Here is a 55,158-nt window from a genome sequence, read left to right as displayed (position 1 = left end):
CCGGTCGGCCGCGGAAACCACCGAGGAACAACGCCTCGCCGCCGAGGCCGAACTGGACGAACGCGCCCGCGAAGCCGCCGACAAGCGGGCCGCCATCGAGACCGCGCGGCGCGATCTGGGCCGGTTCGAGACGCGGCTGGAGCAGATCGCCCGCGAGATCCATGGTGCCAATGACGAGCGCGAACGGCTGGAAGCCTCGCCCGCCCTGCACGAGCTTGAGACCGCACAAATCGATGCCGAACAGGCCGAGACCGCCCTCACCGAGGCACGCGCGCGGCTGGAAGCGGCCGAAGCCGAGCGCCAGACGGCCGATGCTGCGCTGGAGACCGCCACCGAGACCTGGCGCGAAATGGCCTCCGCCCGCGACGGGCTGGAGCGGGAAGCCCAGGCTCTGGAAAGGCTGCTCGCCGCGTCGATGCAGAAAACCGTCTCGCCGGCGCTGGACGCGGTGCGCGCCCGGCCGGGCTATGAGCAGGCGCTGGCTGCCGCACTGGGCGACGATCTGGAAGCCTCGCTCGATCCGTCGGCATCGCGCCACTGGTCGGAAGCCGGCGTGAAGGCCGAGATGCTGCCCGGCGGCTGCGTGCCCCTGTCCGACCACGTCGAAGCGCCCAAGGCACTGAAGGCGCGGCTGGATGCGATCGGCGTGATCAAGCCGGAAAAGGCCGCCGAGGCGGCTGCGAAACTGAAACCGGGCCAGCGCCTGGTCACGCGCGACGGCGATCTGTGGCGCTGGGACGGGCTGGTCGCGCGGGCCGACGCGCCTTCCGCCGCTGTTGCCCGCCTGGAAAACCGCAATCGCCTGGAGGCCGTCCGCGCCGAGCTGGAAGACACGGCCGAAGCCCACGAATCAGCCCGTACGGCCGAGGCCGCCGCCCGCACCGCCGCGGAAACCGCCCGCGCTGGCGAACAATCGGCCCGCGCCGCGATCGGTCCGGCCGACCGGGCCGCGCGCGATGCCCTCGCCCGCGTCTCGTCCCTGCGCGAGAAAAGCGCCCAGGATGCCGCCCGGGCCACAGCGCTGAAGGAGCGGATCGAACGGCTGACTGCCGAACAGGCCGAGACGCAGTCCGGCCGCGAGGCTGCGCAGGCGGTTCTGGAAGAGGCCGAAGCCAGCGATGGCGATACCGAGGCCCTGGATGCGGCCCGCGAAGCCGCCGACGAAGCCCGCCAAGCGGCAGCCGATGCCCGGGCCCGGCTCGACGGTGTGCGCCGCGAAGGCGAGCTGCGCCGTCAGCGCCGCATGGGTTTCAAGCGCGATCATGATGCCTGGGCGGAGCGCTGCAAGGCGGCCGAAGCCCGCATCGCCGATATCGAGAGCCAGTCGGCAGAGGCCGGCAAGGCGCTGGATGAGGCGCGGGCGAAGCCCGAGGTGCTGCAGGAAAAGATTCTCGCCCTGACCGGCAAGGTGCAGGCCGCCGAACGCGCTGCGGAAGAAGCCCGCGAAGCCGCCTCGACCACCGAAGGCCAGGTCAAGGAAGCCGACAGTGCCGCCCGCCAGGCCGAAGCCGCTGCTTCCGCCGCACGCGAAGGCCGCGCCGCGGCCGAAGCCCGCCTGAGCGGAGCGAAGGAACGTCTCAACGAGACCACCGAGCGCCTGCAGGACGCGACCGGCGAGGCACCGGGCACGCTGTCCAAGCGGGTCGACGAAGACGAGATTTCCGAACTGACCCCGGCCGAACTGGAGCGCCGTCTGGACGAGGCCCGTCAGGGCCGCGAACGGCTCGGTGCGGTCAATCTGCGCGCCGATGAGGAAGCCGAGGAACTCAGCCAGCGCATGGAAGAAATGACGCGCGAGCGGGACGATCTGATCGAGGCCATCGCGCGCCTGCGCAAGGCGGTGGACGAGCTGTCCCGCGAGGGCCGCGCGCGCCTGCTCGAAGCCTTCGATATCGTCGACGGGCATTTCCGCAATCTCTTCTCCACCCTGTTCGAGGGCGGCCATGCCGAGCTGCGGCTGACCGAGAGCGACGATCCGCTGGAAGCCGGCCTGGAAATCATGGCCTGCCCCCCGGGCAAGAAGATGGAGAACATGTCGCTGATGTCCGGCGGCGAACAGGCGCTGACCGCCTCGGCCCTGATCTTCGCGGTCTTCCTGTCCAATCCGGCGCCGGTCTGCGTGCTCGACGAGGTCGATGCACCGCTGGATGACGCCAATGTCGACCGCTATTGCCGCATGCTGGCCGAGATGCGCCGGCTGACCGAGACACGTTTCCTGGTGATCACCCACAATGCCCTGACCATGTCGCGCATGGACCGGCTCTACGGCGTCACCATGGCCGAGCGCGGCGTTTCCCAGCTGGTCTCGGTCGACCTGGTGGGCGCGGAACAACTCATCGCCGCCGAATAGGCATTTTATCTTTTTATTTCAGCAGGTTAAATCGCCTGCACCCTTGCTTGACTTGCCGGGGGGCCGTGGATAGTGTGCGCGCGCCTGCGGGGGGCTGTTCTTCCGTTGGCAGACCGGACAGTCATGTCACGCAAAGACGAAAGCCCGCGCGACCCATCCAAAGCCGATCTGGACTCCCTGCAGCAGCGCATCGATGCGCGGCGTGAGAAGTACAGACCGGAACCGGATAACGCCCAGCGATCTGCCTGGCAGCTGGGAATGCGCTACGGGTCGGAATTCTTTGGCGGGGTTCTGGTTGGCGGGGGTCTGGGCTTTGCCCTCGACCATTTCGCCGGCATTTCGCCCTGGGGGCTGATTGCCGGAACGATGTTTGGGTTTGCAGCCGGTACGCTGAATGTCGTAAGGGCTGCGCAGGAAATCAGTTCGGAGTCGCAGGAGCGCTAGGCGCACCGGGCTCTGCCGGAAGAATCGCGGCCCTGGCCGCAATAGCGATTGAAGAGAGGCCGGGCGTGGCAGACACCAACCCGATCAAGCAGTTCGAAGTTCACGAGCTGGTTCCGTTCGAAGCTTTCGGCCTGAATCTGGCCTTCACCAATTCCAGCTTCTTCATGATGCTGACGACGGTTCTGACCGTTGTGCTGTTCATGCTGGCGATGTCCAGCCGCGCCCTGGTGCCGAACCGCGCCCAGTCGGTGGCCGAGATCATCTACGGGTTCGTGGCAGACATGCTGCGCTCGACCGCCGGTCCGGACGCGCTGCGCTTCTTCCCGTTCGTCTTCACGCTCTTCATCTTCATTCTGGTCGCCAACATGCTGGGCATGTTCCCGTATTTCCCGGGACCGGGCCTGCACTCCTTTACCATCACCAGCCACCTGATCGTGACCGTGGCCCTGGCGATGCTGGTCTGGCTGACCGTCATTATCTATGGCGTGTTCAAGAACGGCCCGAAATTCCTCAAACTGTTCGTGCCGTCCGGCGTTCCGGGCTACATCCTGCCCTTCGTGTCGCTGATCGAGGTGATCTCCTTTATCTCGCGTCCGATCAGCCACTCGGTGCGTCTGTTCGCCAACATGCTGGCCGGCCACATCCTGCTGAAAGTCTTCGCGGGCTTCATCGTGATGCTCGGCGCCGGTCTCGGCGTGGGCGGCTATGTCCTCGGCATCGCACCGTTCGCGATGACGCTGGGCCTGACGGCGCTGGAGTTCCTGGTCGCCTTCCTGCAGGCTTACGTGTTCGCCATCCTGACCTGCATCTACCTTTCCGACGCTCTGCACCCGGGTCACTAGACCGCAGACGTCACAGTCCAACCCAACCAACTGCCAGACATATCCTCGAAGGAGTTTTCAAATGGAAGAAATGGGCAAATACATCGGCGCCGGTCTCGCTTGCCTCGGCATGCTGGGTGCTGCTGTCGGCGTGGGCAACATCTTTGGTTCCTTCCTGCAGGGTGCCATGCGCAACCCGTCTGCGGCTCAGTCGCAGTTCGGCAACCTGATCTTCGGCTTCGCCGTGACGGAAGCGCTGGGCATCTTCTCCCTGCTGGTCGCGCTGATCCTGCTGTTCGTGGCCTAAATCATACCGGAGGCGGCCGGCTCATCCGGATCCGGCCGCTCCCGTTTTCGCTCCACCTTTCCAAGGGAGCCCGCGTCCCATGACGCATGCACCGCATTCTGACGTCGCACAGCACGCGGCCGAAGCAGCGCACGGCGCTGCGGAAGCTGTGTTCCCGCCGTTCGACCCGACCTATTTCGCGTCCCAGCTCTTCTGGCTGGCGATCTTCTTCGTGATTCTCTACGTCGCGCTCGATCGCTTTATCCTGCCGAAGATCAAGACGACGATCGAAGACCGTCGCGACCGTATCGCCGACGATCTCGATGCTGCTGCCCAGGCCAAGGCCGATGCCGAAGCTGCGGGTGAAGCCTATGAGAAGGCGCTGGCCGAAGCGCGTGCCAAGGCGCACGTGATCGCGGCCGATACGCGCAAGGCGCTCGATGCCGAGATCGCCAAGGAGACGGCTGAAGTGGAAGCCGAGCTGGCCTCCAAGCAGGACGCCTCCGAGGCCGCCATCCGCAAGGCCAAGGACAAGGCGTTCGCCGAAGTCCGCGGTATCGCGGCGACCGCCACGGCGGCCGCTGTCGAAGCGCTGGCGGGTGTCGAGATCACCGAAGCCGATGCCGGCAAGACGGTGGACGGCCTGATCAAGGCGAAGGAGGCATAAGATGACCCTGTTCGCTGAAGACGCCGCTCACGGTGCCACCAGCCACGGCCCGGCCCTGTTCTCGGGCGAGTGGTTCGCGGCCCAGCCGTCCGATCCGACCTTCTACGCCTTCCTGGCCTTCATCGCCTTCTTTGCGGTGCTGGGGTATTTCGGCGTCCACAAGACCATCGCCAAGACGCTGGACGACCGCGCCGACGCGATCAAGTCGGAGCTGGAAGAAGCCAAGCGCCTGCGCGAGGAAGCCCAGGAAATGCTGGCCTCCTATCAGCGCAAGCAACGCGAAGCCGAGGCCGAAGCCGAAGCCATCATCGCCCAGGCCAAGACCGAGGCGAAGACGCTGAAGGCGGAAGCGCGCAAGGAAATGACCGAGCGCCTGGAACGCCGTACGGCGCTTGCCGAACAGCGCATTGCCCAGGCCGAGGCGCACGCGGCAGCCGAAGTGAAGGCCGCTGCGGCCGAGCTGGCGGCCAGCGCGGCCGAGGAAATCCTCAAGACCAAGCTGAAGAAGACCGATCTCAACAAGATCGTCGATGCCGACATCAAGGCCGTTGGCGAACAGCTGAACTAGGCTCTTTCCGGATTTCGAGATTGCAAAGCCCGCGGGTTTCCCGCGGGCTTTTTCTTGCCCCATATTGAAAACGGACAAATTTGTCCTTTTATTCCTCTAAATCAGCGTTATCGGACGATTTTTTCTGGTTATTGACAACGCATATAAAAGGACATATTTGTCCACTTATCGTTCTTGTCAGCGATTAGAGGACAATTATGTCCGTTCTGGATGATACTGATAACGGCCCGCTCTCCAGCCTGCTGGAGCAATTGGGTCTCAGGATGGAAGCCTACCGGATATCGCGGCAGCTGAAGCAGGAAGAGCTTGCCGAAAGGGCCGGCATTTCTGCGCGCACGCTGCGCCGGCTGGAGACCGATGGGAACGGCACGCTGGACACATTTGCCCGCCTGCTCCGCGCGCTCGAGATCGATTATCGTCTGCTGGATGTCATTCCCGACGCCACGGCCAGTCCGCTGGACACAAGAAGCGGCGCGCAACCGCCGCGGCAGCGCGTACGGCGCCGAACCGAAGAACCGGACACGCCCTGGACCTGGCGCGAAGGGGCGGACGACACATGACCCGCGCCGATGTCATCCTGTGGGGCCGCCGGATCGGCGCCGTGCTGTGGGACGACCGGCGGCAGATCGGCACGTTCGAATACGTCCCCGCCTTTACCCGCTCGGGCATCGAGGTCGCCCCGCTCACCATGCCGCTGCGCACGGGCGTGTTCGAATTTCCCGCCCTGCCCCGCGATACGTTCAAGGGCCTGCCCGGCCTGCTCGCCGACAGCCTGCCGGACAAGTTCGGCAATCTGCTGATCGACCGCTGGCTGGCCGAACAGGGCCGCGCACCGGGCGAGTTCGATCCGGTTGAGCGGCTTTGCTATACCGGCCGACGCGGCATGGGCGCGCTGGAATTCCAACCGTCCAGCATCGCTCCGTCCGGCCGCGGCCGTCCGCTCGATATCGACGCGCTCGTCGAACTGGCCGACCGGATGACACGCAGCCGCCTGGAGGTAAAAGGGCAGCTGACGGGCGGCGATGATCACCGGGTGATGGAGGACATCCTGCGTGTCGGCACCTCGGCCGGCGGTGCCCGCGCCAAGGCGGTGCTGGCCTGGAACCGGGAAAGCGGAGAATTCCGCTCCGGTCAGCTCGACCTGCCGGACGGATTTGAACACTGGCTGTTGAAGTTCGACGGGGTCAGCGGCAATGCCGACAAGGAGATCGCCGATCCGCAGGGCTATGGCCGGCTGGAATATGCCTGCTACCGCCTCGCCGTGGACGCCGGGATCGAGATGAGCGAATGCCGGCTGCACGAGGAAGGCGGACGCGCCCACTTCATGACACGGCGTTTTGACCGCACGCCCGGCGGCGGCAAGCTGCACATGCAGTCGCTGGGGGCGATGCGCCATTTCGACTACAACCAGCCACGCGCCTATGCGTATGAACAGGCCATCGAGACCCTGCGCCTGCTCGGCCTGGGCCGCGCGGCGATGGAGCAGATGGTGCGCCGGGCGCTTCTCAACATCGTCATCCGCAACCAGGACGACCATGTGAAGAATATCGCCTTCCTGATGGACAAGGCGGGCAACTGGTCGCTCGCCCCGGCCTTCGACGTCGTCTACGCCTATAATCCGGGCGGGGCCTGGACGTCGCAGCACCAGATGTCGCTCGCCGGCAAGACTGACGGTTTCACCCTCGCAGATCTTGTCGAGTTCGGCCGCTATGCCGATTTCAAGCCGGCACAGCTGCGCGGCATGCTGGACGATATCCTGCAGGCCGCAGCCCGCTGGGACCAGTATGCCAGCGAAGCCGGTATCCCGCGCGATCTCTCGCGCCGGGCGCACAATGGTTTCAGGCTTGAATTCGAATGAGGGGCGGCGGAACTACTCCGCCGGCTCCTTCTCGCCGAAGGCAAAACGGACGCGTTTCCACACCCAGGGGAAGCGGCGCAGCGTGTTGGTGATATAGGTGTGCAGCGTCTTCGACGCGGCTGCCACCAGCACCAGGCCGAGCAGGCCCATCGGCAGGCCGATCGGGATGAAGGGGGTCAGGAAGCCGATCGGCACGGCGAGCGCGATCAGCGCCAGCCCGACGGCGACGCAGACAGTGCGGATGATCAGCACGACAATCGCACCGAAGGCATTCCGCTGGGCCCATCCATTGAGGGATTCATTCATCGCCGTGACCATCTTCCAACCCGCCCCGTTCGTGGGGTGCCGCATGAGGGAGGGGCACCCATCGGGACAGACAACACTAAACGCGTAAACATGACCCCAATGCGAGACAAAAAAGCCGAAATTCAGGCAGCGGCCCGGAGTCAGCAGCGGGTTGTTGCATCTGCGCACCGGTTCTCACACCGGGGCGGCATTTCCTTGGCGGCTTGGTATCTTGCCGCGTATTGCAGCGCACACTGAGCGGCGGAACCGCCTCACCCATGGCTGCAGGCATAAAATAGTAACGCCCCCGCCGGATGTCAGCGGGGGCGTCGGTGTTTTTTCAGTGCCGGACCTCTACCAGGGAAGGGCCGCGACATTCCGCCACGGGGCAGGACTACTCCGCCGCTGCGGCAGCCCCACTGTCCGGCGTCCAGCGCAGCACCGGCTGGCGGGCCGCACGGGTCTCGTCCAGACGCTTGGTCGGGGCGTGAACCGGAGCCGCCAGGAAGCGCTCGCTCTCGCCCGACTTTGCGGCCAGGGCCAGCGCCTCGAGCACGTCGACAAAGCGGTCGAGCCCGCCCTTCGATTCGGTCTCGGTCGGCTCGATCAGCATGGCACCGTGGACGACCAGCGGGAAATACATGGTCATCGGGTGATAGCCCTCGTCGATCATCGCCTTGGCGAAGTCGAGTGTGGAGACGCCGGTATCCTTGAGGAAGCGGTCGTCGAACAGGGCTTCGTGCATGCAGCTGCCCTCGAAGGCCGGCGTCATCACATGTTTCAGCCGGGCGAGGATGTAGTTGGCGTTGAGCACCGCATCCTCGGCAACGCGCTTCAGACCGTCAGAGCCATGGCTCATCATGTAGGTCAGCGCACGGGTGAACATGCCCATCTGGCCGTGGAAGGCCGCCATCCGGCCAAAGGGCTCGCCCTCGGCTTCGGCGGCATGCTCGACCATCTTCCATGTCTCACCATCCTTGACCACGTAGGGCACCGGCGCGAAGGCCGCGAGCGCATCCGACAGCACGGTCGGGCCCGAACCGGGACCGCCCCCGCCATGCGGCGTGGAGAAGGTCTTGTGCAGGTTGATGTGCATCGCGTCGACGCCGAGATCGCCCGGGCGCACCCGGCCGACAATGGCGTTGAAGTTCGCACCGTCGCAGTAGAAATAGCCGCCTGCCTCGTGGATCAGGTCGGCGATCTCGCGGATATCCCGCTCGAACAGACCGCAGGTATTGGGGTTGGTCAGCATGATGCCGGCGACATCGTCGCCCAGCTTGGCCTTGAAGGCCTCCATGTCGACCCGGCCGGTCTTGTCGGCGGGGATCTCGTCGCACACGAAGCCGCACTGCACGGCTGTTGCCGGATTGGTGCCATGGGCACTTTCCGGAACCAGTACGCGGCGGCGATGGGTCTGCCCGTCGGCATCCAGCTTGGCGCGGATCGCCATCATGCCGCAGAACTCGCCATGGGCGCCGGCCTTCGGCGACAGCGCTACGGCGGGCATGTTGGTCAGCGTCATCAGCCAGTGGGCCAGCTCGCCCATCAGCTCATAGGCGCCCTGCACCGTCGAGGCCGGCTGCAGCGGGTGTACATCGGCAAAGCCCGGCAGGCGGGCGATCTTCTCGTTGAGCCGCGGATTGTGCTTCATCGTACACGAGCCGAGCGGGTAGAGGCCCAGATCGATGGCGTAATTCTTCCGCGACAGGCGCACATAGTGGCGCATCGTCTCCGGCTCGGCGAGGCCCGGCAGGCCGATCTCGCCCTGGCGCTCCAGACCGCCCAGGCGGCTCTTCGGGGCGCCGGAACCAGTCCGGGGCTCCGGCAGGTCGACGCCGCAATGCTCCAGATTGCCGCGCTCGAAGATCAGCGGTTCGGCCTGGTCGAGGCCGCGGCTGCCCGAGACCGTATCGGCATAGCCGCCGGTCTGGATGTTTTCGGCCATGCGGGTGGGACGGCCTTGCGTGTTCATGCCCATCTTACAGTACTCCGCGCAGCGCTTTTTCGAAGGCGACGAGATCGCCATCCGTATTGGTTTCAGTGGCCGCCACGATCAGCAGGTCCTCGAACTTGCCGGGATAGAGCCGGCTGGCAGGAACGCCGCCGAGCACGCCGATCCTGGCCAGATCGTCGACCACCTGCGCTGCCGGCCTGGGCAGACGCAGGGTGAATTCGTTGAAGAAAGTGTCGGTGACCAGTTCCACACCCTCGATCGCCGAGAGGCGGTCGGCCAGGGCGCAGGCCATCTCGTGATTGAGTCGGGCCAGGCGGGTGATGCCGCGCTCGCCCAGCAGGGTCATGTGGATCGTCCAGGCCAGCGAGCACAGCCCGGAATTGGTGCAGATGTTCGAGGTCGCCTTGTCGCGGCGGATATGCTGCTCGCGCGTCGAGAGGGTCAGCACATAGCCGCGGCGGCCATCGGCATCGACGGTCTCGCCGGCCAGGCGGCCGGGCATCTGGCGGATGAAGCGGCGATCGTCCTTGCAGGCGAAGAGGCCGACATAGGGTCCGCCGAAATTCAGGCCGACCCCGATCGACTGGCCCTCGCCCACAGCGATATCCGCACCCATCGCGCCGGGGCTTTCCACAAGGCCCAGCGAGACGCATTCGGTGAAGGCGGCAATCACCAGCGCACCCTTTTCGTGGGCGGCTTCGGACAGGGTCCGCAGGTCGTGCAGGCGGCCGAACACGTCCGGCGTCTGGACGACAACACAGGCGGTCTCGTCGTCGATGGCTGCCATCACGGCGGACAGGTCGGTCACGTCCGGATCGGTGACCGAGATCTTCACGTCGGAGTATTTCGCCAGCGTCTTGGACGCTTCGACATAGTGCGGGTGCACGCCGCCGGCCATCACGGCCTTGTTCCGGCGGGTCACGCGGGCGGCCATCATCACGGCCTCGGCGCAGGCCGTGGAGCCGTCATACATGGAGGCATTGGCCACATCCATGCCGGTCAGGAGCGCGACCTGGGTCTGGAATTCGAACAGGGTCTGCAGCGTGCCCTGGGAGATTTCCGGCTGGTACGGCGTATAGGCCGTCAGGAATTCGGAGCGCTGGATCAGGTGATCCACGGTCGCCGGAATGTGGTGCTTGTAGGCGCCGGCCCCCACGAAGAAAGGCGCCTGGCCCGCGGAGATATTCTTCGACGCCATGGCGCTGAGCGCCCGTTCGACCTGCAGTTCGCCCTGCTTGGTGGGCAGGTCGATCAGCCCGTCCAGCCGCGCCGCTTCGGGCACGTCCTGGAACAGATCGTCGATGGAGGCGACGCCGATGGCCTCAAGCATCGCCTTGCGATCAGTGTCGGTATGGGGGAGGTAACGCATCAGGTTTTCCTGCGAACAGCGTGGAACCAGTTGATCAGGGGCCGGTGGCCGCCCAGTCCAAAAACAGTCGTACAGACGAGGATCAGAATGGCGCCGAACAACAGCCAGCCCGTCCAGCCGGCCCGAAGCGACCAGAACCCGAGCAGCAGCACCGTGCCCGCAGCGATGCCGCCCAGAACAAAGGGCAGTACCTTCTGTTCCAGGCGCAACAACGCCGACGCGATCTCCCCGCCGCGATCAGAGGAGAAGATCGCCGCGACGGCCAGCCCGGCGTGCACCAGCGCACCTCCAAACATCATGCCCGCGAAGAAGGTGGTCCACCGGCTTGCATCCGGCTCGAGCCCGTTCTTGCCAAGCAACGCCGCAAGCGCGAGCATGCTCACAATGGCCAGAATTCTCTGCCTGGGTGTCTGCGCCATCAAGGCCTCCTAGGCCGTGTGGTCCTGGTAGGCCGCCTCGTCCATCAGCCCGTCGAGCTGGGACGTGTCGGACACCTTGATCTTCACGAACCAGCCGTCACCGGCCGGGTCTTCATTGACCTTCGCCGGCTCGTTCTCCAGCGCGTCATTGATTTCGACGATCTCGCCATCCACCGGAGCATAGACCTCGGAGGCCGCCTTGACGGATTCGACGACGGCGAACTCGTCGCCCTTCTTCAGGGATTTGCCGACATCCGGCAGTTCCACGAAAACGACATCGCCCAGCTGGCCGGCCGCATAGGCCGTGATGCCGATCGTGGCGATGTCGCCGTTAAGGGAAATCCACTCATGGTCTTCGGTATAGCGGGTGGTCATGATTGTCTCCTGCCCCAGAATAAAAGCCTGAATAACGCCTGGCGCCTGCCCGTCCGGTTGCCCGGTCCGCAGCATCAGCCCCGATAGAAATTCGCCGTCACGAACGGCATTTTCACCACTTTCGCAGCCCGCGGCTTGCCGCGCACGAGGATGTCGACCTCGGTGCCGGGCTGCATGAAGTCGCGATCGATATAGCCCATCGCGACCGGACCGTTCACGGTCGGGCCGAAACCGCCAGAAGTGACGATGCCGATCACCTTGCCGTCCTTGGACGCGATCTCGGCACCCTCGCGCGCCGGTGCGCCGGAGAGGGTGAGGCCGATCCGCTTCTGGCAGGTCTTCGCATCGATCTGCGCCGCGATCACGTCAGCGCCGGGAAAATCGCCGCGCTCACGCCGCGTCTTCGACAGCGCCCAGATCAGCGAGGCTTCGACCGGTGTGCGGGTCTCGTCCATGTCGTGGCCATAGAGGCACAGGCCGGCTTCCAGACGCAGCGAGTCGCGCGCGCCCAGACCGATCGCCTCGACTTCCGGCTGGTCGAGCAGCAGGCGGGCGATCCGCTCGGCATCGTCTTCGGGAAGGGAAATCTCGAACCCGTCCTCGCCGGTATAGCCGGACCGGGAGATCAGCACGTGCGCGCCGTCCAGCGTGAAGACACCGCACTGCATGAATACCATCTTGCAGGCGTCCGGGCACAGGCGTTCCATCACATCCTTCGCCGCCGGGCCCTGCAGCGCGAGAAGCGCGCGGTCCTCGATGCGGGTCAGCCTGCCCTTGCCCTTCGTCGCGTTTTCGATGAGCGCGAAATCATTGTCCTTGGTGGCCGCGTTCACGACGAGGAAAATCCCCTCCCCGTCCGGGCGCGACACCATCAGATCGTCGCGGATCCCGCCGGTCTCGTTCAGCAGCAGGGTATATTTCTGTTCGCCGGCGCTGATTGCCGACAGGTCGGCCGTCAGCAATGCTTCCAGCGCGGCCTCGTCGCCGATGTAGCGCGCCTGGCCCATATGGGAGACGTCGAACAGGCCGGCCTTTTCGCGCGTATGCTTGTGCTCGCCCATGATCCCCAGCGGATACTGGACGGGCATGTCATAGCCGGCGAACGGCACCATCTTGCCGCCCAGCTCGACATGGAGCGCGTGAAGGGGTGTCTTGAAAAGCGTGCCGGTCATCGATCGGGTCCTTGCATGGGGGCGATCCTGCAAGCCCGTGTGCCTGCAAGCCTTCGCCCCCGCTGTCCCGATAACCTGAGAGATTCCGCGACCTTCCTCATGCCGTCCGATCACGGCGGAAGTCGCTTGCTCCGTCGGTGGGATGAAGGCGAGCCCCATCCACTTTCCAGCGTTTATCTCTCCCGCGGTCCTTCGGCCTGAGCGTTTCCGGGGCGGTTGCGCCTTCGGCGCCGGCGTTATTTGCCGGTCTCTCCCGCGGGGAGTTTGGTCCCGCAAGGCGCACACTGCGCCCGCCTCGCGATTGCAGCGGACTCTATGATTCCGCGCCCCGGAGTCAATGTCGCAGCGCCGTTAATCCACCGATTCCCACGGCGAGAAACAGGCGCCCAGACCGCCCTGCAGCAATCCCATCAAGCCAGCCTGCTCCTCCGCGGGAAGCGCCCCCGCCTCGGCCGCGGATATATCGCGGGCCGCTTCCCAGTCCGGCAGCATGGAGCGGTCCTGGATGGCGCCCTGCGAGCCGAGTGCAAAAAGACGATAGACCTGGGGTGTGGCGTTCTCCTGCAGATAGGCATCGAGACAGGAACAGAACGCGTCGTGGTCCTCGGGCACACCGCCGCTGCGGTCGACCTGCTGGATGCGGCAGGCATGCTGCATCCAGGCGGAGTGATCGGCCGGATCTTCGGAGAAGGTCACAGGTTCGGAGGTGACGAGAAGCGCAGCAAGGCCAGTCAGGATCATGTGAAAACTCCCGGTTTTCGCCACCCTAGCCGATTGCCGTGCGGGCAACCTCCCCCGTTCGGGGGAGAGCGCTACATCCGGTCCGGCGCTTCCAGACCGAGCAGGCCGAGGCACAGCTCCAGCTGTTTCAGCGTGGCTTCGGCCAGAGCGAGCCGCGAACGCTTCACCGCTTCCGTTTCGGCCGACAGGATCGGGCAGGCCGAGTAGAATTTCGAGAAGGCCTGGGCCAGCGTGAAGGCGTGGTCGCAGATCGCATTGGGCGCCCGGTTCTCGCACGCCTGTTCCAGCGCCGCGCCGAAGGCGTCCAGCGCCAGAACGAGATCGCGCTCCTCGGCCGCCTCGGCCGAAATCGGCCCCGGCTCGACGCCCGCCTCGGCCGCCCGGCGCATCAGCGATTTCACCCGCACCGCGGCATAGAGCAGGTAAGGACCGGTCTTGCCCTCGAAACTGGTGAAACGATCCAGGTCGAAGACGTAGTTCGTCGTGCGATAGTTCTGCAGGTCGGCGAACTTGATCGCCGCCAGGCCCACCATGCGTGCCACGCGGTCATGTTCTTCCGCGCCGACATCGGCGGCGAGACCGGCTTCCTTGAGGCGCTCATCCGCGCGTTCGATAGCGCTGGCGATCAGATCGGCCAGGCGGAAGGTCCCGCCATCGCGCGTGCGCAAGCGCTTGCCATCGGTGCCGTTGACCGTGCCGAACTTGACGTGTTCCAGCGACCCTTCCGGCGCCAGGCCGGCCTTGTCTGCGGCGCGGAAGACCTGTTCGAAATGGTCCGACTGCGCCAGATCGACGACGTAGAGCGTCAGGTCGGGGCCGACCGACTGCTTGCGGTCCAGAATGGTGGCCAGATCGGTCGTGCCGTAGAGCGAGGAGCCTTCCGACGTCACCAGGATCAGCGGCGCCAGCTCCTTCTTGTCGCCGTCACGGGCGACCCGGACGACCCAGGCGCCTTCGCTTTCCTCGGCCACGCCGCGTGCCTTGAAGTCAGCCACCAGCCCGTCGATCAGATCATTGACGTCGCTTTCGCCCTTCCACAGGTCGAAATGGACACCCAGATCGCCGAAATCCTTCTTCAGCGCCGCAACGGAAACGTCGATGAAGTGGCGCAGCAGGGCGCGATAGCCGGCCCGGCCCGCCTGCAGCTCGGCCGTTGCACGGCGCGACTTTGCCAGCCGGTCGGCGTCTTCCTTGGCCTTCTTCGAGGCCTGCGGATAGAGACGCGCCAGATCCTCGATATCGACCGGCGGTTCGGACGGGTAGCCGTCCGTGATCGCGGCGTCAAAATAGGGAAGATCGGGCTGTTCTTCTTCCAGCTCGGTAATCAGGTGGCCCATCTGCAGGCCCCAGTCGCCAAGATGGATGTCGGAAATCACCGTATCGCCGCGGAAGCGGAACAGGCGCTGCAGGCTGTCACCCAGCACCGAGGAGCGCAGATGACCGACATGCATCGGCTTGGCCACGTTCGGGCCGCCGAAATCGATCATCACCTTGCGCGGTTCGGAAACTTGCGGCGCACCGGCGCGGTCATCCGACGCGATCTCGGCAGCGCGGGCATTGATCGCCGCGGCGGCCGGCAGGAGGTTGATGAAGCCCGGTCCGGCGATCTCGGCTTTCTCGACCAGCGCATCACCGGCGATCCGGTCCAGAACGGCCTGGGCGATCTCGCGCGGCGGCTTGCCCGCCTGCTTGGCCGCCGGCATGGCGCCATTGCACTGGAAGGGAAAGCGTTCCGGATTCTGCCTGGACGGAGTGACACGGCCCAGCTCCCGCGGAAGCTCGAGGGAAGCAAACGCGTCGCCCAGCACACCGCTGAGCTGTTCGGCAATAGAAGGCATGTTTCTAGTCCTGGCCGGCTGCCACGCGGAAACGCTGACCGGAGCGGTTGAAGGCGATCTGTTCCGGGGTCAGCTCGAAGCCGACGATGATCTCGAAGTTCACGCCCGACGTGCCCTCGTCCGCCCGCGGGATGGAGATCGCGTCGATCTCCTCGGTCAGGTAGACCCGATCCTCACCGGCGTCGAATTCGACGCGGATCGGGAAGACTTCCTTGTGGATCACGTCGAGATCGCGGCGGGTGATGGCGACGAAATACTCATAGGTGCGCGCATCACCGCGGGCTGCGGGACCGCGGCCGAAGCCCATGTCGATCTCGAGATTCGCCAGGATCGGACGTTCGCCGTAATAGCTGCACAGCGAGCGCACGGCGAGAATCTCGCCGGTAAAGCCGACATTCTCATAGGCCACTTCGCCGCCTTCAAGCTCGACCAGGCGCTGCGCTTCGTACAGCGACAGGGCCGACGGGCACGGTCCGGCATTCGGCTCCGGCGACGAGAGGGCATCGGACACCGACTGGCAGCCGCTCAGCAGGCCTGCTGTGACAGCGAGGGCGGCGATGGACCGCACATGACTGGAGAACGCCCGAGTGAAATACATTGTGCACTACCTGTCCTGGAAACAGACCCCGCCACTGGATAGCGGCCGGGCACTTTGTTAGGACGGTCATACGATGCACATGCGGCTTCCGCAACGGCATCGCTGAAGGAGATTGCGAGCCGATGAGCGCGCCCCGACCGCCACTCACCCTTCTCTTGACCGCTCCGCGCGGTTTCTGCGCCGGTGTGGACCGGGCGATCCAGATCGTCGAACGCGCCCTCGATCGCTTCGGCGCGCCGGTCTATGTACGCCACGAGATTGTCCACAACCGGCACGTGGTCGAACGGCTGGAAGCCATGGGCGCCGTCTTTGTGGAAGAGCTGGACCAGTGCCCGGACGACCGGCCGGTGGTGTTTTCCGCCCATGGCGTGCCCAAGCGCGTGCCGGCGGAAGCGCAGCGGCGCGAAATGATCTATGTCGACGCCACCTGCCCGCTGGTCTCCAAGGTGCATGTCGAAGCTCAGCGCCACTTCACCAATGGCGACGAGATCGTGCTGATCGGCCATGCCGGCCACCCCGAAGTCGTCGGTACGATGGGACAATTGCCGGACGGCGCCATCACCCTGGTGGAAACCGTCGAGGACGCGCAGACCTTCACACCGCGCGATGCCGCAAAACTCGCCTTCGTCACCCAGACGACGCTGTCGGTGGACGACACCTCGGCGATCGTCGAGGTGCTGCAGGCGCGCTTCCCGCAGATGAAGGCGCCGCACAAGGAAGACATCTGCTACGCCACCACCAACCGCCAGAACGCCGTGAAGGCGGTCGCCTCGCGGTCGGACATCGTCTTCGTGATCGGTGCGCCCAACTCGTCCAACTCCGTTCGCCTCGTCGAGGTCGCCAAACGTGCCGGCGCACCGCGGGCCGAACTGGTTTCCTGTGCGGCCGATGTCGACTGGGACGCTCTGGGCGAGATTGCCAGTGTCGGCATTACGGCCGGCGCTTCGGCGCCCGAGGACCTTGTACAGGGCCTCATCCAGGCATTCCGCGAGCGCTATGACGTGACAGTCGAGCATGTCAGCGTGACCAAGGAAGACGTCGTCTTCAAACTGCCGCGTGCGGTGGCCTGAGGACGCCGGCGATGAGCGAGAACAAGACACAGCCGACCGGCGTTTCACCCGCAGATTTCATCGCCTCGATCGAGCACCCGGTCCGCCGCGCCGATGCGGAGACCCTGCTGGCGATGATGACCCGCATCACGGGACATGAACCGAAGATGTGGGGACCGGCAATCGTCGGCTTCGGGCAGTATCACTATCGCTATGACAGCGGCCGGGAGGGCGATTTCATGCGCACCGGCTTCTCGCCGCGCAAGGCGAACATGGCCGTCTACATCATGCCCGGCTATTCCGATCACAGTGCCATCCTTGCCCGCCTGGGCAAGCACAAGACCGGCAAGTCCTGCCTCAACATCAACAAGCTGGCCGATGTCGATCTGGACGTGCTCGAGGAGCTGATCCGGGCCGGCCTGGCCGACATGGCGGAAAAATATCCCGAATGACCCTGATCGTGATCCATACCGACGGCGCCTGCTCCGGCAATCCGGGGCCCGGCGGCTGGGGCGCGATCCTGGAGTGGAACAACCACCGCAAGGAACTCAAGGGCGGTGAGCGCGACACGACCAATAACCGCATGGAGATGATGGCGGCGATCCAGGCGCTCGAAGCGCTCAAACGTCCCGGACAGACGGTGAAACTGGTCACCGACAGCGTCTATCTGCGCGATGGCATCACCAAGTGGATCCATGGCTGGAAGAAACGCGGCTGGAAGACCGCCGACAAGAAGCCGGTGAAGAATGTCGACCTCTGGCAACGCCTCGACACACTGACGCAGAAGCACGACATCGACTGGCAATGGATCAAAGGTCACGCCGGACATGCGGAGAATGAGCGAGCCGACGAGCTCGCCCGCGAGGGGCTCGCCGAAGCGCGCTAGCCGGCCGCCACCCGGCCGCCGGTCTCATGGCTGTCCCGCTCTGCAGACTCCGGCTTTGCAGACAGGGCCGCATCCAGCACACGGCGCACGCTTTCCAGATCGAGCGGTTTGGACAGATAGTCCGTCGCGCCGATATCGAGATAGCGCTCGCGCGCGCCGGCCGTTGCATCGGCGGTGACGGCGAAAATCGGCAGGTCAGCCCAGCGCTCCCTCGAACCGCGGATCTGGATGATCGTGTCCTCGCCGGACATGACGGGCATCTGGATATCCATCAGCACGGCGTCGTAGGGCGTGTTCGCCAGGGCTTCGATCGCCTCCAGCCCGTCAGCGGCGGTATCGACCTCGTGACCCAGCGAGCGCACCAGGGCGGCGGCGACGACGCGATTGGTCTCGACATCGTCCACCACGAGAATCCGGCCCGGCGCCACCGGCAGCGCCGGCCGCTCCCTGCGTACGTCCTTGTCCTCGACAGCGGCCACTTGCGGCAGCGGCATCTCGAACCAGAAACAGGCGCCCTCGCCCAGGCGGCTGTCGACGCCGATCTCGCCGCCGGCCTGCCGGACGATTTCCCGGCAGATGGTCAGGCCCAGACCGGTGCCGCCATGCTTGCGCGTTACGGATGCATCGACCTGTGCAAACCGGTCGAAGACATGTTCCAGCCGGTCTTGCGGAATACCCGGACCGCTGTCCTCGACTTCGAACCGGATCCGGTCGCCTTCGGCCCGGTGTATCCTGACATCGACGTGTCCGGTCTCGGTGAACTTGACGGCATTGCCGGCAATATTGATCAGCACCTGGCGCAGCCGCGCCTCATCGCCGCCCACAATGGCCGGCACATCGGACGCCATGTCGCAAGCGACCGCCAGGCCTTTCTCGCGCGCCATCGGTTCGACCACACGCAGCGCATCGGCCACCATGTCGTGCAGGTCGAACGGCTCGAAGGCCGTTTCCGCCATACCGGATTCGATCTTGGAGATGTCCAGCACGTCCTCGATCAGGCTGAGCAGGGCCCTGCCGGAGGATTGCAGGGTCTCGACATAGCCCGCCTGCACCCCGTCTAGGTGGGTCATCTTGAGCAATTGCGCCATGCCCAGAACGCCGTTCAGCGGCGTTCGGATCTCGTGGCTCATATTGGCGAGGAACTGCGACTTGGCCGCATTGGCCTGTTCGGCCTCCTTCCGCCGACGGTCCAGTTCGCGGGCCGTGTTCACATCGTCGGTGATGTCGAAATTGGTACCCGAGATGACCCGGCTTCCATCATAGCGGCGGATAATGGACGCGCTCACGCGGACATGACGGACGCTGTCGTCCGGCAGGACAACGCGGTACTCGAAGATGGCCGGCCCGCCGCTTTCGATCGCCTCGTCGACAACGGCCATGACCAGGTGGAAATCATCCGGATGCACACATTCGCGCCACTTCTGGAAGGTCATTTCCTCGTCGAATCCCTCCCGCCCGAAGATGCGGTTGCAGGCCTCATCCCACCAGAAATGCGGCTTGTCGATGCCGAACTCCCAGACGCCGACGGCCGACGCCTCCAGTGCCATGGACAAACGGCTCGACAGGGTCGCCATCTCGGCCTCGCGTGAGCGCCGTTCCGTCACGTCGCGATAGGACCCGATCAGCTTGATCGCACGTCCATCGGCAATCACCGGCTTGCCGACCACCTGCACCCAGATGCGGCGGCCGCCAGCCGTGACCATCGGCACCTCCATGTCCCAGCTGCCCAGATCGCCGATAAATCCGTCAACCGTCGTGCGGACGTCCGCGCGTGCATCTTCCGCGATGAAGGACATGAGATCCTCGCGCGTGATCTCGCGATGCGGCGGCACTTCGAGTATCCGGCGGGTGGTTGCGTCCCATTCCACTGCACCGGTCACAAGATCGACTTCCCAGCTGCCGATCCCGCTCAGCTCGGTGACGGCGGCGAGCCGGGCGCGCGTGCGCTCCTCGACCTCGACAAGGCGCATCTTTTCGGTGATGTCCTCGGCCGAACCGGCCATGCGGATCGCGCATCCGGACATGTCCTGCTCGGCCTGTCCGCGCACATGCAGATGCAGATAGTGTCCGTCAGCGTGCCGGAAACGGTAAGCGATCTCCAGCGGTTCGCAGGTCGTCCAGGCGTTTTGCAAGGCCTTGTGGACCCGTCTCCGGTCATCCGGATGAATCCGTGACAGCAACAACTCCAGACCGTCCCGGGCATAGGTGCCACGGTCCTCGGCACTGGGCGGGCGACCGATAATCTCAAGCAGGCGGTTCGAGGTGAACAGCTCATCGTTGACGAGATCGACTTCCCAGATGCCGGCCGTCATGCCGGCGATGGCCAGGCTGAAGCGGCGCTCGGACTCAGCCAGCCGCTGCAGAACATTGTCCCGATCGCGGGAGGTGCGGCGTGCATAGATGATGTCGCCGATGGTCTGCAGCAGCGGTGAAATATCCTTCAACGCCGCATCCGTATATCCATCCGGCCGGTTGGCCAGACCCAGAAGGGCAACGAACTCGCCGTGCGAGTGAAGCGGAATGCCGGCATAGGCGTTGAGCGGCGGATGCCCGGGCGGCAATCCGCCTGCTGCAGCATGTTCCACCGGCGTGTTGGCGATGACCCGGTCGCCGGTCTTCAGGCTATAGCCGAACAGGGTGTCGAGATTGCGGAATTCCAGACCGTTTGCCGCATTCGTCTCGTAGAGCTCGCGGGTCTGGGCATTCCAGGAGATATCGGTGATCGCCCAGGTCTTGAGATAGGGCCGGCCGGCGTCCTGCAGCACTTCACCGATAAAGCCGTACGCGCTCTTGGTCAGGCGCAGCACCGTCTCCAGCAGATCGTCGAACGCTTCGCGCTCGGCGCCCTCGCCGGAAATGAATACACTCTGCACACGCGCGATCGCGGCGAGGACTTCATTGGCCGTCGCGATATCGGCGTTTTCGAGTGCTGGTGTGCTGTGACGATCAGCCAATCCTACCCCCGGACAAGCGGGCGGCCTGTCATTGCGCGCCCGATTTTCCACGAGTCTAGGATCTGCGCGTTACGATGGATTTAAAAACGGACGTTGTGCACTTGCGTTTGAATACGAATATTCGCTGCGTCGCAACAAATACTTCGAACCGCAAAGACAAAGGGCCGCGGCAGTGATGCCGCGGCCCCCGGCCGGCTTTGCCGTCCCCCGAAGACGGAGACTAGTTGCTCAGACGGAATTCCAGCTCGTAGGAATGACCGTCGGTCTGGGCCGCGGCCGGCGCAAAGCGCCAGGCTTCGATGGCCGAAAGGGCCGCACGATCGAACACGCCCGCCGGCGTGGCTTCGGCGATCTCGGCATTGACCACTTCACCGGTCGGAGCGACCGAATAGGTCACGCGCACCGAGCCTTCGATACCGCGGCGTTCTGCGCCACGCGGATATTCCGGGGCAACACGCTCAATGGCTTCGCGCTCCGGCGCGTCAGCAGCGGCGGCGGCGCCAGTCAGCGCGACCGGGGCGGCGATCATGGAAAGGCACAGGCAGGCGGAGAGGATGTTCTTGTTCATGGTGTTTGTTCACTCAGCGAGGTTAGGTGCGTTTGCGAGCGAACGTTTAAGGCCTGTGTCTTGCTACCTCGCTTCCGGAATTCCTAAATTTTGATCCAACCCGGAACTTTATGCAGTGGCCTGTGCGTCGGTCGCAGTGGCGGCCGGTGCAATTGTCAGGATGACGCCGCGAACCTCGGTCACGAACCAGTGCGCGCCGGTCTCCGGATCGGATCCGTCCGCCGTCTGGGCGGACCATTCCGTATCGCCATAGCGCACGCGGCCCTGGCCGGCAGAGAACGCGCCGACCACGGTCACCCGCTGTCCGACCATGCGGCCGGACCGGTCGTTGAGACCGCTGTCCGATCCCGACTTCAGCGCCGGACGGACCCAGCGGTCGCCGGCCCAGAGGAGCGGCAGGGTCAGCACGATGAACACACCCAGCTGGATCGGCCAGCTGATACCGAAGGCTTCCATCGCGACAAAACCGGTCAGGAAAGCCGCGGCCGCCGGCCACAGAAGGTAGGTGGTGCCGGTGAGCAGTTCGGCGATCAGGATGACGCCGGCAATCGCCCACCAGGCCCACATATTCATGCGGTCGAAGACTGAAAAGAGGATATCCATCGGCAAAACCTCCTATCGCCTGTCTGCTCAGCCCTGACCCTTGCGGGTCGCTTCGCTGATGGCGTCGTGCGCCGCCTTGCCCAGCTCGCCCACACCGGTGATCGTACCGATGATGTTGGAGAACTCGGCCGGGATGATGACGGTGCGCTGCTGTTCGCTGGTCGCCAGCTTGCCGAAGGCCTCGACGTATTTCTGGCCCAGGAAGTAATTGATGGCGGACACATCGCCCTTGGCGATGGCGTCCGAGACGAGCTGGGTCGCCTTGGCTTCGGCTTCGGCTTCACGCTCGCGGGCCTCGGCGTCCAGGAAGGCACTTTCCTTGCGGCCCTCGGCCTCGCGGATGGCCGCTTCCTTCTCGCCCTCGGCGCGCAGGATGGCCGATTGCTTGGCGCCTTCCGCCTCGAGGATCTCGGCACGCTTCAGGCGTTCCGCCTTCATCTGGCGCGCCATGGCCTCGGTGATGTCGACCGGCGGGGACAGGTCGCGGATCTCGATCCGGGTGACCTTCACGCCCCAGGGATTGGTGGCGGCATCGATCACGCCCAGCAGGCGCGCATTGATCTCGTCGCGCTTGGACAGGGTCTCGTCCAGATCCATGGCGCCGATCACGGTCCGCACATTGGTCAGGGCCAGATTGATGATGGCGAATTCCAGATTGTCGACCTCATAGGCCGCGCGCGGCGCGTCGAGCACCTGGATGAAGACGACCGCATCGACGGACACCGTCGCATTATCGCGGGTGATCACATCCTGGTTGGGCACGTCCAGCACGCGCTCGCGCATATTCATCTTGTAGCCGATGGAATCGATGAAGGGCACAAGGAAGTGGAGGCCCGGCTTCAGGGTCCGCGTGAACCGTCCAAAGCGCTCAACCGTGAATTCCCGCCCCTGCGGCACCGTCTTGATCACCGAAGCGATGATGAACAGCGCCAGAAGGAAGAAAACGCCAATACCGATCAGACCGAAATCCATGCGGAACCCCTTTCTTGTTTGTCTTGCCGGCGGCCGGGCGGCGCCATGCCGCCCGCGCCGGTCCAGGGCAGATCCCTAGAGCTGACCGAGAATATGGTCAGCGGATGACACCTTGAACTCGCCGGGTGCCTCGACGTTCAGTTCGGACACGACGCCGTCCTTCACGATCATGGAGAAGCGCTGCGAGCGCGTGCCCATGCCGAAGCCGGATCCGTCCATTTCCAGGCCGGCAGCCTTGGCAAACTCGCCATTGCCGTCGGCCAGCATCACTACGTCTTCGCCGGCATTCTGGGACTTGCCCCAGGCGTCCATGACGAACACGTCGTTCACCGACACGCAGGCGATCGTATCGACGCCCTTCGCCTTGATCTCGGACGCTTTTTCGACGAAGCCCGGCAGGTGCTTGGCCGAGCAGGTCGGCGTGAAGGCGCCCGGCACTGCGAACAGCGCCACGGTCTTGCCCGCGAACACATCGTCCGTCGACAGCTTCGTCGGTCCGTCCGCCGTCATCGTCATGAAGCTGGCTTCGGGAAGGCGATCTCCGACCGAAAGGGTCATGTCAGTTCTCCTGTGAGTTAGTATTCATGCAAACACGCACGGCAAGATAGCGGGAACCTGGCTGGACGCATCCCCTCTTTGCGGCGAACATGGCAACCATGGACCGTGCGACCGACACAGATGTGGACGAGAGTTTCCTCAACGGCAAGCTTCTCGTCGCCACGCCGAGCATCGGCGATCCGCGCTTCGACCGCGCCGTGATCCTGATGTGCGATCATGCCGCCGATCACGCGATGGGGATTGTCATCAACAAGCCCGTCGAGGGCCTGCGCATGCCGGAACTGTTCCAGCAGCTCGACATCGCGGGCGGCAAGGGCGCGCCCGACCGGCCGGTCCTGCTGGGCGGTCCGGTCGACCGGGATCGCGGGTTTGTCCTGCACTCGACCGACTTCCACGCCGAGGAGTCCACCCTGCCCGTCTGCGACGGCATCCTGCTGACCGCCACGCGCGACGTGCTTGAAGCCATCGCGTCCGACCATCCGCCGCGGCGCAGCCTGATGGCGCTGGGCTATGCCGGCTGGGGCGCCGGCCAGCTGGAGAACGAACTGGCCGCCAATGCCTGGCTGGTCACCGATCCGGACGAGGGCCTGATCTTCGACACCGAGGATGCCGGGAAATGGGAGGCCGCTCTTGACCTGATCGGCGTAACGCCCGAACACCTCTCGATGATATCCGGCCACGCCTGAGCCACTAGACCTCCCCGCAACGAAAAGACCGAACATGAATGCGCACACCGTTGAAAGCGGCGAATTCGCCGGCTGGCACTATTGGCCGACCGATCCTTTCGAACAGGCTGCCGGCCCCTTCTTCTATCGCCATGTCGATGGCGAGGCGGTCTGTGCCTTCCGCGTCCAGAAGAAGCAGCTGAACGGCATGGGGATCATTCATGGCGGTTGTTTGATGAGCTTCGCCGACTTCGCCCTGTTCGGCATCGCGCACGAGGAAATGGGGCCGTCGGGCTATGGTGTGACCGTTGCCTTCACCTCCGAATTCCTCGGCGGCGCCCGCGAAGGTGACTATATGGAAGCGCGCGGCGAAGTGCTGCGGGCCGGCGGCTCGCTGATCTTCGTGCGCGGGGTGGTCACGGCCGAGGGCAAACCCTGCCTGAACTTCTCCGGCACGATCAAGCGGCTGCGCGAACGTTAGGCCGCCGGCGCCGTGCCCGATCTCCTGATCCTTATCGCCGCTGCCTTCGCCGCAGGTGTGCTGAACACGCTGGCCGGCGGCGGCACCTTCCTCACCTTCCCCGCACTGGTGCTCACCGGCATGCCGCCCGTGGCCGCCAATGCAACCAGCGCAGTCGCCGTACTGCCGGGCTATGCCGGTGGCATGGCGGGCTATCGCCGCGAACTCGGCACCCTGCCCAGCGCGCAATTGCTGCATCAGGCCGGCACGGCGCTGGCCGGGGGGCTCGCCGGAGCAGGCCTCCTGCTGGTCACACCCGACACGGCCTTCACGCGCATCGTCCCGGCCCTGATGCTGGTCGCCACCCTGGCCTTTGCCTTCGGCGAAAGCCTGCGGACCCGCCTCGCAGGAACGAATACAACCGGCCCGCTCGCGAATACGGCCGGGCTGTTTCTCGTCTGTGTCTATGGCGGCTATTTCAATGGCGGGCTGGGCATCATGCTGCTGGCGCTGTTTGCGCTGCAGGGCATGACCAGGCTGCACACGATGAACGGGCTGAAGACCGCCGTCTCGCTGATCGTCTCGGCGATCTCGGTTACCGCCTTTGCACTGGCCGGCCTGGTCGCCTGGACACCGGCGCTGGCGATGATGGCCGCAGCAACCGCCGGCGGCTATCTCGGCGCGCCGCTGGCGCGGGCCCTGCCTGACAGGGTGGTGCGCGGAGCGATCATCGCGACCGGCGCCATAATGACGGCAATCTTCGCACTGCGCGCCCTGGGCTAGATACCCGGCGCTGCAAACCGTCCGGCGATACCATCAGCAACGGCTTCCGCCGCCGCATCCGGAGACAGGGCACCGGCATAGCGATAGCCCTGCACGAACTGGCAGCCCATCTCGCGCAGGCGATCCGCCGCCTCGGTGCTCTCGACGCCCTCGGCCACGACTTTCATGCCGAAATGCGTCGCCAGCTGGATCACCGATTTCACGACCGTTCCCGCGCTTTCGTCGGCGGTCATGGCGCGGATGAAGTAGCGGTCGATCTTGACGACATCGAAGGGCAGCATATCGAGCCGCGCGAGCGAGGAATAGCCGGTGCCGAAATCGTCCAGCGCGAGGGCAATCCCCGCCTCGGACAAACGCTTCATCGCGCCCGCAGCCTGTTCCGGATCGCGCATGATCTCGGTTTCCGCGATTTCCAGCTTGAAGGCCCCGTCGGGCAGCTTCGCCTCCTTCACCGTCGCAATCAGGCGGTCGCAGAAAACCGGGTCGACGAGTTCGGAAACTGTTGCATTGGCGGCGACGAAAAGGGTGCCGGATGTCACATGAGCGGTGCGCCAGGACGACAGGTCTGCGACAGCACTGCTGCGCACCTGATCGGAAATGCGCTCGAGCAGGTCGAGATCCTGGGCCATGTCGAGAAAATCATCCGGGGCCAGCACGCCCAGCCCGGGACGGTCCCAGCGCGCCAGCGCCTCGAAGCCCGCCAGCCGGCCCGTCGAAAGATCGATCACCGGCTGGTACCAGGCCAGCACTTCCCCGTTCTCGACACCGTTGGCGAGCGCATGTTCCTCGCTGATCCGACCGGCACCGTCAGCAGTGCTGCCGGCCGGTGTCATTAGCCCCTCAACCCGCCCCTCGCCATTGCTGCGGCCCAGCAGGCGCACATAGGCGAGCCGCCCCTTGTCGCCGATCAGCCGCAGACGGATATCGATGTGCTCACGTTCCAGCGCAGCGGTCAGGCGCGACTGGTCGGCGGGACCGAGGCGATCGAGAAAGCCGGTCCAGTCCAGCTCCGCCGCATCGAGGCCAAAGCGGGCGAAGTCGCCAGTAAAATGCACCCGGCCAGCAGCCGTATCGCAAGCGAAGGCGACCGCACCGGCCGCTCGTGCACCGGCCTCGAAGTCGGTTCCCGTCATGACCGCGGATCGGTCGAGAGGATGGCGTAGCGCTCATGGTCGCGCCATTCCCCGGCGATATTCAGATAGGCGCGGGCGAGCCCTTCATGGGTAAAGCCGACAGCCTCGAGAAGCGTGCGGGACGCCGTGTTCGCCGGCTGACAGGCGGCCTCGATCCGGTGCAGGCGCAACTCGTCGAAGGCAAAGGCCAGAACACGGCGCACGGCGGCCCGGGTATGGCCCTGGCGCACATAGGGGCTGCCGATCCAGTAGCCGATATCCGCACTCTGCAGGACGCCGCGGCGGACATTGTTCAGGTTGCAGGCGCCCAGCAGAACATTGTCGCGGGCACGCATCACAAAGAAGGGATAGCCGGTTCCGGCATTGCGGTCGGCGTCATAGCGCTCGATACGGCGGCGGAAAGCGCCCTTGGACAGCTCGTCCTGGGTCCAGGCGGGTTCCCAAGGCTCGGTGTGCGCGCGGCTGGCGCTGCGCAGGCGGGCCCAGGCTTCATAATCCTCCAGCTGCGGCATGCGCAGCCGGATACCTTCACCGATCAGCGGGTCGTCCCACGGGGTTTCGCGCCAAACTGCCACCAGTCCATTCTCCCGTCCGGGCGGCTTGTTATCCGCCTTCTCTCTACATCATTCGACCGGCGTGCGCCGCATCAAAGACGCAGCCGGCCACGCGCGACGTGGAAAGCTGCGTAGACACCGACCAGCGCAAGCGCCAGCCCGTACCAAGTCAGCGCATATCCCAGATGCCGCGGAGGCGGCGTCTGGGCGAGGCTTTGCGGCAGGCCGAGATCGGCCCGTGCCCACACCGGGGCAATGCGCGCCGGATCGGCGCCGAGTGCCGCGGCCATGGCGTCAACATCGAAACGATACCACTGATTGGTATCCGGATCGTTGCGTCCGCTGAAAACGCCGGCCGCCGGAAGGGGTTCGATACGCCATTGCGAGACCGGCGTGCGATCGCCGCGGATCAGGGTTTCAAACCCGGTTTCCACGAAGACCAGCCGGTCCGGCTCTCCGGGCTGGCAGGCCGGCACGGCCATCAGACCGACGCGGGCCCAGCCCGGCGCGTCGCGCAGCGTGTAGACCCTGAGGGTTTCCCCCGTCAGCGGCGCGGGGCCGGTGACACTCGGCCCGAAGTCGCCTTCGAAGCCGTTGCACAGCGCGGCCTGGAAGCTCACCACCTCGCCACGCGCCTCGAAGGCATCGATCCGGTCGGCCTTCCAGGACATGCGCTGCATCTGCCAGGTGCCCAAGGTGAGCAGCAGAGCCAGCGCCGGCAGGCTGAACAGGGTGAGTAGCGGCAGCGGTCGGAAGTGCGGCATGGGATGCCCGGTCCCTCCGGGAGGCTTGGAAATCTGCGCTCGGAAGGCAGCCCGTCTAGTCGTCGAGCCGGGCTTCCTGGGCGTCGTGTTCGAACTGCAGCGCGAAGAGCAACCCCTTGATCGGCCGCAGCAGCAGAATCGAAACGACGGGGATGAAGGGGATCTGGAAGATGAGGTGCACCCACCAGGGCGGTGAGAAAGCGACCTCGACCAGCAGGTAGAGAATGACGGCAAGAAAGCCGACAATGAACATCACAAAGACGGATGCCCCGTCGCCCACATCAGCCTTGTCGAAGTCCGCGCCGCACACATCACAGCGCGGCGCGATCTTCAGGAGGCCATCGAACATGGCCCCCTCCCCGCACTTCGGACAGTGTCCTGAGACGCCGGCCTGGAACGGGGAGGGCTTGGTCATGCTATACGGACCTTAGCCGAAGACGACGTAGACGAAGGCGAACAGGAAGAGCCAGACAACGTCAACGAAGTGCCAGTACCAGGCGGCGGCTTCGAGACCGAAGTGTTTCTCCGGCGTGAAGTGGCCGGCCAGCAGGCGGAACAGGCAGACCGCCAGGAAGATCGTCCCGATGACCACGTGTGCGCCGTGGAAGCCCGTCGCCATGAAGAAGGCCGAACCGTAGAGGTTGCCGCCATCGGCGATCGAGAAGGCGAAGTGCGCTTCCATGTATTCGACGACCTGCAGCGACGTGAAGCACACACCGAGAATGACCGTGAAGATCAGGCCCAGCGTGGCGCCCTTGCGGTCGCCATGCTGCAGGGCGTGGTGCGCCCAGGTGACCGTGGTGCCCGAGAGCAGCAGGATCAGCGTGTTCATCAACGGGATATGCCACGGGTTGAACGTCTCGACGCCGACCGGCGGCCAAGTGCCGAGGCCCTGGAAGTCAGCGGCCATTGTAGCGGCATCCCAGCCGGCACGGACTTCATGGAAGATGGCGTATTCGAAGAAGATCCAGAACCACGCGACGAAGAACATCACTTCGGAGGCGATGAACATGATCATGCCGTAGCGCAGATGCAGGTCGACGACCGGCGTATGGTCACCGCGGCGCGATTCCTTGATCACATCGCCCCACCAGCCGATCATCGTGTAGATGACCACGGCGAAGCCGAGCAGCAGGCCGCCCCAGGAACCGTCGCCATACATGAAGGCCAGCGGGTGATCCGCGCCGACCAGGCCCTTCATATTGCCAACCGCACCCACGGCCAGCAGGAAGGCACCGAGCGAGCCCACAAACGGCCACGGGCTCGGATCAACCAGGTGATAGTCGTGCTTTGCGGCATGCCCAGCCATCGCGAATCTCCTGCGATTTCAAATCAGCCCCTTGATGCGCCCTGATTACAGGGCGGGGCGTCAAGGTTCAATGCTAAGGCGCGGCGTCGGACGAGGCCGCATCCCCCTCGGTTTCAAAAAACGTATAGGACAGGGTGAGTGTCGTGATGTCGTCCAGTCGGCTTTCCTCGTCGAGCAGCGGATCGACAAAGAACAGCACCGGCATTTCGACGCTTTCACCCGGTTCCAGGGTCTGTTCGGTGAAGCAGAAACATTCCAGCTTCGAGAAATAGGACGCAGCCTTGAAGGGCGCGACATTGTAGGTCGCCACACCGGTGATCGGGTGGTCAGACGTGTTGGTGGCGGTGTAATAGGCCAGCGCCGTCTCGCCGATCCGCACCGTCATCGAACGCTGCACGGGATGGAATTCCCAGGGCAGGTCGCGGCTGATATTGGCGTCGAACAGCACGGTCACTTCACGATCGAGGATCGCACCGGCCTCGCCCATGGCGACCGTTGTGGTGCCGCCATAACCGGTAACCTTGCAAAACAGGTTGTAGAGCGGAACGGCGGCAAAGGCCGCGCCGACCATCACAACCGCCGTGGTGCCGGCCATCAGCGCGACGCGCGTGTTCGGGTTCTGCCACAGGCGCTTCATCCGGCTGCTCCCGCAATATTCTGGCTCAGACGCACAACCGTGATCAGGAAGACCGCGACCATGAAGGCAACCAGCCCCCAGGCAATGTAGACATTGCGGCGCTTGCGGGCCTTTTCCTGTTCCGGCGTCAGACGGACATGCTCGCCCGTGGCCTGGCCTTCACGATGGTGGAAACCGAAATTGTCGTCGCGATCGCTCATCCCGTCACTCCCGGAACAGCGAAATAGGCGCCCAGCCCGTGTTCGGCAATCAGCGCTGCGAACAGCGCGGCCAAATAGCCAATCGAATAGGCGAAGAGGTCACGCGCAGCCTTGTCGCCGGCGCGGACGGCATAGAGCTCACCCTCTTCGGCCGAGCCTGCCTCACCGGCCCGCGACGCGAAGACGCGCCAGGCCAGCAGCATGAACAGCGCGCCGCCGCCCAGCGAGGTCGCGGCATAGACCAGACCGCCCAGCCCCGTGAGAACGGGCGCACCGGCGAACACGACCATGACGATCGAATAGAGCAGGATCTGCAGCCGGGTCGATTTGGGACCCTTGGCCACCGGCATCATCGGCACACCGGCCGCGGCATAGTCGCCGGACTTGTAGAGTGCCAGCGCCCAGGAGTGCGGCGGCGTCCACAGGAAGATGATCATGAACAGGATAACAGCATCGAGCGAGACCTCGCCCGTCGCGGCAACCCAGCCGATCATGGGCGGGAAGGCACCGGCAGCCCCGCCGATCACGATATTCTGCGGCGTCGAGCGCTTCAGGATCATCGTGTAGATGACCGAATAGAAGAATATGGAGAAGGCCAGCAGGCCTGCTGCGAGATAATTGCTCGACAGCGCCATCAGCAGAACCGACAGCACGGCCGCCACCACGCCGAAACCGTAGGCATTCGACACCGACACCGCGCCACGCGGCACGGGCCGCTTGCGGGTGCGCTTCATCGTGGCGTCGATATCCGCGTCATAGGCCATGTTGAGCGCACCGGCAGCGCCGGCGCCCATGGCCACGCACAGGATCGACATGAAGGCCAGGAACGGGTCCATGTCGACCGGGGCCGCGACCAGACCGGAGAAGGCGGTGAAGACGACCAACGTCATCACTCGCGGCTTCATCAGGTCGAAAAAGTCGCGGGGCGAGGCTGTCGAAACAGCCCCGCCCTCTGCGTGCGTAACGCCGGTTTGGGTAAGCGTGTCCAACATGCCACCTACTTGATTTTCGGCAGCTCGTTGAACTGGTGGAAGGGCGGCGGAGAGGACAGGGTCCATTCCAGCGTCGTGGCGCCTTCGCCCCACGGATTGGCGTCGGCCTTCCGGCGGCGCACCATCGCATCGATGAGCACCAGGAAGAACAACACCATACCCACCAGCATGATCATGTAGCCCACCGTGGACACGTAGTTCCACAGGGCAAACCCGTCGGCATAGTCGACATAGCGGCGCGGCATGCCCTGCAGACCCAGGAAGTGCTGCGGGAAGAAGATCACATTCGCGCCGATGAAGAAGAAGACGAACTGCAGACGCGCCAGGATCGAGTTGTACTTCACACCGAAGATCTTCTCGAACCAGTAGTACCAGCCTGCGAAGATCGCGAAGACGGCACCCAGCGACAGCACGTAGTGGAAGTGCGCCACGACGTAGTAGGTATCGTGCAGGGACTGGTCGACGCCGGCATTGGCCAGAACGACGCCCGTCACACCACCCACGGTGAACAGGAAGATGAAACCGATCGCCCACATCATCGGCGTGCGGAATTCGATCGAGCCGCCCCACATCGTCGCGATCCAGGAGAAGATCTTGATGCCCGTGGGCACCGCGATCACCATCGTGGCCGCAATGAAGTAGGCCTTCAGATCAACCGGCATGCCGACTGTGTACATGTGGTGCGCCCACACGATGAAGCCGATGAAGCCGATCGCCACCATGGCGTAGGCCATCCCGAGATAGCCGAAGATCGGCTTGCGCGAGAAGGTCGACACGATGTGCGAGATGATGCCGAAGCCCGGCAGGATCAGGATGTAGACTTCCGGGTGACCGAAGAACCAGAACAGGTGCTGGTACATCACCGGATCGCCACCGCCCATCGGATCGAAGAAGGTCGTTCCGAAATTGCGGTCGGTCAGCAGCATGGTCAGGGCACCCGCCAGAACCGGCAGCGACAGCAGCAGCAGGAAGACCGTCACCAGCACAGACCACACGAAGAGCGGCATCTTGTGGATCGTCATGCCCGGCGCGCGCATGTTGAAAATGGTGGTGATGAAGTTGATGGCACCCAGGATCGAGCTGACACCCGCGATGTGCAGGGACAGGATCAGGAGGTCCATCGCCGGGCCGTTATGGCCCGAGGTCGAGAGCGGCGGGTAGAGCACCCAGCCACCGCCGAAGCCGTGATCGCCACCGGCACCGGGAACGAACATCGACAGGACTGCCAGCGCGAAGGCAAAGGGCAGCAGCCAGAACGAGATGTTGTTCATCCGCGGGAAGGCCATGTCCGGCGCGCCGATCATCAGCGGCACGAACCAGTTCCCGAAACCGCCGATCATCGCCGGCATGACCATGAAGAAGATCATGATCAGGCCGTGCATCGTCGTGGCGACGTTGTAATTGTGCTCGTTGCCCCAGAAGCCGTTGTTGAAGACCTGAAGGCCCGGCTCCATGAGTTCCCAGCGCATCAGGCCGGACAGGGCACCGCCGATGATCCCCGCGAAGATCGCGAAGACCAGGTACATCGTGCCGATGTCCTTGTGGTTGGTGGACAGCACCCAGCGGCGCCAGTCCCACATGCTCGGGGTGTGATCGTCGTGCGTAGCGGCGTCAGCAGACATGGTTCAGCCCATCCCTAGTCGAGTTGCGCCAGGCGCGTTTCCCGCGCGGCGGAATATTCAGCAATCACGGCATTGGCCTCGTCCGAACCCGGACCGGCCTCGACCCAGGCGTCGAACGTGTCCTGCGACACGACGTGAACCTCGATCGGCATGAAAGCGTGGCGGATGCCGCACAGCTCGGAACACTGGCCGTAATAGGTGCCCTCTTCGGAAACCTGGAACCAGGCTTCGTTGATACGGCCCGGAATGGCATCCATCTTGGTGCCGAAGGACGGCATCGCCCAGTTGTGGATCACGTCGGCCGCAGTCACCTGCAGGCGAACAACGGCATCAACCGGAACGACCAGCGGATAGTCGACCGACAGGTTGCGCAGCTGGCCTTCGGACAAATCCTCTTCCGCAACCATCGTGGAGATGTATTGCGGCACTTCGTGGTCGGGATACTCATAGCCCCAATACCACTGATAGCCCGTCGCCTTGATGGTGAAGTCAGCTTCCGGAATCTCGTCCTGGAAGTACAGGAGCGGGAAGGAGAAGACCGAGATCACGATCAGGATCATGACCGGCACCGCCGTCCAGACCACTTCGAGCAGCGTGTTATGGCTGTTCTTGCTGGCTTGCGGATTGGCTTTTCGGTTGTAGCGGATCATCACCCACAGCAAGAGGCCCATCACGAAGAGCGTGATCGGAATGATGATCCAGAGCAGGATGTTATGGAAACTGGTCACGCGTTCCATGATCGGCGTGACGGCCGGCTGAAAGCCCAGATGGCCGTCCGTCGGCTGGCCGGGCGTTGCGAGTGCGCCGGCAGCGGCGGTTGTCCAAGTAAGCACGAGTGCGGTCAGGAATCGCATGGCTTCCCCATACAAGTCAGGCATTAAGGCAGGAATCCCCCGCCGATGGCGGCGGAATATAGAGCCCGGTCACGGCCATGTCAGGCCGTCAACGGCATTTTTTGTACCGACATTCGCACATGACGTCCGAACGGCGGGCAACATACTGATTTTAAAAGCCCTATACTCCCCATCCAACCGAAACTGCGAGGCATTCGCGCGCTGAAGTCCCGATTGGTCGTGCGACTATAGGCCGCTTCCACCGACTCAGCATGCGGCCAAACGTCTCAGCCGCCCGGAACAGATTGCTCGGGTATTGCCCGCCGGCCGCCGCCGCTTCGCTGACCTGCGCGTGTTCCCTCGTCCTCCCCGGTCGACTATGTCATGCTCGTGAAACCGCTTCTGGAGTGCCGCCATGTCTGACGAACCGATCGAACAATTCGAATTCGACGTCGAGGACGTTACACCGGTCCTTGCCGACACGATGTCCGGTGCCGACGATGGCGAGCTTTTTCTGGAGACGGCCGTTTCGGAGTCCCTCGTTTTCGACGACGGGCGGCTGAAGTCGGCCAGCTTCGACTCCAATCGCGGCTTCGGGCTGCGCTGTGTGGCGGGCGAGGCTTTCGGCTATGCGCACTCCTCCGATCCGACGCTGGACGCTGTGAAACGCGCCGCGGAAACCGCGAGTGCCGTCAAGCGCGGCCATGCGGGCGTACTGGCGCCGCCGCCGGCCGGCACCAATCGCAAGCTTTACGATGCCGTCGACCCGGTGGCGCACCCAGCCTTCGATACGAAGGTGAAGCTGCTGCAGGAAATCGACGCCTATTGCCGCACCAAGGACGCCAGCGTTGTGCAGGTTTCTGCCTCCATCGCCGGTGCCAAGCGCAATATCTCGATCATCCGTGCCGATGGCGGCATCAAGACCGATATCCGGCCGCTGGTACGTCTGAATGTCCAGGTCACCGTCGAACGCGACGGCCGCCGCGAGACCGGATCCGCCGGTGCCGGCGGTCGCGCCGAGTTCGACCGCTGGATCGCGCCGGATGCCTGGAAACCGCTGGCCGACGAGGCGCTGCGGATTGCCCGGGTCAATCTGGATGCCGTCGATGCGCCGGCCGGCGTGTTCGACGTGGTTCTGGGGCCGGGCTGGCCCGCCGTGCTGCTGCACGAGGCCGTCGGTCACGGGCTGGAGGGAGATTTCAACCGCAAGGGCACATCCGCCTTTGCCGGACGCATGGGCCAGCAGGTCGCCGCCAAGGGCGTGACGGTGATCGATGACGGCACGATGGAGAAGCGCCGCGGCTCGCTGACGATTGACGATGAAGGCACGCCGACCGAGCGTACCGTGCTGATCGAGGACGGCATCCTGACCGGCTACATGCAGGACCGCATGAATGCCCGCCTTATGGGCCACAAGCCGACCGGCAATGGCCGCCGGCAATCCTATGCCCACCCGCCCATGCCCCGCATGACAAACACCTACATGCTGGCCGGCAATCACAAGCGCGAGGAAATGCTCGAAAGCCTGAAAGACGGTATCTATGCCGTGAATTTCGGCGGCGGCCAGGTCGACATCACCTCCGGCAAGTTCGTCTTCCAGTGCACCGAGGCCTACCGGGTCAAGGACGGGAAAGTGGTTGCGCCGGTGAAGGGCGCCACGCTGATCGGCGACGGTCCGACCGCCCTCACCCGCATCGAGATGATCGGCGACGATTTCGAGATGGATCCGGGTGTCGGTGTGTGCGGCAAGGCCGGCCAGGGCGTACCCGTCGGTGTCGGCCAGCCCAGCCTTAAGATCTCGGGCCTGACGGTGGGTGGTGCCGGCAGCTGATGCCGCGGCGCAGCAACACAGTCGCATAACAGGCGCGTGATACACCTTACGAAAGCTTACGTATTATAAGGCCCCGCCATGTACTACCCCAGTCGTCAAGGGACGCTGGGTTGGCACAACTCGTCAGGGGTACAATGCGAGGGACAGTTATCGGCGTGGTCGCAGGGGCCGCGACAGCCGCACTATTTGGTGATTCAGCCTGGGCATTCCGGGATGACGCAGATGCTGGGACTGCGGACACCATTATCGAAGCACAAGCCGGGATAGCGATCTACGCACCGGCCTTCTTTGCCACATATTCACCGGTCACGGCGCTGGACATGGTCAGCCGCGTGCCCGGCTTCTCACTTTCGGGCGGCGATACCGATCGCCGCGGCCTGGGCGACAGTTTCGGCAATCTTCTGATCAACGGTCAGCGGCCGTCGAACAAGTCGCTGTCGCTGGAGACCGTCCTGCAGCGTATCCCGACAGAGGATGTCGCCCGGGTCGAGCTGATCCAGGAGGCCTTGCCGCAGTATGACATGCGTGGCCACCCGCGCCTGGTGAATGTCATTCTGCGCGAGGGCGCAGGACGATCGGGCTCCTGGGCGTCGCGCTTCGTCCTGTCGGATTCAGGACGCGCGGGCAATTGGAGCGAGATATCCTATTCCATGCCGGTCGGGACGGCCGATATCGTGCTGGGCCTCGAAGGGGGGTTCGACGGCAATCGTGTGCGCCGGCACCATGCCTTCCACAACGGGCAAGACGAGCCGGAATTCTATTCGCGGGTTTCCGACCAGCGCGCCTATTCCGAGATCATTCCCAGTATTTCAGTGAATTGGGCGATCGATGATCGGTCACGCCTGCTTTTCGACGGCCGGGTCGAGGCCCGGTCCTGGCACCGGGGTGCAATCGACTTCATAAGCGACACGTCCGGTTCCCTTGTCGCCATCGAGCGGAACCAGACGCAGAATGAAGGCCGGGAAGTATCTGCGACGCTTACCTATAACCGCGATTTCACCGACACCCTGTCTTCCAGCACAATCCTGCTCGTCAGCCGCGAGAGCTGGGAAGACGGGCCGGAGCCCTACGAGCTCTACGACGCCGATACGGGGTTCGTCGGCGCGACGATCGTCAGTCTCAATGGCGAGAACGAGGAAACGGCCCTTCGCCAGACGCTGTCCTGGAACCCGAACCCGACCCACTCTTTCGAGATCGGGGCCGAGACCGCAATCAATGCCCGCGATACCGATCTGGACCTGTTCGAGGATGACGGCACTGTCATCACGCCCATCCCGCTGCCGGTCTCGTCGACACGGGTCGAGGAAACCCGCAGCGAGATCTTCGCCAACCATGTCTGGTCGGCCAGTGACCGGCTGAGTGTGGAAACGGGCCTGCGCTACGAATTCTCCGAGATCACCCAGACAGGCGATGCAGAGCAGTCGCGCAGCTTCACCTATGCCAAGCCGAGCGTGACGCTGAACTGGCGCCAGGACGAGCGGAACCGGCTGCGTTTCACGGCGCGCCGGGATGTCGACCAGCTGGAATTCGACAAGTTCGCCAGCTCCATCGACGTTGCCGACGACAATCCCGTTCTCGGCAATCCGGACTATGTGCCCCAGCGCACCTGGACCATCGAGGCCGAATGGGAACGGCGCTTCGGCGATGACGGCTCCTTCTCGCTGCAGGTCGGCTATGACTGGATCCAGGATCTCGACGGCTGGGTGCCGATCGTCACCGATGACGGTGTCTTCGACGCACCGGGCAATATCGGCGACGGCACCAATCTGCGCGTCACCGGCAATCTGACCTCGCCACTCGACCGCTTCGGCCTGACCAATGCCGTGATCGACGTCTTCCTGGAGTGGTACGACACCAAGGTCGACGATCCCCTTACCGGGGAGAGCCGCCACTGGTCCGGCATTCGCGAGTGGGAACTCAGCCTGGATTTCCGGCAGACTTTCCCGCAGCAACAGCTCGCCTGGGGCTGGGATTATCACTGGTTCACCGATGGCGAGGAATTCCTCGCCCAGGAATACCGGCTGTTCGACAATACCGACGGCGATTTCGACATCTATGTCGAAACCACGCGCTGGTTCGGCATGACAGTGCGCGCCGGCGTGGACGGTGTCTTCAACAATGGCGACGACCGCCAGCGGATCTTCTATGACGGATCCCGCGCGGACGGCGTGATCGAGGCCATCGAGTACCGCAACATCTCGATGGGCCAGGTTGCCTATCTGCGGTTCCAGGACACGTTTTAGTGATCGCAGCGGGACCCGGAAACGTCCGGGTCCCGTTTGCAGCTGCCTCACAAGGCGGCGTATCGTGACAGTAGCAAGACAATAAGAGAGCGCTGGACAGGCGCCGAAATCCGGAACCACAGACCAGCAAGGGGCTGCTGGCGAACCTGCAGGGAGGCAGGACCATGACGAATGCCCGTTTGAGTCTCCGGTGTGCCGGTGCAGCCTTCGTCTCCATGATCATGTTCGGGACCGCCGCCACGCTCGCTGACCCCGTAACGGCTCAGGACGACGGTATCGCCCTCGAACGCGCGCCGAGCGGCCACCTTCTGATGCCTGTTACCATCGCCGGACAAGGCCCTTTCACCTTCATTCTCGATACAGGTGCAACACACACCGCGATATCCGCATTCGTCGCCCGGCAGCTGGGTTTCGAGTCCGAATGGGAAGACATTGATGATGTGCAGGCGCTGACGACCCGGTTCGAGGCCGAGCGTTTTGCCCTCGAAGCCCTTCAATACGGTACAGAACCGCCAACCCGCATCCACAGCGTAATCATTCCGGTTTCCGACGGACAGCCCGGTCCTGTGGCAGGGCTTCTGGGCGTCGATGCCATTCGCGGTGATCGGTATCGGATGAACTTCGCCAGCGCGCGGCTTCTGATTGACCCCGCCCCTCCTGAAAGGGCTGACGGGTCAATCGACCCGTCCGGCCTGCTGGTCGGCGAGGCCAGCCTGCTGCGCGTTCGGCGGCCCGTCCATGTCATGCTGGACAGCGGCAGTGCACGTACAATTGCGAACATTCCGTTGCGCCGCCTGACCGGAAATGGCCACATGATGCTGCGCACAATCGAAGTGGGCGGCATTGATGGGCGAGACGTGGAGGACGCCGACCAGCTATCGCTTCGTCAGTTCAGGATCGGCGGACTGTGTTTTCCGGCGTTGCGCGTACTCCAGTCCGATCTCGACATTTTCCGCCATCTCGGCTGGCGCGACGAACCCGCTATCGTGATCGGCATGGACTTGCTGCAGTACGCCGACGTCACCGTTGATCGCGAGAGCGGCAGCTTCCAGATCGAGGCCGCAGGACCGGAGTTTGCCTGCAACGACTGAGGCAAAGAGCCTCGCCACAAAGAGAAAGGCCGCGGAGCAAGCAGCTCCGCGGCCTTCTTCATGTTGATGTCAGGACAGCATCACGCCTTGGGGTGCGCGTCCTGTTCCGGGCCTGCCGCTTCGGCGGCCGCCGGGATCTTCACCTGATCCTCGGCGCGGCCATGGCCCAGCTTCTTCAGGAGGAAGCTGAACACACCGACCACGATACCCAGCACGATCGCCACAATGCCAATCGCCTGGAAGACCGAGGCATAGCCGCTGAGCGCCGCTTCCGGATCCAGCACCTGGCCGGCAACCGTGTCGGTCGCGGTGAAGGTGGCAATGATGCCCGCCACGTACTGCGCGAAGGAGCTGGAGAGGAACCAGCCCGCCATCATGAAGGACACCACGGCCGCCGGAGACAGTTTGGTGATGGCCGACAGACCGACCGGCGACAGGCAGAGCTCACCGGTGGTGTGCAGCAGGTAGGCGCCCGCCAGGAAGATCAGCGGCACGCGATAGCTGTCGTCGGCAAAGCTCACGCCCCAGACGAGCAGCATGAAGCCCAGGCCGACCTGGACCAGCGCCAGCGCAAACTTCAGAACCGTGTTCGGGTTCTTCTGAAGCTTGGCCAGGAAGGCCCACAGCGCGGCAAAGACCGGCGCGAAGATCAGGATGAAGCCGGCATTGAAGGACTGCGTCTGCGATGCCGTCAGGCTCATCTCGATGCCGATCGGGCCGAGATTCCACACCGCGGCTTCCGCCACCGACAGATCGGTATTGCGGGCGGCGAACAGGTTCATCGACGAACCGGCCTGTTCGAACAGGGCCCAGAACACCACCGAGGTCACGATCAGGAAGATTGCCAGGATCAGGCGCTGCGCCTCGACCGCCGTACACTCGGTGACCATGTAGTAGATCATGTAGCCGACGAAGAGCAGGCCGCCGATGATCAGCAGAACCGCCAGGAGGTCGGTGCCTGCAAACATGATCGTGTGAGCCTGCACCATGAACCAGACGACCAGCACACCGGCGACGCCCAGCAGGTAGATCAGGCCTTCGCGGCTGAGCGGTCCGAAGACCTTCTGCTTCAGCTTCTCCGGCTCCGGCGGGTTGCCGACATGGCCGATCAGGTTGATGCCCGGCATGAAGAACAGCGCACGGCCGCGCACGAAGACCAGCCAGCCGACCAGCATGCCGACGCCGGCCAGGCCGAAGCCGGCCCACCAGCCCACGGTCTCGCCGAGCAGGCCGCACAGGATGGCCGCCCAGAAGGAACCCAGATTGATGCCGTAATAATAGAGGGTGAAGCCACCGTCGCGGCGCGGATCGTTCTCTTCATACAGTTGGCCGACGATCGAGGAGATGTTGGCCTTCAGGAAGCCGACCCCCATGATGATCAGTGCCAGGGCGAGGTAGAAGATGTTCACGAACATCCGGTCGCGCTCGATGATCTGCGTTTCGAACGAGCCGGCCGGCAGGGTCGCCGGAATGGCTGCACTCGCCGGCAGGCCCTCGATCACCAGATCGCCCGCGGAATTGGCGGAGAAGCCATAGGTGGCGTCGCCGACTTCCAGCAGCACGGTCCGCGCAGCGCCGCGGCCTTCGGCCACGAGCTCGTACTGGCCGCCGTCATAGACAATCGCTTCGCGCGCAGGCTCGCCTTCAATCCCCATGGTGAAGTGACCCGCGACCAGCAACAGCGCACCGAAGGCGATGGCCTTGCGGTTGCCCAGATACTTGTCGGCCAGATAGCCGCCGACCAGCGGCAGCAGATAGACCAGAGCGGTATAGGCGCCGTATTGCGAGCTGGAGAAGGCGTCGTCGAACAGGAAATGCTGGGTCAGATAGAAGATCAGCAGACCGCGCATACCGTAGTAGGAGAAGCGCTCCCACATTTCGGCGAAGAAGAGGATGTGCAGCCCTTTCGGGTGATTGCGCATCTCGAGAAACACCGGAATTGCCGTCGCGATGGTCACGACAATGCCGATGGCAACAACCAGATTGATAACCATGTTCTCCCCGTCCCCGCCCCACCGGCGGGCCAATTTCCGGCCCGCAATTGACCATGCACAGCATTCGGGCTCAAGCCCGTGACGCGGCTGTGACAATCAATTGCCCGCGATGAGGAGAGGTCGGGAGAGGTTCGCTAGTAGGCGGCTTCGGTAAACACCGGTTCGATCGAACCGCCCCAGTCGCCGTTGAAGCGTGCGATCAGATCTTCGGCCCGGGTGCGGCCGGTCTTCACGATCTCGTCCAGATCGTCGAGGAAGAGCGACTCGTTTTCACCATGGCCGTTCAGACGTTTGCGCGCATTGAGGCCCTTGCGGCTGATTGCCAGAACCTCGCGGGCCACATCCTGCAGCGTGCCCGAGCGGAAGGGGGTCTTCAGCCCCGTGCGCGCCGCGCCAAGACGCAAGGCATTGCGCTCCTCGGCCGTCCAGTCCTTCACAAGGTCCCAGGCCGCATCCAGCGCTGTTGAATCGTACAGCAGACCGACCCAGAAGGCCGGCAGGGCGCACAGCGTGTTCCACGGCCCGCTATCGGCGCCGCGCATTTCCAGGAAGGTTTTCAGGCGCACTTCCGGGAAAAGCGTGGAGAGATGGTCTTCCCAGTCGCTCAGCACCGGACGCTCGCCCGGCAGCACCGGCAGCTTGCCGTCGAGGAAGTCGCGGAAACTCTGGCCGGTGGCGTCCAGATAGACATTGTTGCGCTTGACGAAATACATCGGCACGTCGAGCGCCCAGTCGCGGTATTGCTCGAAGCCGAAGCCGTCGTCGAAGACGAAGGGCAGCATGCCGGTGCGGTTGTTGTCGGTGTCGGTCCACACATGCGCCCGGTAGGACAGGAAACCGTTCAGCCCGCCATCCTTGAAGGGGGAATTGGCGAACAACGCCGTCGCCAGCGGCTGCAGCGCCAACGAGACCCGGAATTTCTTCGCCATGTCGGCTTCGGACGCGAAATCGAGATTGGTCTGCACCGTGCACGAGCGGAACATCATCTGATGGCCCATCGTGCCCACCTTGGGCATGTAGGCTTTCATCAGCTTGTAGCGCGCCTTGGGCATCATCGGCGTTTCTTCCAGGGACCATTTGGGCGAGAAGCCCAGCCCCAGGAAGCCCGCACCGATACGGTCGGCAACCTCGCGCACTTCGCGCAGATGGCCGTTCACTTCCGCACAGGTCTCGTGAATGGTTTCAAGCGGCGCGCCGGAGAGTTCGAACTGACCGCCCGGCTCCAGCGTGATCGAGGCACCCTGGCGCTTGAGGGCCACGACATGCCCCTCTTCCTCGATCGGCGTCCAGCCGAAAGCCACCAGGCCCTCCAGCATCTTCCTCACGCTCGGACCGCCGCCATTCTCGTAAGGCAGGGGCGTGTGGTCCTCGAGCGCAAACCCGAATTTCTCGTGCTCGGTCCCGATACGGAAACCGGCTTCCGGCTTGCAGCCGGCCGCGAAATAGGCCGTCAGCTGGTCCAGACTTTCGACGGGTGCGCCTTCGCCGCCCGGATTATAGGTGCCGCTCATGCCAGGCGCCCCCGCTCTGTCGTCAATATCCGCAACAGATATGTGGGCGTTCCGGCGAGAACAAGGGCCGGTATCTGCGGATTGCCGCGATGCGTTGGCGGATACGGCCTCAACGCCAGTCGCCGTGAACGGATTGCCACAGCACCAGCGCTGCCATGGCAGCGGTTTCCGCGCGCAGGATGCGCGGCCCCAGCGTCACCGGGGTGACGAAATCGTGATCCCGCAACCGGGTGCGCTCGGCATCGGAGAACCCGCCCTCGGGCCCGATCAGGATCGCCGCCGGACCGGTTTCCAGCCCGGCCAGTGCAGCCGCCATCGGCTGACCGCGCCCGCGCGCACCGCCCCAGGGTTCGCCCGCCTCGTCACCGGCCTCGTCGCAATAGATCAGCCGCCGCGCCGGGTCCCAGCCATCAAGCACCCGGTCCAGCCGCTCCAGCTCGTCAATTTCCGGCAGGTCGAGGCGCTCGGTCTGCTCGGCCGCTTCCTTGGTGATCGTGCGGAAACGATCGATGCGGACGCGCTCGCTCTGGGTGCGGGCCGTTGTCACCGGACACAGCCGCGCCACGCCCAGCTCGGTTGCCTTTTCCACCATCAGATCGGTCTTCTGGCGTTTGACCGGCGCGAAGAGCAGCCAGAGATCGGGCACGCCGGCCTGAATACGCGTCTGTTCGAGGGGTTCGAGGATCGCAGCCTTGCGGCCGGTCTCGACGATCTGCGCCCGCCACTCGCCATCGCGGCCATTGAACAGGCGCACCGTGTCGCCCGCCGCGCGCCGCATCACATTGACGAGATAGTGGGTATCTTCCTTCGGCAGGGCGACCCCCTGTCCGGCGGCGAGATCCTGGCCAATGAAGAGTCTGGGATCGGTCGACATGCCCTCGCTTTGGCGGGGCTGCGCCGGTGCGTCAAGTGCCGCTTGAACTGCCGGGCCGGTTTTGCCACACAGCGAATATGGTTTTGAACTTCGACCGGCGAGTCGCCGACAGCCTTCCGAAGACCTGGGTGGATCGCGCACCGTCGGTCGTGCGGCCCTATCTGCGTCTGGCGCGCTATGACCGTCCGATCGGCTTCTGGCTGCTCGGCCTGCCGTGCTGGATGGGCCTGATGCTCGCCCGCACGGGCGAAGGCCTCGGCTGGACCGATCTCTGGTACGCAGTGATCTTCGCCATCGGCGCCATCGCCATGCGCGGCGCGGGCTGTACCTATAACGACATTGTCGACCGCGATCTGGATGCGCAGGTCGCCCGCACAGCCAACCGCCCGCTGGCGGCCGGAACCGTCTCGCTGCGCCAGGCCTGGCTTTTCCTGACCGGCCAGGCGCTGGTGGGTTTGCTGGTCCTGATCCAGCTGCCACCCCTGGCGATCGGGGTCGGTCTGGCGGCGCTGGTCCTGGTGGCCGCCTATCCCTTCATGAAGCGGATTACCTGGTGGCCGCAGGCCTGGCTGGGCCTGACCTTCAACTGGGGCATTCCGGTCGCCTTCACCGCAGCTGCCGGCGCCATCGAACCCGCCATGATCGCGCTCTATGCCGCGGCGATCTTCTGGACGCTCGGCTATGACACGATCTACGCCCACCAGGATGTCGAGGACGATGCCCTGGTCGGCGTGAAATCGACCGCCCGCCTGTTCGGCGAGAGCACGCCCTACTGGGTGGCCGGCTTCTACGGCGCCAATGCCGTTCTCGTCGCCCTGGCGATCTGGCTGAACGGCGCCTCGCCCTGGGTGGTCCTGCCCTTCACCGCCTATACAGCCCACCTGTTCAACCAGGTCCGCAAGCTGGACGTGGAGGACGGCGAACGCTGTCTCGCCCTGTTCAAGGCCAACCGCACCAGCGGCCTCCTGCTCGTTGCCACGCTGGCGCTGGGCGCGCTTATCTGAGCCGCGGCCAAGATTAATTCTTCTCCATGACGGTTTGACCGGAACGCCCCCGCAGCGTCTGATATGCGCTCGGATCAATTGCACCGGGTGGGGACATCATGGACATCCAACGAGGCCTGGCTGCCGGTATCGGCGCCCTCGTTCTCGCAGCCTGCCAGCCGGCGGACACGCCGCCGGAGACTGGCGACACATCCGCCGCCGCCGAAACCGGCACCAGCACCAGCACCACAAACAGCGTCTCGACCGATTTCACGGTCGATGTCAGCTATCACCAGCTCGATAACGGGCTGCGTGTCGTGCTGTCGCAGGATCACACCGTTCCGACCGCGACGGTGGGCGTCTATTACGGCGTCGGCTTCCGCAACGAGCCGCGCGGCCGCACCGGCTTTGCCCACCTGTTCGAACACCTGATGTTCCAGGGCTCACGCAATCTGCCGCACGGTGCCTTCGACAATCTGATCTACGGATCCGGCGGCGTGAATAACGGCTCCACCCGTTACGACTTCACCAACTACTACGAAGTCGTGCCGTCCAACGCCCTGCAGGCTGTGCTGTGGGCCGAGGCCGACAGGATGGCCTTCCCCGATCTCGACGAGGACCAGCTGAACAATCAGCGCGAAGTCGTGCGCAACGAGGTCTTCGTCAATGTGATCAACCAGCCCTATGGCGGCTGGATCTGGATCGACCTGCCGATGGCCGCCAACGAGAACTGGCACAACGCCCATAATTTCTACGGCGACCTGTCCGATCTCGACGCCGCCAGCCTGGAGGACGCCCAGACTTTCTTCGACCAGTTCTACGCCCCCAGCAATGCGGTGCTGGTCGTGGCCGGCGATTTCGATCGCGAAGAGACCCTGGGCTGGATCGAGGAGATGTTCGGCCACATTCCTGCCGGCGATCCGCTGCCCGAGATCGACACGTCGGAACCGCGCCAGGAAGAAGAGAAATTCGCCTTCATCGAGGACAATCTCGCCAACCAGCCGGCACTCGCCGTGGGCTATCACATGCCGCCGCGCGGTACGCCGGAATACTATGCCATGGCCGTGATCGACCAATTGCTGGTCCAGGGTGATGACAGCCGTCTGACCCAGGCCATCGTCAATGAGGAAGGCTATGCGTCCGGCGTGTTCGGCGGCATCAACCTCCTGGGCAATGCCTTCAACTATAACGGCCCCATGCTGTGGACGGTCGGCCTGATCCACGACAGCGAGTTCACCGTGTCCGACGTGATGACGACACTGGATGCGACGATCGAGGAGATCCGCACCGAGCCGGTTTCCGAAGCCGATGTGGAACGCGCCCGCACCAAGCTGCTGGCCGATTTCTACGGCACCGTGGACACCTCGACCCGCTTCGGCCTGGTCGACCTGCTGGCCTCCTTCGCGCTGTTCGACGACGATCCGAGCCGCATCAACCGCATCACCGAAGGCTTCCAGCAGGTCACGCCGGAACTGATCCGCCAGACCGCCCAGGAATATCTGCGCCCGGGCAACCGCACCGTTCTGGAAGTGCGCCTGGCCGACGAGGACGGCGCCACGCCGGAGGGTGAAGAATGATCGGGATCGCAAAGGGAATGAGCCCCATGGCCAAGACATCTCTCCGCGCGGCCCTGGCCGCGGCCAGCCTCGCCCTCCTGCCAGCAGCGACGGTGCAGGCACAAATTCACGAGCAGCCGCCGATCGGCGAACCGGTCGCCTTCGAACTGCCGGAGACCCGGCATTTCACGCTCGACAACGGGCTGGAGGTCACCTTCATCCCCTTCGGTCTGGCACCGACCGTGGATATCTCGGTCCAGGTCCGGGCCGGCAATATCGATGACGGCGCACAGACCTGGCTCGCCGATCTGACGGGCGCCATGATGGAAGAAGGTGCCGGCGGCCGTTCCAAGGAGGCACTCTCCGAGACGATTGCCTCCATGGGCGGCAATATCAATGTCGGTATCGGCCTGCATACGACCGGCATCTCCACCGGCGTGCTTTCGCAATACGGACCGGACGCCGTGGCGCTCCTGGCCGATGTGGTACGCCGTCCCAATCTGGACGCGGACGAGTTCGAGCGCGTGCGCGCCAATCTCGTGCGCGATGTCGATGTATCGCGCGCCCAGCCCGGCTCCATCGCCACGGAAGCCTATCGCGATCTGATGTTCGGCGCCGATCACCCCTATGGCCACATCCTGCCGACGGAAGAACAGCTGCGCGGCTACACGATCGACGACGTCAACGCCTTCTATGCCGAACATTTCGGCGCGGGCCGGACGCGGATCTACATCGCGGGGCGGTTCGACGAGGCCGCCATGGAAGCCGCCGTGCGCGAGGCTTTCGGCGACTGGGAGACCGGCGAGCCGGACAGCGTCGAAGGCGCAACCGCTTCAGCCGGCCCTGTCGTCCAGCTGATCGACCGCCCCGGTGCACCGCAAACCACGATCCGTCTGGGCTTTCCCGGCGTTGCGATCGGCGATCCGGCCGCTCCCGCCATGGAAGTCATGAATGCGCTTCTGGGCGGCTCGTTCACATCGCGCCTCACTCGCAATCTGCGCGAGGACAAGGGCTATACCTATTCGCCCGGCTCCGGCGAAACCTGGATGCTGGACGGCGGCCTGTGGACCTTCAATGCCGATGTGACCGCTGCCGACACCGCGGCCGCCCTGCGCGAGACCTTCTACGAAATCGACCGCCTGCAGAGCGAAACCCCGCCACACGAGGAAGCCCAGGGCATCCGCAACTGGCTGGCCGGTATCTTCATCCTGCAGAACGCCTCGACCGGCGGTCTGATCAACCAGCTCGCCCAGCGCGATTTCTGGGGCCTGCCGGACGATTATCTGGAAGCCTATGTGCCCAACATCCTTGCGGTGTCCGATGAGGACATCTCGGAGACGGCGCGCACCTATCTGCCGCTGGACCGGATGACGCTCGTGCTTGTGGGCGATCTGGAAACGATCCAGGCCGATGTACTGGCCCTGCCCGAACTGGAAGGGGCGCGGATCATCACACCGGACAGCGAATAACCGGATCACGGATTTGCCATGGCTGGCGGTCGGGCCTTTCGGGGTCCGGCCGCTTTTTTTAAAGCTCGGTCGCGAACATGATGCGATGCCCGTCCGGTGTGCGCACGGCCATTTCGCGCATGCCCCAGGGGCGGTCCTCGGGCGGATGGATGATATCGACGCCGGGGCCCGCGATCTCGGCATGATAGGCGTCGACATCGTCCAGCTCGACATAGGCAAAGAATTGGTGATCGCCCAGATCGCGCGGCGGGATCGCATCCGGGCAGGCGCCGATGCGCAGATAGCAGTTATCGCGCCGCAGGAAGGCCCAGCCTTCCACGTCCAGCCACGCCTCGAACCCCATGCACTCCGTCCACCAGCGCGCAGTGGGCGCCAGATCCGGCACGGCGAGCACATAGGTAGAGCCCGTCATTTTCGCAGTCATCCTTGCCCCCGGCCTGTCATCGCTCTATCGACGCGGCAGGCAGTGTGACAGGAAAAGCCGTGGCCGACACCCCCGCCCTTCGCGACCCGCATCGCTTCGTGCGCGAACACACCGCCCTGATGCCGCCGCCGTTGGTCCCGGAAGTACCGCTGCATCTTGCCGTGGAGACCGTGGCGTTGTGGCGGCAAACCGAGGAGGCCCTCGGCGAGATGGGACTGCCGCCACCTTTCTGGGCCTTCGCCTGGGCCGGCGGCCAGGCCCTGGCGCGTTATTGCCTCGACCATCCGGAGACCGTCCGCGGCAAGCACGTGCTCGACTTTGCCGCCGGCAGCGGTGTGACGGGCATCGCGGCCCTGAAGGCCGGCGCCCGGTCTGTCGATGCCAGCGAGCTGGACCCGTTCGCCATCGCGGCGATCGAGGCCAACGCGGCCGCCAACCATGTCACCCTCACCACGCGCCTCGATGACGTTGCGGGCCGCGATGACGGCTGGGATGTCGTGCTGGCCGGTGATGTCTTCTACGAGGCCGAGCTGGCCTTGCGGATCGGCGACTGGCTGGCTGGCCTGCACCGGCGCGGCGCCACCGTGCTGATCGGCGATCCCGGCCGCGCCTTTCTGCCCAGGGGCGAATTGAAGGAAGTCGCCCGCTACACCGTCCCCGTCGAGCGCGAGCTGGAAGACCGCGAAGTCCGCTTCGCAAAGGTCTGGCGCTTCACCTGAGGACAGGCAACCTCCCCCGGCTTTGCAGCGAAAGGGCTCACCCCGCTTGCGGGGGGCTGTCCGCGTAGCGGACTGAGGGGGAGCGCGCGAAGCGGCGCTTGAAACTTCAGCGCATACGCTGTGCAGACGACGTCCGGGCGCTGGCGACTTCCGCGATCCTGTTCAGTGTCTCGTCAATATCGTCATACAAGTCGGTGTTCCAAAAGCGGAGTACACGCCAGCCATCGCGTTCGATGAATGCTGTCCATCTTCGGTCATGGGCAATTTCTTCGTCGGTTGAATGAGTAGCACCATCAAGCTCGACGACGAGGCGGCACTGAAGACATGCAAAATCGGCGATATAAGGCCCGATCGGGTGCTGCCTCCTGAATTTCAGACCGCAGAGCTGGCGCGCACGCAGGCGCTGCCAAAGCCAGAGCTCCGCTTTGGTCATTGACCGCCTCATGGAGCGCGCCCGAGCGCGCGACACTGTTGCGTCCTCTCGCATTTTTTGACTCACCCCCTTCGACCTTCTCCGGCCCTGGGCCGGAGTCGGCCACTTCCCCCGTCGAAACGGGGGAAGCCTGACCGTATTTATTGTGTTTAAGATTTATACTATTTAAAATTGTATATCAACTCGCCTCCCCCCGCCCCCAGAATCGGCGCAGTTTGAAGAACATGGCTCGCGCGCGTGCCGTCGACCGGCGGCTTTTCCTTTTGCTTGAGATCGCGGCCCGGCGGATGAACCGGGATGCGGATGCGCGCCTGAAGAAAACCGCAGGCGTCACCACGGCGCAGACCGCCGTCCTGTTCCTGCTGGCCCGCAAGGGTGAGCGGCGCATGGGCGATATCGGCGAGACCCTGTCATTGAACCCGCCGGCTGTAACCGGGCTGGTCAACCGCATGGAGGCCCTCGGCCTTGTGGTGAAGACCGCCTCGCGAACGGACAAGCGCTCGGCTGTCGTCTCCCTGACCGAGAAAGGCCGCGCCGTCAGCGATGCCGCCGACCATGTGCTGCGCGACCTCAATCTGGAGCTGGAAGCCTGGCTGGGAACGGGCGATGCCGACCGGCTGCACGACATACTCACCCGTCTGGTCACACGCGGCGACTGACGCTTCTTGGCGTTTACGTCAACTGGAACAGGCCTTCCAAAGCCGTACCGGACGCTCTAACCTGTCCGGCAACAACACCTGAAAAACGATCCATGGGAGGCTCGTGTGAGCGAACAGGTTCTGGTCGATACAGCGGAGCGTATCCGCACGATTTCCTTCAACCGCCCTGACAAGAAGAACGCGCTGACCCGCGCCATGTATTCTGCCGCCGCCGAGGCGATCGAGGATGGCGACAGGGACCCGGCTGTGCGGGTCATCATTCTGACCGGCGAAGGCGGCATCTTCACCGCCGGCAATGACATCGTCGACTTCATGGAGCGGCCACCGGCGATGGACGGAAACGAGGTGTCCCCGGTCCAGCATTTCATGCAGGCGCTGCTCACTGCGAAAAAGCCGGTGATCGCGGCCGTCGACGGGCTGGCCATCGGTATCGGCGTCACCCTCCTGATGCATTGTGATCTCGTCTATTGCTCCGACCGGTCCAGCTTCAAGACGCCCTTCGTCGATCTCGCCCTGGCACCGGAATACGGCTCCAGCCAGACCATGCCGCGCGCATTCGGGCATGCGGTTGCCGCCGAGCTCCTGCTGCTGGGTGCAACCTGGAATGCCGAGCGCGCCGCCCAGACCGGCCTCGTCGGCGCCGTCACAACGCCGGACGCGCTGATGGAAACCGTACGCAACGCCGCCCGCATTCTCGCCGCCAAGGCACCGGACGCGCTGGCCAAGGCCAAGGCCCTGATGCAGCGCGCGCCGGAGCCGCTGGCCGACCGGATCGCGCTGGAAGGCCGGCAATTCGCCGCGCAATTGCGCTCGCCGGAATTTGCCGAAGCCGCCGCCGCCTTCATGGAACGCCGCGCCCCGGACTTCGACAAGCTGGGCTGAGCCGGACCGGACTCGCACAAGGCGCCCGGCGCGGCTAGATTTGCGACGGGATCACGGGGGACATCATGGCGAAACGTATTCTTCTTGGTGCAGCTGCAGTCGTGGTTGCGGGCGGGCTTCTGGCCCTCAACCTGTCGCCGCTCGGGCGCAGCTATCTGCCGTCGGGCACCGGGCTCGTCGCCAAGCAGACCTGTTCGCTGACCTTCGTGTCCGGCCTCGACACCGATCTGGCCAAGTCGATCTATATCGATCCGCTGCTCGGCGGGGCCGGCAGCTTGATCCACTACGACATCGACACCGAGGCCCGCGAGGTCCGCTCCGGCGTGTTTGGCCTGTTCTGGCGCCAGCATGCCGTCTACCGCGAAGGCCTGGGCTGTACGCTGGTCCACGGCCGCGGCGGTTTCGATCCGGACCTGGAAGTCCCGCTCGCAGCCCCCTTCGAACCGCTCGAACTCGACACGGAGCATCGCGACACGCATTTCGATGCCACGGCATTGCAGGCCTCCATCGACAGCGCCTTCGGCGATCCGGACACCGATCTGCGCAACACGCTGGGTGTCGCCGTCCTGCACCAGGGCCGCCTGGTCGCGGAACGCTATGCGCCCGGCGCCAGCCGCGAGACACGCTTTCACGGCTGGTCGATGACCAAGAGCACGATGGCCACGCTGGCCGGCGTTCTGCAGCGCGACGGGCTGATCGATATCGAGGCTGAGGGCGAGGTTCCCGCGCTCGCCGCCATTGATGACAGCCTGACCGACATCACCATCGAGGACCTGCTGCGCATGGCCGGCGGGCTGGCGATTGCCGAGCGCAATGACGGCTGGGACCCCAACTCGCAGATGCTGATGACCCAGTCCGACATGCCGCACTTCGCCGCCACGCGCGAGCGGCTCTACGGGCCGGGCGAGCACTGGCAGTATATGAGCGGCAATACGATCCTCGCCACGCATGCCATGCAGCAGCAACTCGGCGATACCCTGCCCGAGCAGGTCACCGAGCTTCGCGCCCGCCTGTTCGAACCCTTGGGCATCCGCTCTGCCATCCTGGAACCGGACGAAAGCGGGACCTTCCAGGGCTCCTCCTACATGTATGCCACGGCGCATGACTGGGCCCGGCTGGCGCAGCTCTATGCCGAAGACGGGGTCGTTGGCGGACAACGCCTCCTGCCCGAGGACTGGGTCGATCTGGTCAGCCTGCCGACGGAAGGCTCGGACGGGGCCTATGGCATGGGCTTCTGGCTGCCGGAGGATCATGAAAACCTGCCGGACGGCACCTTCATGATGCGCGGCTTCCAGTCCCAGCTGGCCTATATCATGCCGCAGCAGGACCTGGTCATTGTCCGCTTCGGCGCGACCAACCGGGTTGCCTCCGGCGCCGGTGAACTCGCGGCCGGTGTCGCCGCAGCCCTGCGCGACCGCCCCGCCCCGCACATCGGCACCGCAGACTGACGTCTCCGGTATCCGCCTTTGCGAACCCGGCGCCCCGGCGCCGGGAAGGATCGGACTTGCCTTGAATCGCATCACGCTCTATTCGTAACAATATGGTTACGAATAGAGCTCCGACAGATCACCCCGGCTTCCACGCCATCGCCGACCCGACGCGGCGGGCGATTCTCGACCTGCTCCGCCAGGGCGAAATGCAGGCCGGTGCCATTGCCGAAAACTTCCCCGTCAGCCGACCGGCCATTGCCCGCCATGTCGGCGTGCTCAAACGCGCCGGCCTTGTGCGCGAGCGCCGGGAGTCACGCGCCCGCATTTATGCGCTCGACCCGGCCGGACTGGCGGCGATCGACCGCTGGATTGCGCCCTACCGGCTCTACTGGTCCGCGCGCCTGACGGGACTCAAACAGATCGCGGAATCGCTACCGGACGAGGAGACCGGCTCATGACTGCACTCGATGTCAGCTACACCTACACCATCGCCGCCCCGCCCGATCGCGTCTTCCGGGCGCTGACCGACCCGGCCGACCTGACGGTCTGGTTTGCCGAGGGCGTCGCGATCGATGCGCGCCCGGACGGCGCCTTCAGCTTCTGGGGCCGCCACACCTATGGCACCCCGGCACACCCGGGCGTGCAAACCCGTCTGCACACTTTCGAGCCGGATCGGGAAATCGCCTTCGACTGGCCGCTGGAAGGCCAGGCCGGCCGCGTTACGCTGAGCCTGGCTCCGAAGGATGACGGCACGGCGGTCACGGCGCGGCACGTACTGGCCGATACACCCGCAATCGGGCGGGCCCGGGAACTGGTCGACGATCTCTGGCGGATGCATCTGGGCGCACTGGGAACGCATCTTTCCGGCCAGCCCGTCGCGCTTCCCGACTTCGCCGACCCGCATCCGCAGGTCAAACTCTCCATCCATGTCGATGCACCGCGCACCGCGGTCTGGCGCACCCTGACCGACCCTGCCCTGCTCGACCAATGGCTGACCAAGGCGGCCGTGATCGACATGGAGGCCGGCACGCTCGATTTCGGATGGCGCTACGAGGAAAACGGCCGGGAGGTCGTCGTACCGCCGATGCAATTGCTCGAGATCGTCGAACCGGAGCGCCTGGTGATGGAGTGGCGGGACTGGCGGGGCGATCCGGAGGTGCCCCATCAGCGCGTGACCTGGCTGCTCAGCGAGGACGGTGCCGGAACACGCGTCGACCTCGTCCATGACGGCTTCACGCGCACCGTCGACATCTCCGACTATCCCTGGGGCTGGCGCTGGTTCCTGCAGCAATTCCGCACCGTCGGAGAGGCGGCAGCGGCCAACAGCTAGGCCGCGACCAGCGGCGGCGACTCGGCCAGCGTGGCGCTACGCAGGCACTGGGCGACAAGCTCGCTCGCCTGCGCCGCGCTGGCATGTCCTTCACGCAATGCCCGCAGGGCGGAGGTATCGTAGATCGCCGCATCGCCCCGGGCGATGGACCAGCGCGCATACTGGCGGCGGGCTATCGGCAGGAATTCCTCGCTGCGCAGGTCCGAAATCCGTGGATCCGCGGCAATCGCCAGGAAAAAGCCGCGCAAGGTCTCGCGATCGCCTTCCAGCACGTCCAGGAAATAGCCGTCGAGCCAGACCAGCCCGCCGGTCATCTCCCGCTCCACACTCGCCTTCATGTGCGCCGCCAGCATCAGTCCCAGATCGCCATTGAGCGCGCCTTCGCCCAGATCGACACGGGCGCGGGCGACGAGAACCATTCTGTGCAGCATGCAGAGCAACCTTCCATCGAGCGGGCCGCGGGCTCTAGCAGCCGCGTCTGAAGCAAGGCTCAAGATGTGTCGCAAAATTCGAGTTGAACTTGAGTCAAATGCGCCTCAGTCCGGGCCGTCCTGCAGGTGCGACGCAGCGCGCGCTGGACTTTCGCCCGTGAAGTTGCAGTTTCGGTCATGCGATATCACCGGAGCCCGACCCGCATGGCCTACAAATCCCTGCGCGACTTCATCGACCAGCTGGAAGCCGAGGGCGACCTCGTGCGCATCACCACGCCCGTCTCGACGGATCGCGAAATGACGGAGATCCACCGGCGCACCCTGCACGCCGGCGGTCCGGCCCTGCTGTTCGAGAATGTGATCAACGAGAAGGGCGAGAAGAGCGAGATGCCCTGTCTCGTCAATCTGTTCGGCACGGTGAAACGCGTCGCCCAGGCGGTCACGCTGGGCGGCGAGGCGCGCACCACCGGTGCCGAGCTGCGCGAGGTCGGTGAATTGCTTGCCTTCCTGCGCCAGCCGGAACCGCCGCGCGGTGTCAAGGACGCACTGGAAATGCTGCCCCTGGCCAAGACCGTCATGTCGATGCGGCCGAAGACGGTGAAAAAGGCCCCCTGCCAGGAGGTGGTGCTGACCGGGGACGAGATCGATCTCGACCGCCTGCCGATCCAGACCTGCTGGCCCGGCGAGCCCGCGCCGCTGATCACCTGGCCGCTGGTCGTCACCAAGGGCCCGTCCGACGACAAGCAGGACGATTTCAATCTCGGCATCTACCGCATGCAGAAGCTGGGCAAGACGCGCACGCTGATGCGCTGGCTGAAGCATCGCGGCGGCGCCCAGCATTATCAGCGCTGGAAGAAGGAGCGCCCGGAACCCCTGCCCGCCGCCGTGGTTCTCGGCGCCGATCCCGGCACCATCCTGGCCGCCGTGACGCCCGTGCCCGACACGCTGTCGGAATACCAGTTCGCCGGCATTTTGCGCGGCCAGAAGGCCGAGCTCGTCGACTGCAAGACCGTGCCGCTAAAAGTGCCGGCGGAAGCCGAGATCGTGCTGGAAGGCCACGTCCTCCTGGACGAGTACGGTCCGGAAGGCCCCTATGGCGACCACACCGGCTACTACAATTCCGTCGAGCAATTCCCGGTGTTCGAGATCTCTGCCATCACCATGCGCAGGGATCCCATCTACCTGACCACCTATACCGGCCGTCCGCCGGACGAGCCCGCCGTGCTGGGCGAAGCGCTGAACGAGGTCTTCATCCCGCTGATCCAGCAGCAATTCCCCGAGATCGCCGATTTCTGGCTGCCGCCGGAAGGCTGTTCCTACCGCATCGCCGTAATCTCGATGAAGAAGGCCTATGCCGGCCACGCCAAGCGCGTGATGATGGGCGCCTGGTCCTATCTGCGCCAGTTCATGTACACCAAGTGGATCATCGTCGTGGACGACGATATCGACGCGCGCGACTGGAAGGATGTGATGTGGGCGGTCTCCACCCGCATGGACCCGGCCCGCGATATCGTCACTGTCGAAAACACGCCGATCGACTATCTCGACTTCGCCTCACCCGTCTCCGGCCTGGGCTCGAAAATCGGCCTGGACGCGACCAACAAGATGGACGGCGAGACCAATCGCGAATGGGGCGAAAAGCTCGACATGGATGCCAAAACGAAAGCCAGGATCGACGCGATCTGGGCCGAGCTGGGGATTGGTTGAGAGGCGCGCCTTCGCCTGAACACCCCCGGCTTTCCCCGGCCGGGCGGAGTGCCGGATCTACGGGAAGCTCATCGCTTGAAACGGTCTTCGGTCGGTCCCGGATCTGCAGCCTGCCTACGCAGGCTTACGTCCGGGAAAAATGAGGCGGTTGGGGCAGCAACAAGCACCGTCACCCTGACGAAAGTCAGGGCCCAGTTCATAGAGCGCGGTGACGGCGATCTCGCACTTATCCCGCACATCGCCACCACTCAGACCGTGCCCGCCTGGCGAAAATCTGCCTTTACGATCTGGGTCCTGACTTTCG

At 64.6% G+C, this 55,158-nt stretch carries 58 protein-coding genes and 2 riboswitches (1 of these 60 only partly in view); of the genes, 27 read left to right on the top strand and 31 right to left on the bottom strand.

The features are described from left to right. The 8 genes from smc to ABJO18_RS08555 all read left to right on the top strand — a co-directional run. A protein-coding gene (smc, locus tag ABJO18_RS08590) for a chromosome segregation protein SMC (RefSeq protein WP_348515835.1) crosses the window boundary here: on the top strand, positions 1-2,350 show its 3' portion. Its footprint begins 1,097 nt before the window's first position; the window shows 2,350 of its 3,447 coding nt (coding positions 1,098-3,447); the start codon falls outside the window, past its left edge; its stop codon occupies positions 2,348-2,350. A 123-nt stretch (positions 2,351-2,473) separates the two neighbouring features. Continuing rightward, complete coding sequence (locus tag ABJO18_RS08585) at positions 2,474-2,794, top strand: AtpZ/AtpI family protein (RefSeq protein ID WP_348509197.1); 321 nt, start codon at positions 2,474-2,476, stop codon at positions 2,792-2,794. 65 nt (positions 2,795-2,859) lie between these two features. Then, positions 2,860-3,636: a F0F1 ATP synthase subunit A gene (locus tag ABJO18_RS08580; RefSeq protein ID WP_348509198.1), complete on the top strand. Its 777-nt coding sequence runs from the start codon at positions 2,860-2,862 to the stop codon at positions 3,634-3,636. 61 nt (positions 3,637-3,697) lie between these two features. Continuing rightward, complete coding sequence (locus ABJO18_RS08575; RefSeq protein ID WP_203294954.1) at positions 3,698-3,922, top strand: F0F1 ATP synthase subunit C; 225 nt, start codon at positions 3,698-3,700, stop codon at positions 3,920-3,922. Between the two features lie 79 nt (positions 3,923-4,001). After that, entirely contained in the window at positions 4,002-4,568 is a 567-nt protein-coding gene (locus ABJO18_RS08570) for a F0F1 ATP synthase subunit B' (protein ID WP_348515834.1), read from the top strand. 1 nt (position 4,569) lies between these two features. After that, on the top strand, positions 4,570-5,136 hold the full coding sequence (locus ABJO18_RS08565; RefSeq protein WP_348508697.1) for a F0F1 ATP synthase subunit B: 567 nt from the start codon (positions 4,570-4,572) through the stop codon (positions 5,134-5,136). 197 nt (positions 5,137-5,333) lie between these two features. Further along, positions 5,334-5,696, top strand: coding sequence for a helix-turn-helix transcriptional regulator (locus ABJO18_RS08560; RefSeq protein WP_348508696.1), 363 nt, complete (start codon positions 5,334-5,336; stop codon positions 5,694-5,696). Further along, complete coding sequence (locus ABJO18_RS08555) at positions 5,693-6,994, top strand: type II toxin-antitoxin system HipA family toxin (RefSeq protein ID WP_348508695.1); 1,302 nt, start codon at positions 5,693-5,695, stop codon at positions 6,992-6,994. The genes ABJO18_RS08560 and ABJO18_RS08555 overlap by 4 nt, the downstream gene beginning before the upstream one ends. Positions 6,995-7,006: 12 nt before the next feature. Here the strand turns inward: ABJO18_RS08555 and ABJO18_RS08550 are convergent, their stop codons facing one another. The 9 genes from ABJO18_RS08550 to ABJO18_RS08510 all read right to left on the bottom strand — a co-directional run bounded on the left by ABJO18_RS08550 (position 7,007) and on the right by ABJO18_RS08510 (position 15,745). Next, positions 7,007-7,300 carry a hypothetical protein gene (locus ABJO18_RS08550; protein WP_271187319.1) on the bottom strand — a complete coding sequence of 98 codons (294 nt, stop codon included), beginning with the start codon at positions 7,298-7,300 and terminating at the stop codon, positions 7,007-7,009. Between the two features lie 373 nt (positions 7,301-7,673). Further along, entirely contained in the window at positions 7,674-9,257 is a 1,584-nt protein-coding gene (gcvPB, locus tag ABJO18_RS08545; protein WP_348508694.1) for an aminomethyl-transferring glycine dehydrogenase subunit GcvPB, read from the bottom strand. Position 9,258: 1 nt separating this feature from the next. Beyond that, on the bottom strand, positions 9,259-10,602 hold the full coding sequence (gene gcvPA, locus ABJO18_RS08540) for an aminomethyl-transferring glycine dehydrogenase subunit GcvPA (protein WP_348508693.1): 1,344 nt from the start codon (positions 10,600-10,602) through the stop codon (positions 9,259-9,261). Further along, a complete protein-coding gene (locus ABJO18_RS08535) occupies positions 10,602-11,021 on the bottom strand; it encodes a hypothetical protein (RefSeq protein WP_348508692.1) in 420 nt (139 codons plus the stop codon). The genes gcvPA and ABJO18_RS08535 overlap by 1 nt, the downstream gene beginning before the upstream one ends. Before the next feature lie 9 nt (positions 11,022-11,030). Beyond that, on the bottom strand, positions 11,031-11,396 hold the full coding sequence (gene gcvH / locus ABJO18_RS08530; protein WP_271187323.1) for a glycine cleavage system protein GcvH: 366 nt from the start codon (positions 11,394-11,396) through the stop codon (positions 11,031-11,033). A gap of 74 nt (positions 11,397-11,470) precedes the next feature. After that, positions 11,471-12,568 (bottom strand): glycine cleavage system aminomethyltransferase GcvT, encoded by a 1,098-nt coding sequence (gcvT, locus tag ABJO18_RS08525; RefSeq protein ID WP_348508153.1) that lies wholly within the window; start codon positions 12,566-12,568, stop codon positions 11,471-11,473. A gap of 60 nt (positions 12,569-12,628) precedes the next feature. Continuing rightward, positions 12,629-12,740: riboswitch (glycine riboswitch) on the bottom strand. A 3-nt stretch (positions 12,741-12,743) separates the two neighbouring features. After that, positions 12,744-12,834: riboswitch (glycine riboswitch) on the bottom strand. An 85-nt stretch (positions 12,835-12,919) separates the two neighbouring features. Next, on the bottom strand, positions 12,920-13,309 hold the full coding sequence (locus ABJO18_RS08520) for a hypothetical protein (protein WP_348508154.1): 390 nt from the start codon (positions 13,307-13,309) through the stop codon (positions 12,920-12,922). A 71-nt stretch (positions 13,310-13,380) separates the two neighbouring features. Then, a complete protein-coding gene (argS, locus tag ABJO18_RS08515) occupies positions 13,381-15,147 on the bottom strand; it encodes an arginine--tRNA ligase (protein ID WP_348508155.1) in 1,767 nt (588 codons plus the stop codon). 4 nt (positions 15,148-15,151) lie between these two features. Then, positions 15,152-15,745: a hypothetical protein gene (locus ABJO18_RS08510; protein ID WP_348508156.1), complete on the bottom strand. Its 594-nt coding sequence runs from the start codon at positions 15,743-15,745 to the stop codon at positions 15,152-15,154. Between the two features lie 122 nt (positions 15,746-15,867). Between ABJO18_RS08510 and ispH the strand changes: the two genes are divergently transcribed. Genes ispH through rnhA form a run of 3 tightly spaced genes read left to right on the top strand, consistent with a single transcriptional unit; the run spans position 15,868 to position 17,680 of the window. Further along, positions 15,868-16,815, top strand: a complete 948-nt coding sequence (ispH, locus tag ABJO18_RS08505) for a 4-hydroxy-3-methylbut-2-enyl diphosphate reductase (protein WP_348508157.1) — start codon at positions 15,868-15,870, stop codon at positions 16,813-16,815. A gap of 11 nt (positions 16,816-16,826) precedes the next feature. Then, entirely contained in the window at positions 16,827-17,246 is a 420-nt protein-coding gene (locus ABJO18_RS08500) for a DUF1801 domain-containing protein (RefSeq protein ID WP_348508158.1), read from the top strand. Beyond that, the gene (gene rnhA / locus ABJO18_RS08495) at positions 17,243-17,680 is read left to right on the top strand and encodes a ribonuclease HI (protein WP_348508159.1); all 438 of its coding nucleotides are present in this window, start codon (positions 17,243-17,245) and stop codon (positions 17,678-17,680) included. Before ABJO18_RS08500 ends, rnhA begins: the two co-directional genes overlap by 4 nt. Here rnhA and ABJO18_RS08490 read toward each other — a convergent pair. The 5 genes from ABJO18_RS08490 to ABJO18_RS08470 all read right to left on the bottom strand — a co-directional run bounded on the left by ABJO18_RS08490 (position 17,677) and on the right by ABJO18_RS08470 (position 23,335). Beyond that, positions 17,677-20,634, bottom strand: a complete 2,958-nt coding sequence (locus ABJO18_RS08490; protein ID WP_348508160.1) for a PAS domain-containing protein — start codon at positions 20,632-20,634, stop codon at positions 17,677-17,679. The two genes, rnhA and ABJO18_RS08490, sit on opposite strands and share 4 nt — an antisense overlap. 220 nt (positions 20,635-20,854) lie before the next feature. After that, positions 20,855-21,202 (bottom strand): energy transducer TonB, encoded by a 348-nt coding sequence (locus ABJO18_RS08485; RefSeq protein ID WP_348508161.1) that lies wholly within the window; start codon positions 21,200-21,202, stop codon positions 20,855-20,857. A 108-nt stretch (positions 21,203-21,310) separates the two neighbouring features. Next, positions 21,311-21,805, bottom strand: coding sequence for an NfeD family protein (locus tag ABJO18_RS08480; RefSeq protein WP_348508162.1), 495 nt, complete (start codon positions 21,803-21,805; stop codon positions 21,311-21,313). Positions 21,806-21,832: 27 nt separating this feature from the next. After that, entirely contained in the window at positions 21,833-22,777 is a 945-nt protein-coding gene (locus tag ABJO18_RS08475) for an SPFH domain-containing protein (protein WP_291885174.1), read from the bottom strand. A gap of 75 nt (positions 22,778-22,852) precedes the next feature. Beyond that, positions 22,853-23,335: a peroxiredoxin gene (locus tag ABJO18_RS08470; RefSeq protein ID WP_348515833.1), complete on the bottom strand. Its 483-nt coding sequence runs from the start codon at positions 23,333-23,335 to the stop codon at positions 22,853-22,855. A gap of 98 nt (positions 23,336-23,433) precedes the next feature. Between ABJO18_RS08470 and ABJO18_RS08465 the strand changes: the two genes are divergently transcribed. From ABJO18_RS08465 to ABJO18_RS08455, 3 genes are read left to right on the top strand one after another with little or no spacing between them, the layout of a single operon-like run. Beyond that, entirely contained in the window at positions 23,434-24,021 is a 588-nt protein-coding gene (locus tag ABJO18_RS08465; protein WP_271187336.1) for a YqgE/AlgH family protein, read from the top strand. A gap of 34 nt (positions 24,022-24,055) precedes the next feature. Further along, positions 24,056-24,481 carry a PaaI family thioesterase gene (locus tag ABJO18_RS08460; RefSeq protein ID WP_348508683.1) on the top strand — a complete coding sequence of 142 codons (426 nt, stop codon included), beginning with the start codon at positions 24,056-24,058 and terminating at the stop codon, positions 24,479-24,481. 12 nt (positions 24,482-24,493) lie between these two features. Further along, on the top strand, positions 24,494-25,243 hold the full coding sequence (locus tag ABJO18_RS08455; RefSeq protein ID WP_348508682.1) for a sulfite exporter TauE/SafE family protein: 750 nt from the start codon (positions 24,494-24,496) through the stop codon (positions 25,241-25,243). On the opposite strand, the gene ABJO18_RS08450 is transcribed toward ABJO18_RS08455, so the two are convergent. From ABJO18_RS08450 to coxB, 10 genes are all read right to left on the bottom strand, one after another. Beyond that, positions 25,240-26,376, bottom strand: coding sequence for an EAL domain-containing protein (locus ABJO18_RS08450; RefSeq protein ID WP_348508681.1), 1,137 nt, complete (start codon positions 26,374-26,376; stop codon positions 25,240-25,242). The two genes, ABJO18_RS08455 and ABJO18_RS08450, sit on opposite strands and share 4 nt — an antisense overlap. After that, positions 26,373-26,951 carry a GNAT family protein gene (locus tag ABJO18_RS08445; protein ID WP_271187340.1) on the bottom strand — a complete coding sequence of 193 codons (579 nt, stop codon included), beginning with the start codon at positions 26,949-26,951 and terminating at the stop codon, positions 26,373-26,375. Before ABJO18_RS08445 ends, ABJO18_RS08450 begins: the two co-directional genes overlap by 4 nt. Positions 26,952-27,022: 71 nt before the next feature. Next, positions 27,023-27,694 (bottom strand): SURF1 family protein, encoded by a 672-nt coding sequence (locus ABJO18_RS08440; protein ID WP_348508680.1) that lies wholly within the window; start codon positions 27,692-27,694, stop codon positions 27,023-27,025. Between the two features lie 55 nt (positions 27,695-27,749). Beyond that, positions 27,750-28,043: a DUF983 domain-containing protein gene (locus ABJO18_RS08435; RefSeq protein WP_271187342.1), complete on the bottom strand. Its 294-nt coding sequence runs from the start codon at positions 28,041-28,043 to the stop codon at positions 27,750-27,752. A 78-nt stretch (positions 28,044-28,121) separates the two neighbouring features. Then, positions 28,122-29,003, bottom strand: coding sequence for a cytochrome c oxidase subunit 3 (locus ABJO18_RS08430; RefSeq protein ID WP_348508679.1), 882 nt, complete (start codon positions 29,001-29,003; stop codon positions 28,122-28,124). 73 nt (positions 29,004-29,076) lie between these two features. Beyond that, a complete protein-coding gene (locus ABJO18_RS08425) occupies positions 29,077-29,640 on the bottom strand; it encodes a cytochrome c oxidase assembly protein (protein WP_348508678.1) in 564 nt (187 codons plus the stop codon). Beyond that, positions 29,637-29,840, bottom strand: coding sequence for a protoheme IX farnesyltransferase (locus tag ABJO18_RS08420; protein WP_271187345.1), 204 nt, complete (start codon positions 29,838-29,840; stop codon positions 29,637-29,639). The genes ABJO18_RS08425 and ABJO18_RS08420 overlap by 4 nt, the downstream gene beginning before the upstream one ends. Beyond that, the gene (locus ABJO18_RS08415; RefSeq protein ID WP_348508677.1) at positions 29,837-30,832 is read right to left on the bottom strand and encodes a heme o synthase; all 996 of its coding nucleotides are present in this window, start codon (positions 30,830-30,832) and stop codon (positions 29,837-29,839) included. Before ABJO18_RS08415 ends, ABJO18_RS08420 begins: the two co-directional genes overlap by 4 nt. 5 nt (positions 30,833-30,837) lie before the next feature. Then, positions 30,838-32,454, bottom strand: coding sequence for a cytochrome c oxidase subunit I (gene ctaD, locus ABJO18_RS08410; RefSeq protein WP_348515832.1), 1,617 nt, complete (start codon positions 32,452-32,454; stop codon positions 30,838-30,840). Positions 32,455-32,468: 14 nt separating this feature from the next. Then, on the bottom strand, positions 32,469-33,308 hold the full coding sequence (gene coxB, locus ABJO18_RS08405) for a cytochrome c oxidase subunit II (RefSeq protein ID WP_348507314.1): 840 nt from the start codon (positions 33,306-33,308) through the stop codon (positions 32,469-32,471). A 394-nt stretch (positions 33,309-33,702) separates the two neighbouring features. Here coxB and tldD point away from each other — a divergent pair, with 394 nt between their 5' ends. The 3 genes from tldD (at position 33,703) to ABJO18_RS08390 (ending at position 38,452) form a co-directional block, all read left to right on the top strand. After that, positions 33,703-35,118 (top strand): metalloprotease TldD, encoded by a 1,416-nt coding sequence (gene tldD, locus ABJO18_RS08400; RefSeq protein ID WP_348507313.1) that lies wholly within the window; start codon positions 33,703-33,705, stop codon positions 35,116-35,118. Between the two features lie 320 nt (positions 35,119-35,438). Then, a complete protein-coding gene (locus ABJO18_RS08395; RefSeq protein ID WP_348507312.1) occupies positions 35,439-37,361 on the top strand; it encodes a TonB-dependent receptor in 1,923 nt (640 codons plus the stop codon). Positions 37,362-37,525: 164 nt separating this feature from the next. Then, positions 37,526-38,452: a retropepsin-like aspartic protease gene (locus ABJO18_RS08390; RefSeq protein WP_348507311.1), complete on the top strand. Its 927-nt coding sequence runs from the start codon at positions 37,526-37,528 to the stop codon at positions 38,450-38,452. A gap of 80 nt (positions 38,453-38,532) precedes the next feature. Here ABJO18_RS08390 and ABJO18_RS08385 read toward each other — a convergent pair whose 3' ends face one another. From ABJO18_RS08385 to ABJO18_RS08375, 3 genes are all read right to left on the bottom strand, one after another. After that, positions 38,533-40,446 (bottom strand): oligopeptide:H+ symporter, encoded by a 1,914-nt coding sequence (locus ABJO18_RS08385; protein ID WP_348507310.1) that lies wholly within the window; start codon positions 40,444-40,446, stop codon positions 38,533-38,535. A 134-nt stretch (positions 40,447-40,580) separates the two neighbouring features. Continuing rightward, positions 40,581-41,957, bottom strand: a complete 1,377-nt coding sequence (locus ABJO18_RS08380; protein ID WP_348507309.1) for a glutamate--cysteine ligase — start codon at positions 41,955-41,957, stop codon at positions 40,581-40,583. 109 nt (positions 41,958-42,066) lie between these two features. Beyond that, positions 42,067-42,831 carry a 16S rRNA (uracil(1498)-N(3))-methyltransferase gene (locus ABJO18_RS08375; RefSeq protein WP_348507308.1) on the bottom strand — a complete coding sequence of 255 codons (765 nt, stop codon included), beginning with the start codon at positions 42,829-42,831 and terminating at the stop codon, positions 42,067-42,069. Between the two features lie 77 nt (positions 42,832-42,908). On the opposite strand from ABJO18_RS08375, the gene ubiA reads away from it, so the two are divergent. The 3 genes from ubiA (at position 42,909) to ABJO18_RS08360 (ending at position 46,839) form a co-directional block, all read left to right on the top strand. Further along, positions 42,909-43,835: a 4-hydroxybenzoate octaprenyltransferase gene (ubiA, locus tag ABJO18_RS08370; protein WP_348507307.1), complete on the top strand. Its 927-nt coding sequence runs from the start codon at positions 42,909-42,911 to the stop codon at positions 43,833-43,835. A 98-nt stretch (positions 43,836-43,933) separates the two neighbouring features. Next, a complete protein-coding gene (locus ABJO18_RS08365; protein WP_348507306.1) occupies positions 43,934-45,391 on the top strand; it encodes a pitrilysin family protein in 1,458 nt (485 codons plus the stop codon). Between the two features lie 26 nt (positions 45,392-45,417). Continuing rightward, the gene (locus ABJO18_RS08360; protein ID WP_348507305.1) at positions 45,418-46,839 is read left to right on the top strand and encodes a pitrilysin family protein; all 1,422 of its coding nucleotides are present in this window, start codon (positions 45,418-45,420) and stop codon (positions 46,837-46,839) included. Between the two features lie 58 nt (positions 46,840-46,897). On the opposite strand, the gene ABJO18_RS08355 is transcribed toward ABJO18_RS08360, so the two are convergent. Then, on the bottom strand, positions 46,898-47,263 hold the full coding sequence (locus ABJO18_RS08355; RefSeq protein WP_348507304.1) for a VOC family protein: 366 nt from the start codon (positions 47,261-47,263) through the stop codon (positions 46,898-46,900). Between the two features lie 59 nt (positions 47,264-47,322). On the opposite strand from ABJO18_RS08355, the gene ABJO18_RS08350 reads away from it, so the two are divergent. Next, on the top strand, positions 47,323-47,982 hold the full coding sequence (locus tag ABJO18_RS08350) for a 50S ribosomal protein L11 methyltransferase (protein ID WP_348507303.1): 660 nt from the start codon (positions 47,323-47,325) through the stop codon (positions 47,980-47,982). Positions 47,983-48,088: 106 nt separating this feature from the next. On the opposite strand, the gene ABJO18_RS08345 is transcribed toward ABJO18_RS08350, so the two are convergent. After that, positions 48,089-48,469, bottom strand: coding sequence for an endonuclease domain-containing protein (locus tag ABJO18_RS08345; RefSeq protein WP_348507302.1), 381 nt, complete (start codon positions 48,467-48,469; stop codon positions 48,089-48,091). Positions 48,470-48,639: 170 nt separating this feature from the next. On the opposite strand from ABJO18_RS08345, the gene ABJO18_RS08340 reads away from it, so the two are divergent. From ABJO18_RS08340 to ABJO18_RS08320, 5 genes are all read left to right on the top strand, one after another. After that, the gene (locus ABJO18_RS08340; protein ID WP_348507301.1) at positions 48,640-49,074 is read left to right on the top strand and encodes a MarR family transcriptional regulator; all 435 of its coding nucleotides are present in this window, start codon (positions 48,640-48,642) and stop codon (positions 49,072-49,074) included. A 105-nt stretch (positions 49,075-49,179) separates the two neighbouring features. Next, positions 49,180-49,956 (top strand): enoyl-CoA hydratase-related protein, encoded by a 777-nt coding sequence (locus tag ABJO18_RS08335; protein WP_348507300.1) that lies wholly within the window; start codon positions 49,180-49,182, stop codon positions 49,954-49,956. 65 nt (positions 49,957-50,021) lie between these two features. After that, entirely contained in the window at positions 50,022-51,404 is a 1,383-nt protein-coding gene (locus tag ABJO18_RS08330; RefSeq protein ID WP_348507299.1) for a serine hydrolase, read from the top strand. Positions 51,405-51,496: 92 nt separating this feature from the next. Then, positions 51,497-51,844: a metalloregulator ArsR/SmtB family transcription factor gene (locus ABJO18_RS08325; RefSeq protein WP_348507298.1), complete on the top strand. Its 348-nt coding sequence runs from the start codon at positions 51,497-51,499 to the stop codon at positions 51,842-51,844. Next, on the top strand, positions 51,841-52,716 hold the full coding sequence (locus ABJO18_RS08320; protein ID WP_348507297.1) for an SRPBCC family protein: 876 nt from the start codon (positions 51,841-51,843) through the stop codon (positions 52,714-52,716). Before ABJO18_RS08325 ends, ABJO18_RS08320 begins: the two co-directional genes overlap by 4 nt. On the opposite strand, the gene ABJO18_RS08315 is transcribed toward ABJO18_RS08320, so the two are convergent. Continuing rightward, positions 52,713-53,147, bottom strand: coding sequence for a BLUF domain-containing protein (locus ABJO18_RS08315; protein ID WP_348507296.1), 435 nt, complete (start codon positions 53,145-53,147; stop codon positions 52,713-52,715). The two genes, ABJO18_RS08320 and ABJO18_RS08315, sit on opposite strands and share 4 nt — an antisense overlap. A 204-nt stretch (positions 53,148-53,351) precedes the next feature. Between ABJO18_RS08315 and ABJO18_RS08310 the strand changes: the two genes are divergently transcribed. Next, positions 53,352-54,854 (top strand): UbiD family decarboxylase, encoded by a 1,503-nt coding sequence (locus ABJO18_RS08310; protein ID WP_348507295.1) that lies wholly within the window; start codon positions 53,352-53,354, stop codon positions 54,852-54,854. A 114-nt stretch (positions 54,855-54,968) separates the two neighbouring features. Here the strand turns inward: ABJO18_RS08310 and ABJO18_RS08305 are convergent. After that, the coding region (locus tag ABJO18_RS08305; protein WP_348515831.1) for a hypothetical protein at positions 54,969-55,158 on the bottom strand (190 nt) is incomplete at its 5' end.

It is taken from the genome of Maricaulis sp. (assembly GCF_039978735.1).
Taxonomy (GTDB): Bacteria; Pseudomonadota; Alphaproteobacteria; order Caulobacterales; family Maricaulaceae; genus Maricaulis.
This window is presented reverse-complemented; position numbering and strand designations above follow the sequence as displayed.

What these genes read in the sequence shown, in the direction of transcription:
- ABJO18_RS08585 (WP_348509197.1), top strand. Translation starts at nt 2,474, where the DNA reads ATGTCACGCAAAGACGAAAGCCCGCGCGACCCATCCAAAGCCGATCTG.
- ABJO18_RS08575 (WP_203294954.1), top strand. Translation starts at nt 3,698, where the DNA reads ATGGAAGAAATGGGCAAATACATCGGCGCCGGTCTCGCTTGCCTCGGC.
- ABJO18_RS08570 (WP_348515834.1), top strand. Translation starts at nt 4,002, where the DNA reads ATGACGCATGCACCGCATTCTGACGTCGCACAGCACGCGGCCGAAGCA.
- ABJO18_RS08565 (WP_348508697.1), top strand. Translation starts at nt 4,570, where the DNA reads ATGACCCTGTTCGCTGAAGACGCCGCTCACGGTGCCACCAGCCACGGC.
- ABJO18_RS08560 (WP_348508696.1), top strand. Translation starts at nt 5,334, where the DNA reads ATGTCCGTTCTGGATGATACTGATAACGGCCCGCTCTCCAGCCTGCTG.
- ABJO18_RS08555 (WP_348508695.1), top strand. Translation starts at nt 5,693, where the DNA reads ATGACCCGCGCCGATGTCATCCTGTGGGGCCGCCGGATCGGCGCCGTG.
- ABJO18_RS08550 (WP_271187319.1), bottom strand. Translation starts at nt 7,300, where the DNA reads ATGAATGAATCCCTCAATGGATGGGCCCAGCGGAATGCCTTCGGTGCG.
- gcvPB (WP_348508694.1), bottom strand. Translation starts at nt 9,257, where the DNA reads ATGGGCATGAACACGCAAGGCCGTCCCACCCGCATGGCCGAAAACATC.
- gcvPA (WP_348508693.1), bottom strand. Translation starts at nt 10,602, where the DNA reads ATGCGTTACCTCCCCCATACCGACACTGATCGCAAGGCGATGCTTGAG.
- ABJO18_RS08535 (WP_348508692.1), bottom strand. Translation starts at nt 11,021, where the DNA reads ATGGCGCAGACACCCAGGCAGAGAATTCTGGCCATTGTGAGCATGCTC.
- gcvH (WP_271187323.1), bottom strand. Translation starts at nt 11,396, where the DNA reads ATGACCACCCGCTATACCGAAGACCATGAGTGGATTTCCCTTAACGGC.
- gcvT (WP_348508153.1), bottom strand. Translation starts at nt 12,568, where the DNA reads ATGACCGGCACGCTTTTCAAGACACCCCTTCACGCGCTCCATGTCGAG.
- ABJO18_RS08520 (WP_348508154.1), bottom strand. Translation starts at nt 13,309, where the DNA reads ATGATCCTGACTGGCCTTGCTGCGCTTCTCGTCACCTCCGAACCTGTG.
- argS (WP_348508155.1), bottom strand. Translation starts at nt 15,147, where the DNA reads ATGCCTTCTATTGCCGAACAGCTCAGCGGTGTGCTGGGCGACGCGTTT.
- ABJO18_RS08510 (WP_348508156.1), bottom strand. Translation starts at nt 15,745, where the DNA reads ATGTATTTCACTCGGGCGTTCTCCAGTCATGTGCGGTCCATCGCCGCC.
- ispH (WP_348508157.1), top strand. Translation starts at nt 15,868, where the DNA reads ATGAGCGCGCCCCGACCGCCACTCACCCTTCTCTTGACCGCTCCGCGC.
- ABJO18_RS08500 (WP_348508158.1), top strand. Translation starts at nt 16,827, where the DNA reads ATGAGCGAGAACAAGACACAGCCGACCGGCGTTTCACCCGCAGATTTC.
- rnhA (WP_348508159.1), top strand. Translation starts at nt 17,243, where the DNA reads ATGACCCTGATCGTGATCCATACCGACGGCGCCTGCTCCGGCAATCCG.
- ABJO18_RS08485 (WP_348508161.1), bottom strand. Translation starts at nt 21,202, where the DNA reads ATGAACAAGAACATCCTCTCCGCCTGCCTGTGCCTTTCCATGATCGCC.
- ABJO18_RS08480 (WP_348508162.1), bottom strand. Translation starts at nt 21,805, where the DNA reads ATGGATATCCTCTTTTCAGTCTTCGACCGCATGAATATGTGGGCCTGG.
- ABJO18_RS08475 (WP_291885174.1), bottom strand. Translation starts at nt 22,777, where the DNA reads ATGGATTTCGGTCTGATCGGTATTGGCGTTTTCTTCCTTCTGGCGCTG.
- ABJO18_RS08470 (WP_348515833.1), bottom strand. Translation starts at nt 23,335, where the DNA reads ATGACCCTTTCGGTCGGAGATCGCCTTCCCGAAGCCAGCTTCATGACG.
- ABJO18_RS08465 (WP_271187336.1), top strand. Translation starts at nt 23,434, where the DNA reads ATGGACCGTGCGACCGACACAGATGTGGACGAGAGTTTCCTCAACGGC.
- ABJO18_RS08460 (WP_348508683.1), top strand. Translation starts at nt 24,056, where the DNA reads ATGAATGCGCACACCGTTGAAAGCGGCGAATTCGCCGGCTGGCACTAT.
- ABJO18_RS08450 (WP_348508681.1), bottom strand. Translation starts at nt 26,376, where the DNA reads ATGACGGGAACCGACTTCGAGGCCGGTGCACGAGCGGCCGGTGCGGTC.
- ABJO18_RS08440 (WP_348508680.1), bottom strand. Translation starts at nt 27,694, where the DNA reads ATGCCGCACTTCCGACCGCTGCCGCTACTCACCCTGTTCAGCCTGCCG.
- ABJO18_RS08435 (WP_271187342.1), bottom strand. Translation starts at nt 28,043, where the DNA reads ATGTTCGATGGCCTCCTGAAGATCGCGCCGCGCTGTGATGTGTGCGGC.
- ABJO18_RS08430 (WP_348508679.1), bottom strand. Translation starts at nt 29,003, where the DNA reads ATGGCTGGGCATGCCGCAAAGCACGACTATCACCTGGTTGATCCGAGC.
- ABJO18_RS08425 (WP_348508678.1), bottom strand. Translation starts at nt 29,640, where the DNA reads ATGAAGCGCCTGTGGCAGAACCCGAACACGCGCGTCGCGCTGATGGCC.
- ABJO18_RS08420 (WP_271187345.1), bottom strand. Translation starts at nt 29,840, where the DNA reads ATGAGCGATCGCGACGACAATTTCGGTTTCCACCATCGTGAAGGCCAG.
- ABJO18_RS08415 (WP_348508677.1), bottom strand. Translation starts at nt 30,832, where the DNA reads ATGTTGGACACGCTTACCCAAACCGGCGTTACGCACGCAGAGGGCGGG.
- ctaD (WP_348515832.1), bottom strand. Translation starts at nt 32,454, where the DNA reads ATGTCTGCTGACGCCGCTACGCACGACGATCACACCCCGAGCATGTGG.
- coxB (WP_348507314.1), bottom strand. Translation starts at nt 33,308, where the DNA reads ATGCGATTCCTGACCGCACTCGTGCTTACTTGGACAACCGCCGCTGCC.
- tldD (WP_348507313.1), top strand. Translation starts at nt 33,703, where the DNA reads ATGTCTGACGAACCGATCGAACAATTCGAATTCGACGTCGAGGACGTT.
- ABJO18_RS08395 (WP_348507312.1), top strand. Translation starts at nt 35,439, where the DNA reads ATGGTCAGCCGCGTGCCCGGCTTCTCACTTTCGGGCGGCGATACCGAT.
- ABJO18_RS08390 (WP_348507311.1), top strand. Translation starts at nt 37,526, where the DNA reads ATGACGAATGCCCGTTTGAGTCTCCGGTGTGCCGGTGCAGCCTTCGTC.
- ABJO18_RS08385 (WP_348507310.1), bottom strand. Translation starts at nt 40,446, where the DNA reads ATGGTTATCAATCTGGTTGTTGCCATCGGCATTGTCGTGACCATCGCG.
- ABJO18_RS08380 (WP_348507309.1), bottom strand. Translation starts at nt 41,957, where the DNA reads ATGAGCGGCACCTATAATCCGGGCGGCGAAGGCGCACCCGTCGAAAGT.
- ABJO18_RS08375 (WP_348507308.1), bottom strand. Translation starts at nt 42,831, where the DNA reads ATGTCGACCGATCCCAGACTCTTCATTGGCCAGGATCTCGCCGCCGGA.
- ubiA (WP_348507307.1), top strand. Translation starts at nt 42,909, where the DNA reads ATGGTTTTGAACTTCGACCGGCGAGTCGCCGACAGCCTTCCGAAGACC.
- ABJO18_RS08365 (WP_348507306.1), top strand. Translation starts at nt 43,934, where the DNA reads ATGGACATCCAACGAGGCCTGGCTGCCGGTATCGGCGCCCTCGTTCTC.
- ABJO18_RS08360 (WP_348507305.1), top strand. Translation starts at nt 45,418, where the DNA reads ATGGCCAAGACATCTCTCCGCGCGGCCCTGGCCGCGGCCAGCCTCGCC.
- ABJO18_RS08355 (WP_348507304.1), bottom strand. Translation starts at nt 47,263, where the DNA reads ATGACTGCGAAAATGACGGGCTCTACCTATGTGCTCGCCGTGCCGGAT.
- ABJO18_RS08345 (WP_348507302.1), bottom strand. Translation starts at nt 48,469, where the DNA reads ATGCGAGAGGACGCAACAGTGTCGCGCGCTCGGGCGCGCTCCATGAGG.
- ABJO18_RS08340 (WP_348507301.1), top strand. Translation starts at nt 48,640, where the DNA reads ATGGCTCGCGCGCGTGCCGTCGACCGGCGGCTTTTCCTTTTGCTTGAG.
- ABJO18_RS08330 (WP_348507299.1), top strand. Translation starts at nt 50,022, where the DNA reads ATGGCGAAACGTATTCTTCTTGGTGCAGCTGCAGTCGTGGTTGCGGGC.
- ABJO18_RS08325 (WP_348507298.1), top strand. Translation starts at nt 51,497, where the DNA reads ATGGTTACGAATAGAGCTCCGACAGATCACCCCGGCTTCCACGCCATC.
- ABJO18_RS08320 (WP_348507297.1), top strand. Translation starts at nt 51,841, where the DNA reads ATGACTGCACTCGATGTCAGCTACACCTACACCATCGCCGCCCCGCCC.
- ABJO18_RS08315 (WP_348507296.1), bottom strand. Translation starts at nt 53,147, where the DNA reads ATGCTGCACAGAATGGTTCTCGTCGCCCGCGCCCGTGTCGATCTGGGC.
- ABJO18_RS08310 (WP_348507295.1), top strand. Translation starts at nt 53,352, where the DNA reads ATGGCCTACAAATCCCTGCGCGACTTCATCGACCAGCTGGAAGCCGAG.